General features: G+C 63.7%; 56 protein-coding genes (2 of these 56 cut by a window edge). 25 read left to right on the top strand and 31 right to left on the bottom strand.

Annotated features, from left to right (window positions below; all coding sequences use genetic code 11):
- The 3 genes in view from GGQ68_RS16455 to GGQ68_RS16445 are tightly spaced (at most 27 nt apart) and all read left to right on the top strand, a layout consistent with a single transcriptional unit that may run on beyond the window.
- Positions 1–83 carry the final stretch of a DUF4160 domain-containing protein gene (locus GGQ68_RS16455; protein WP_183967890.1) on the top strand. The gene continues 160 nt to the left of window position 1, outside the view, so the window shows 83 of its 243 coding nt (coding positions 161–243); its start codon lies beyond the left edge, outside the window; its stop codon occupies positions 81–83.
- On the top strand, positions 64–297 hold the full coding sequence (locus tag GGQ68_RS16450) for a DUF2442 domain-containing protein (protein ID WP_183967889.1): 234 nt from the start codon (positions 64–66) through the stop codon (positions 295–297). The genes GGQ68_RS16455 and GGQ68_RS16450 overlap by 20 nt, the downstream gene beginning before the upstream one ends.
- 27 nt (positions 298–324) lie before the next feature.
- A complete protein-coding gene (locus tag GGQ68_RS16445) occupies positions 325–963 on the top strand; it encodes a hypothetical protein (protein ID WP_183967888.1) in 639 nt (212 codons plus the stop codon).
- 36 nt (positions 964–999) lie between these two features.
- Here GGQ68_RS16445 and GGQ68_RS16440 read toward each other — a convergent pair whose 3' ends face one another.
- Together GGQ68_RS16440 and GGQ68_RS16435 are read right to left on the bottom strand one after the other, a co-directional pair.
- A complete protein-coding gene (locus GGQ68_RS16440) occupies positions 1,000–1,374 on the bottom strand; it encodes a hypothetical protein (protein ID WP_183967887.1) in 375 nt (124 codons plus the stop codon).
- 227 nt (positions 1,375–1,601) lie between these two features.
- Positions 1,602–2,063, bottom strand: a complete 462-nt coding sequence (locus tag GGQ68_RS16435) for a low molecular weight protein-tyrosine-phosphatase (protein ID WP_183967886.1) — start codon at positions 2,061–2,063, stop codon at positions 1,602–1,604.
- Positions 2,064–2,110: 47 nt separating this feature from the next.
- Between GGQ68_RS16435 and GGQ68_RS16430 the strand changes: the two genes are divergently transcribed.
- Positions 2,111–2,803, top strand: coding sequence for an NAD-dependent deacylase (locus GGQ68_RS16430; RefSeq protein WP_183967885.1), 693 nt, complete (start codon positions 2,111–2,113; stop codon positions 2,801–2,803).
- A 29-nt stretch (positions 2,804–2,832) separates the two neighbouring features.
- On the opposite strand, the gene GGQ68_RS16425 is transcribed toward GGQ68_RS16430, so the two are convergent.
- The 6 genes from GGQ68_RS16425 to meaB form a co-directional block, all read right to left on the bottom strand.
- Positions 2,833–3,324 carry a copper chaperone PCu(A)C gene (locus tag GGQ68_RS16425; protein WP_183967883.1) on the bottom strand — a complete coding sequence of 164 codons (492 nt, stop codon included), beginning with the start codon at positions 3,322–3,324 and terminating at the stop codon, positions 2,833–2,835.
- A 38-nt stretch (positions 3,325–3,362) separates the two neighbouring features.
- Positions 3,363–3,704 (bottom strand): hypothetical protein, encoded by a 342-nt coding sequence (locus GGQ68_RS16420; RefSeq protein WP_183967881.1) that lies wholly within the window; start codon positions 3,702–3,704, stop codon positions 3,363–3,365.
- A 104-nt stretch (positions 3,705–3,808) separates the two neighbouring features.
- Positions 3,809–4,096, bottom strand: coding sequence for a 50S ribosomal protein L28 (gene rpmB / locus GGQ68_RS16415; protein ID WP_183967879.1), 288 nt, complete (start codon positions 4,094–4,096; stop codon positions 3,809–3,811).
- 294 nt (positions 4,097–4,390) lie between these two features.
- Positions 4,391–4,732 (bottom strand): hypothetical protein, encoded by a 342-nt coding sequence (locus tag GGQ68_RS16410; RefSeq protein ID WP_183967878.1) that lies wholly within the window; start codon positions 4,730–4,732, stop codon positions 4,391–4,393.
- Positions 4,733–4,741: 9 nt separating this feature from the next.
- Positions 4,742–4,867 (bottom strand): hypothetical protein, encoded by a 126-nt coding sequence (locus GGQ68_RS24610; protein ID WP_281374861.1) that lies wholly within the window; start codon positions 4,865–4,867, stop codon positions 4,742–4,744.
- 128 nt (positions 4,868–4,995) lie between these two features.
- Entirely contained in the window at positions 4,996–5,985 is a 990-nt protein-coding gene (gene meaB / locus GGQ68_RS16405) for a methylmalonyl Co-A mutase-associated GTPase MeaB (RefSeq protein WP_183967877.1), read from the bottom strand.
- Between the two features lie 381 nt (positions 5,986–6,366).
- On the opposite strand from meaB, the gene hrpB reads away from it, so the two are divergent.
- Positions 6,367–8,835 carry an ATP-dependent helicase HrpB gene (hrpB, locus tag GGQ68_RS16400; RefSeq protein ID WP_183967876.1) on the top strand — a complete coding sequence of 823 codons (2,469 nt, stop codon included), beginning with the start codon at positions 6,367–6,369 and terminating at the stop codon, positions 8,833–8,835.
- Between the two features lie 437 nt (positions 8,836–9,272).
- Positions 9,273–9,509 (top strand): hypothetical protein, encoded by a 237-nt coding sequence (locus GGQ68_RS16395; protein ID WP_183967875.1) that lies wholly within the window; start codon positions 9,273–9,275, stop codon positions 9,507–9,509.
- 49 nt (positions 9,510–9,558) lie between these two features.
- On the opposite strand, the gene argF is transcribed toward GGQ68_RS16395, so the two are convergent.
- The 6 genes from argF to truA all read right to left on the bottom strand — a co-directional run bounded on the left by argF (position 9,559) and on the right by truA (position 15,111).
- Positions 9,559–10,485: an ornithine carbamoyltransferase gene (argF, locus tag GGQ68_RS16390; RefSeq protein ID WP_183967874.1), complete on the bottom strand. Its 927-nt coding sequence runs from the start codon at positions 10,483–10,485 to the stop codon at positions 9,559–9,561.
- Positions 10,486–10,590: 105 nt separating this feature from the next.
- Entirely contained in the window at positions 10,591–11,763 is a 1,173-nt protein-coding gene (locus GGQ68_RS16385; protein ID WP_183967872.1) for an aspartate aminotransferase family protein, read from the bottom strand.
- 227 nt (positions 11,764–11,990) lie between these two features.
- On the bottom strand, positions 11,991–13,142 hold the full coding sequence (locus GGQ68_RS16380) for an amidohydrolase (protein ID WP_183967870.1): 1,152 nt from the start codon (positions 13,140–13,142) through the stop codon (positions 11,991–11,993).
- 65 nt (positions 13,143–13,207) lie between these two features.
- Entirely contained in the window at positions 13,208–13,900 is a 693-nt protein-coding gene (locus tag GGQ68_RS16375; RefSeq protein WP_183967868.1) for an HTTM domain-containing protein, read from the bottom strand.
- Entirely contained in the window at positions 13,900–14,301 is a 402-nt protein-coding gene (locus tag GGQ68_RS16370) for a hypothetical protein (protein ID WP_183967866.1), read from the bottom strand. The genes GGQ68_RS16375 and GGQ68_RS16370 overlap by 1 nt, the downstream gene beginning before the upstream one ends.
- Before the next feature lie 36 nt (positions 14,302–14,337).
- A complete protein-coding gene (gene truA / locus GGQ68_RS16365) occupies positions 14,338–15,111 on the bottom strand; it encodes a tRNA pseudouridine(38-40) synthase TruA (protein WP_183967959.1) in 774 nt (257 codons plus the stop codon).
- A gap of 107 nt (positions 15,112–15,218) precedes the next feature.
- Between truA and GGQ68_RS16360 the strand changes: the two genes are divergently transcribed.
- Positions 15,219–16,634, top strand: coding sequence for a YcjX family GTP-binding protein (locus GGQ68_RS16360; RefSeq protein WP_183967864.1), 1,416 nt, complete (start codon positions 15,219–15,221; stop codon positions 16,632–16,634).
- Positions 16,631–17,533: a GNAT family N-acetyltransferase gene (locus GGQ68_RS24715; protein ID WP_343055960.1), complete on the top strand. Its 903-nt coding sequence runs from the start codon at positions 16,631–16,633 to the stop codon at positions 17,531–17,533. The genes GGQ68_RS16360 and GGQ68_RS24715 overlap by 4 nt, the downstream gene beginning before the upstream one ends.
- Here GGQ68_RS24715 and GGQ68_RS16350 read toward each other — a convergent pair.
- The 5 genes from GGQ68_RS16350 to GGQ68_RS16330 are packed head-to-tail and all read right to left on the bottom strand — an operon-like array spanning position 17,518 to position 23,049.
- On the bottom strand, positions 17,518–18,603 hold the full coding sequence (locus tag GGQ68_RS16350; protein ID WP_183967862.1) for a c-type cytochrome: 1,086 nt from the start codon (positions 18,601–18,603) through the stop codon (positions 17,518–17,520). The genes GGQ68_RS24715 and GGQ68_RS16350 overlap by 16 nt on opposite strands.
- Positions 18,600–19,175 (bottom strand): cytochrome c oxidase assembly protein, encoded by a 576-nt coding sequence (locus GGQ68_RS16345; RefSeq protein WP_183967860.1) that lies wholly within the window; start codon positions 19,173–19,175, stop codon positions 18,600–18,602. Before GGQ68_RS16345 ends, GGQ68_RS16350 begins: the two co-directional genes overlap by 4 nt.
- Positions 19,169–19,570 carry a hypothetical protein gene (locus GGQ68_RS16340; RefSeq protein WP_183967858.1) on the bottom strand — a complete coding sequence of 134 codons (402 nt, stop codon included), beginning with the start codon at positions 19,568–19,570 and terminating at the stop codon, positions 19,169–19,171. Before GGQ68_RS16340 ends, GGQ68_RS16345 begins: the two co-directional genes overlap by 7 nt.
- Before the next feature lie 3 nt (positions 19,571–19,573).
- A complete protein-coding gene (locus GGQ68_RS16335) occupies positions 19,574–22,126 on the bottom strand; it encodes a cbb3-type cytochrome c oxidase subunit I (RefSeq protein ID WP_183967856.1) in 2,553 nt (850 codons plus the stop codon).
- Positions 22,123–23,049 carry a cytochrome c oxidase subunit II gene (locus GGQ68_RS16330; RefSeq protein WP_183967854.1) on the bottom strand — a complete coding sequence of 309 codons (927 nt, stop codon included), beginning with the start codon at positions 23,047–23,049 and terminating at the stop codon, positions 22,123–22,125. The genes GGQ68_RS16335 and GGQ68_RS16330 overlap by 4 nt, the downstream gene beginning before the upstream one ends.
- A 276-nt stretch (positions 23,050–23,325) precedes the next feature.
- On the opposite strand from GGQ68_RS16330, the gene GGQ68_RS16325 reads away from it, so the two are divergent.
- Positions 23,326–24,330 carry a YcjF family protein gene (locus tag GGQ68_RS16325; protein WP_183967852.1) on the top strand — a complete coding sequence of 335 codons (1,005 nt, stop codon included), beginning with the start codon at positions 23,326–23,328 and terminating at the stop codon, positions 24,328–24,330.
- 108 nt (positions 24,331–24,438) lie between these two features.
- Positions 24,439–25,152: a VIT1/CCC1 transporter family protein gene (locus tag GGQ68_RS16320; protein WP_183967850.1), complete on the top strand. Its 714-nt coding sequence runs from the start codon at positions 24,439–24,441 to the stop codon at positions 25,150–25,152.
- A gap of 413 nt (positions 25,153–25,565) precedes the next feature.
- On the opposite strand, the gene GGQ68_RS16315 is transcribed toward GGQ68_RS16320, so the two are convergent.
- Together GGQ68_RS16315 and GGQ68_RS16310 are read right to left on the bottom strand one after the other, a co-directional pair.
- On the bottom strand, positions 25,566–25,841 hold the full coding sequence (locus GGQ68_RS16315) for a hypothetical protein (RefSeq protein WP_183967848.1): 276 nt from the start codon (positions 25,839–25,841) through the stop codon (positions 25,566–25,568).
- 214 nt (positions 25,842–26,055) lie between these two features.
- Positions 26,056–26,460, bottom strand: a complete 405-nt coding sequence (locus tag GGQ68_RS16310; protein ID WP_183967846.1) for a group III truncated hemoglobin — start codon at positions 26,458–26,460, stop codon at positions 26,056–26,058.
- 260 nt (positions 26,461–26,720) lie between these two features.
- Here GGQ68_RS16310 and ileS point away from each other — a divergent pair, with 260 nt between their 5' ends.
- Complete coding sequence (ileS, locus tag GGQ68_RS16305) at positions 26,721–29,642, top strand: isoleucine--tRNA ligase (protein ID WP_183967844.1); 2,922 nt, start codon at positions 26,721–26,723, stop codon at positions 29,640–29,642.
- 317 nt (positions 29,643–29,959) lie between these two features.
- Here the strand turns inward: ileS and GGQ68_RS16300 are convergent, their stop codons facing one another.
- Entirely contained in the window at positions 29,960–30,562 is a 603-nt protein-coding gene (locus tag GGQ68_RS16300) for a response regulator (protein ID WP_183967842.1), read from the bottom strand.
- A 351-nt stretch (positions 30,563–30,913) separates the two neighbouring features.
- Between GGQ68_RS16300 and GGQ68_RS16295 the strand changes: the two genes are divergently transcribed.
- Together GGQ68_RS16295 and GGQ68_RS16290 are read left to right on the top strand one after the other, a co-directional pair.
- Positions 30,914–31,429 (top strand): putative pterin-binding protein, encoded by a 516-nt coding sequence (locus GGQ68_RS16295; protein WP_343055959.1) that lies wholly within the window; start codon positions 30,914–30,916, stop codon positions 31,427–31,429.
- Positions 31,430–31,512: 83 nt separating this feature from the next.
- Positions 31,513–34,146, top strand: a complete 2,634-nt coding sequence (locus tag GGQ68_RS16290) for a hybrid sensor histidine kinase/response regulator (RefSeq protein ID WP_183967840.1) — start codon at positions 31,513–31,515, stop codon at positions 34,144–34,146.
- Here the strand turns inward: GGQ68_RS16290 and GGQ68_RS16285 are convergent.
- Positions 34,143–34,487: a hypothetical protein gene (locus GGQ68_RS16285; RefSeq protein ID WP_183967838.1), complete on the bottom strand. Its 345-nt coding sequence runs from the start codon at positions 34,485–34,487 to the stop codon at positions 34,143–34,145. The genes GGQ68_RS16290 and GGQ68_RS16285 overlap by 4 nt on opposite strands.
- 51 nt (positions 34,488–34,538) lie before the next feature.
- Positions 34,539–35,393 (bottom strand): SMP-30/gluconolactonase/LRE family protein, encoded by an 855-nt coding sequence (locus tag GGQ68_RS16280; protein ID WP_183967836.1) that lies wholly within the window; start codon positions 35,391–35,393, stop codon positions 34,539–34,541.
- Between the two features lie 152 nt (positions 35,394–35,545).
- Between GGQ68_RS16280 and GGQ68_RS16275 the strand changes: the two genes are divergently transcribed.
- The 3 genes from GGQ68_RS16275 (at position 35,546) to preA (ending at position 38,676) form a co-directional block, all read left to right on the top strand.
- Positions 35,546–35,725, top strand: a complete 180-nt coding sequence (locus GGQ68_RS16275; protein WP_183967834.1) for a hypothetical protein — start codon at positions 35,546–35,548, stop codon at positions 35,723–35,725.
- 239 nt (positions 35,726–35,964) lie between these two features.
- On the top strand, positions 35,965–37,299 hold the full coding sequence (locus GGQ68_RS16270; protein WP_183967832.1) for an NAD(P)-dependent oxidoreductase: 1,335 nt from the start codon (positions 35,965–35,967) through the stop codon (positions 37,297–37,299).
- Between the two features lie 72 nt (positions 37,300–37,371).
- On the top strand, positions 37,372–38,676 hold the full coding sequence (gene preA / locus GGQ68_RS16265) for an NAD-dependent dihydropyrimidine dehydrogenase subunit PreA (protein ID WP_183967830.1): 1,305 nt from the start codon (positions 37,372–37,374) through the stop codon (positions 38,674–38,676).
- A gap of 129 nt (positions 38,677–38,805) precedes the next feature.
- Here preA and GGQ68_RS16260 read toward each other — a convergent pair whose 3' ends face one another.
- Complete coding sequence (locus GGQ68_RS16260; protein WP_183967828.1) at positions 38,806–39,441, bottom strand: TetR family transcriptional regulator C-terminal domain-containing protein; 636 nt, start codon at positions 39,439–39,441, stop codon at positions 38,806–38,808.
- Between the two features lie 149 nt (positions 39,442–39,590).
- Here GGQ68_RS16260 and GGQ68_RS16255 point away from each other — a divergent pair, with 149 nt between their 5' ends.
- Complete coding sequence (locus GGQ68_RS16255) at positions 39,591–40,853, top strand: Zn-dependent hydrolase (protein ID WP_183967826.1); 1,263 nt, start codon at positions 39,591–39,593, stop codon at positions 40,851–40,853.
- A gap of 59 nt (positions 40,854–40,912) precedes the next feature.
- Here GGQ68_RS16255 and GGQ68_RS16250 read toward each other — a convergent pair whose 3' ends face one another.
- The gene (locus GGQ68_RS16250) at positions 40,913–41,152 is read right to left on the bottom strand and encodes a hypothetical protein (protein WP_183967824.1); all 240 of its coding nucleotides are present in this window, start codon (positions 41,150–41,152) and stop codon (positions 40,913–40,915) included.
- A 552-nt stretch (positions 41,153–41,704) separates the two neighbouring features.
- On the opposite strand from GGQ68_RS16250, the gene hydA reads away from it, so the two are divergent.
- A complete protein-coding gene (gene hydA / locus GGQ68_RS16245; protein WP_183967822.1) occupies positions 41,705–43,159 on the top strand; it encodes a dihydropyrimidinase in 1,455 nt (484 codons plus the stop codon).
- A 19-nt stretch (positions 43,160–43,178) separates the two neighbouring features.
- Here hydA and GGQ68_RS16240 read toward each other — a convergent pair whose 3' ends face one another.
- On the bottom strand, positions 43,179–43,379 hold the full coding sequence (locus GGQ68_RS16240) for a hypothetical protein (RefSeq protein ID WP_183967820.1): 201 nt from the start codon (positions 43,377–43,379) through the stop codon (positions 43,179–43,181).
- A gap of 134 nt (positions 43,380–43,513) precedes the next feature.
- On the opposite strand from GGQ68_RS16240, the gene GGQ68_RS16235 reads away from it, so the two are divergent.
- From GGQ68_RS16235 to GGQ68_RS16205, 7 genes are all read left to right on the top strand, one after another.
- Positions 43,514–43,900 (top strand): hypothetical protein, encoded by a 387-nt coding sequence (locus GGQ68_RS16235; RefSeq protein ID WP_183967818.1) that lies wholly within the window; start codon positions 43,514–43,516, stop codon positions 43,898–43,900.
- 130 nt (positions 43,901–44,030) lie between these two features.
- The gene (locus GGQ68_RS16230) at positions 44,031–44,813 is read left to right on the top strand and encodes an ABC transporter ATP-binding protein (protein WP_183967816.1); all 783 of its coding nucleotides are present in this window, start codon (positions 44,031–44,033) and stop codon (positions 44,811–44,813) included.
- Positions 44,814–44,903: 90 nt separating this feature from the next.
- Positions 44,904–45,392, top strand: coding sequence for a GNAT family N-acetyltransferase (locus GGQ68_RS16225; RefSeq protein WP_183967814.1), 489 nt, complete (start codon positions 44,904–44,906; stop codon positions 45,390–45,392).
- Positions 45,389–46,339 carry an ABC transporter permease gene (locus GGQ68_RS16220; RefSeq protein ID WP_183967812.1) on the top strand — a complete coding sequence of 317 codons (951 nt, stop codon included), beginning with the start codon at positions 45,389–45,391 and terminating at the stop codon, positions 46,337–46,339. Before GGQ68_RS16225 ends, GGQ68_RS16220 begins: the two co-directional genes overlap by 4 nt.
- Positions 46,340–46,445: 106 nt before the next feature.
- Positions 46,446–47,294 (top strand): ABC transporter permease, encoded by an 849-nt coding sequence (locus GGQ68_RS16215; RefSeq protein ID WP_183967810.1) that lies wholly within the window; start codon positions 46,446–46,448, stop codon positions 47,292–47,294.
- Between the two features lie 54 nt (positions 47,295–47,348).
- A complete protein-coding gene (locus tag GGQ68_RS16210) occupies positions 47,349–48,338 on the top strand; it encodes an ABC transporter substrate-binding protein (protein ID WP_183967808.1) in 990 nt (329 codons plus the stop codon).
- A gap of 189 nt (positions 48,339–48,527) precedes the next feature.
- Positions 48,528–50,285 (top strand): sugar phosphorylase, encoded by a 1,758-nt coding sequence (locus GGQ68_RS16205; protein ID WP_183967806.1) that lies wholly within the window; start codon positions 48,528–48,530, stop codon positions 50,283–50,285.
- A 233-nt stretch (positions 50,286–50,518) separates the two neighbouring features.
- On the opposite strand, the gene GGQ68_RS16200 is transcribed toward GGQ68_RS16205, so the two are convergent.
- The 4 genes from GGQ68_RS16200 to dnaE form a co-directional block, all read right to left on the bottom strand.
- On the bottom strand, positions 50,519–51,751 hold the full coding sequence (locus tag GGQ68_RS16200; protein WP_183967805.1) for a glycosyltransferase family protein: 1,233 nt from the start codon (positions 51,749–51,751) through the stop codon (positions 50,519–50,521).
- On the bottom strand, positions 51,744–52,526 hold the full coding sequence (locus GGQ68_RS16195) for an HAD-IIB family hydrolase (protein WP_183967803.1): 783 nt from the start codon (positions 52,524–52,526) through the stop codon (positions 51,744–51,746). The genes GGQ68_RS16200 and GGQ68_RS16195 overlap by 8 nt, the downstream gene beginning before the upstream one ends.
- Before the next feature lie 112 nt (positions 52,527–52,638).
- A complete protein-coding gene (locus GGQ68_RS16190) occupies positions 52,639–53,565 on the bottom strand; it encodes a hypothetical protein (protein WP_183967801.1) in 927 nt (308 codons plus the stop codon).
- 122 nt (positions 53,566–53,687) lie between these two features.
- Positions 53,688–56,377 carry the 3' portion of a DNA polymerase III subunit alpha gene (gene dnaE / locus GGQ68_RS16185; protein ID WP_183967799.1) on the bottom strand. The gene runs 811 nt beyond the window's last position, so only the last 2,690 of its 3,501 coding nucleotides appear in the window; the start codon falls outside the window, past its right edge — the gene reads right to left on this strand; it ends in the stop codon at positions 53,688–53,690.

Raw genomic sequence — 56,377 nt, 5'->3', positions numbered from 1 at the left:
GCACGTTGAGGCAAATCGCGGCGCTGGTCTCCGACAACGCCGTATTGATCGAGGAAGCATGGCATGACCACTTCGGCCACTGACGTCCGCTTCGACGAGGCGAACATGTGGGTCTCCCTCTCGGACGGCCGCACGTTGGGCGTGCCCCTGACGTGGTTCCCCCGCCTCTTGTCGGCCAGCCCCGAGCAACTGTCGGCGGTAGAGGTCAGCCCCTTTGGCCTGCACTGGGAAGCGCTGGACGAGGATATCTCGGTGCCTGCGCTGTTGGCCGGGCATGGTGGAGAAGAGGCGGCTTAGGCGATCAATGAGAAAAGAAATAGATTATTGACTAGAAATATTAAACCACTTTCTGGCAACACATCAGCACCGCTTCATTTTACTCTACTGCAAATAGCTGCCTGCATATCCTCAGAAAACTCTCTTCGAGCAAATGAGGTGTTTAGCTTAGAGATCAGAAACAACGGCTTTGAATTTTGGGTACAGCACCTCGACCATGCCTCGCGACAGTGGAGGAAGGCCGATGCGTTTTCTGGAGGAACATTTGACGGGTTTTCCGAGGCTGTTGCCGAGAGCTACTCGAACCTGATTAAACTCACTTTGTCCGTTGCTGCTCTGGAACAGTATTGCAAAGTGTTTGGTCGAGAATGGCACCAGCTTGGACCGGATATATTACATACCGAATTTCAACAGACTTCTCTTCTTAGGTATACCTTGGAGAATACCCCCGCTAGCAAAATCCGAAACTCGCTAGGTAATAACCTTAGCGCCGAGTGGGACCGGTTTATTCAAGGTGAAACCGCTTCAATCCTTCGACCTGCGGTGGCCCTAAGACATGCCGCCGCGCACGGAGAAGTTTGGGGAGCAAGCCAACTCTCGCCGTTACTCACTCCTTTAGCAGATCATATCTTGGATGCGGTTAAAGCGCACTGTGAGGTTGTAAGCAGCGATATTTCAAGTCACTGATAAAAAGTCCCTCCATCAAAGCGCTACGTCGGCACCTCAAACCACCACCAACACCCCATCCCTCTCCCAAGGGTCCCGCCCCACCTCCAACTGCCGCCGCAGCATTCGGGTTCGCAGGCCCCCGCCGCAGTCCAGCCCGCGCTCCAGCCGGGCAAGTTCCTCCCGCGCCTGGATCTTCTTTGCCAGCGCGTGGGCCTTGTACTCCGCCTGCATCCCCCGTGCCTTTTCCTCCACAGAGGTCGCCAGCAGCGCGTCCAGCACCTTGAGCTGGTAGAGCGGCACCACCGCCGACACCACGCGGCCCCGGCGTTTCAGCCAGATCTGCTCGCCGCTCTCCTCGACCCAGCGCAGCTGCTCTGCCGCCGTGGCGCGGAACTCCGTGATGCTCATGGCTTTGATGTTTCCGATCATGGTTTTCTCCGATTCTGCGCGCGCATCCGGGGCCCCACGGTCCTCAATCAGCGCAAAGGTTACCAACCGACCGCTTTTCTTCGTCGAACCGGTCGGGACTCACCTTAAGAAATTCTTGCGCAACCTCGGTTAATCCAGCGCACGCCGCCTCAACCCGGCGTCACACTCCCGCCGGAGGACCCCCTCAGCGCCCCACAGGCGGGCCATTTACAAGATGATAAGACAGGCTACCGGGGCGCAGCCTCCAGGGCGTCCAGCAGCCCCTCAGCGCAGCGCTCGATCAGATCCAGCGTGCCATCGAAATCGCGCGTATAATACGGGTCCGGCACCGCATCCGTTCCGCAGTCGGGCGCGTAATCGGTGAACAGCACCACCTCCGCCCCGCCCTGGGGTCGTATCCGCTCCAGATGTGCCAGATTATCCGCGTCCATTGCCACCAGCAGGTCAAACGCGGCGAAATCCGTGCGCGTCACCTGCCGTGCGCGCAGGTTGGACAGGTCGTACCCTCTTGAAATCGCGGCGCTTTGCATCGCAGCATAGGGCGGCTCTCCAACGTGGTAGGCCCCGGTTCCGGCGCTGTCCAAGTCAAGGTTAACGCCCCTCTGCGCCGCTTTACGTTTCACCACCCCTTCCGCAGAAGGTGAGCGACAAATATTGCCAAGGCAGACAAAGAGGATACGCTGGGTCATACCTGACCCTACGCCCCCGACAGTAATTTCTCAAGGCCACCAACCCTATGTCAGAACACGATAAAATCGTCATCCTCACCGGCGCGGGGCTCAGCGCGGAATCGGGCCTGTCAACCTTTCGCGACGAGGGTGGCCTTTGGGCGCAGCACCGTATCGAAGACGTCGCCACCCCTGACGCCTTCTCAAAAGACCCCGCCTTAGTGCTTGATTTCTATAACAAAAGGCGCGCCCAAGCCGCCGCGGCCCACCCCAATGCGGCCCACTATGCACTTGCCGATCTCCAGCAAAATCATCCCGGCGAGGTCATCCTCATCACGCAAAACGTCGATGACCTCCTCGAAAAGGCCGGCGCCCAGCCCATCCACATGCACGGCGCCCTAGCCTCAGCGCTTTGTTTTCATTGCGAAAATCGCTGGGCTTTTACGGGCGACATGCACCAAACGACGCCCTGCCCCGCGTGCGGCAGGCAGACCGTGCGCCCCGATATCGTCTGGTTCGGCGAAATGCCCTACTGCATGGATGACATCCTGACGCACCTCGAAACCTGCACCCTCTTCGCCAGCATCGGCACCTCTGGCCGAGTTTACCCAGCCGCGGGGTTCGCGCAACTGGCACAAGATATAGGGGCACAGACGATCGAGTTGAACATGGAAGCCACCTCCCCCCAATTTCACGCCCGCCGGATCGGTCCGGCGACAGACACACTGCCGAAATGGGTTTCAGATCTGCTTCAAAGGTAAAAGCGGGGCCGAAGCCCCGCCCTTTCGGATTAGTGATCCATCTTCATACCATCGCCATGATCCGCGCTATCATGCTGCATCTCGGTGTCCGGCTGGCGCTCCAGATCGACCGGTACGTCGATCTCGATGTCGCCCGCTTTCTCGAAAGTCAGCGTGACCGTCACCATGTCCCCTTGGTTCATCGGACGCTTCAGCCCCATAAACATCACATGGTCGCCGCCGCGGGCCAGCGCGTGTGTGCCACCCGCCGGTACGGCAAAGCCTTCTTCAACCTGCATCATTCGCATCACGCCTTCGCCCATGTCTTTGTGGGTGTGCAGCTCGACACGGGCGGCGATGTCGGACGCCGCACCGACCAGTCGGTCATCGCTGTCTCCGGTGTTTTCGATGACCATGAAGGCCGCGCCGGCCTTGGCAGTTGGGCCTGCCGCGCGGGCATAGGGGTCGGCCACCGAAATATCGGCAAATGCGGGCAAGGCGAGCGTCAGCGCAACGGCGCTGCTCAGGAGGGATTTCAACATGTCTCTTTCCTTTTCAATTGTTCGATTATCTTTGAGAATCAAACGGAAAGAGGCGGCCCCCGCGCGGTTGCGCGCGGCACATCGCGGCCCGATCGCACAGTCACCACGCTGACAGGACGATCGCGCGCCCAGACCGCGAGCGGCACAAGCAAAACGTGGCCGTCGGACAAATCCGACACCAGCGTCATCACCCCATCGGGGCAGAGATGCACATGTGTGACGGGAACGCCGTCGGCATCGACCTGCACCGACACGGTCGTTAAGCCGCGACACAGTTCAACCGTCCCGACTGGTGTCGCTTGTCCGCGCGCAATGCCCGCCGACACGCTGGTCACCACCAGCGTCAACGACAGCAAGACTGCCAAGGGGAAGCGCATCACGAACATGCGCCGGATATACCTATGCCGCACAGCTCTGTCATTCCCGAAATGCAATCAGCCCCGGCCATCTCTGACCGGGGCTGTCGCAAAATCTGTAACAAAACTCAGGCTGCAGTCTGAGCCTTGGAGATTTCTTTTTTGACCTTCAAAGCGCGGTCAGACAGTTCAATGTCTTTCGCTTTCGCCAGAAACTTGTCCAAACCACCGCGGTGGTCCACTGAACGCAGCGCATGCGCAGAGATGCGCAGCTTGATCCCACGGCCGAGAGTCTCGGACTGCAGGGTCACATCGTTCAGGTTCGGCAGGTAACGCCGCTTGGTTTTGTTGTTGGCGTGGCTGACATTGTTGCCAACCATCGGGCCCTTACCGGTCAGTTCGCAAACACGCGACATCGCTTCGTCCTCATCTTAGTCGGCCAAGGCAATGCCCACGCCGTTCCAATATCAAAAGGCGCCGCCCGTTTGTGTTCGGGGGGCGCCCGGAATCTCGTATCGACGGCTTCTAGGCAGAACCGGGGGAATCGTCAAGTCCCTTGCGACACTGCTTGTGCCCGCGCGTCTGCGCGCACCGCCAGAGCCTCTCTATTACGCCATCTTGGCTGTTGTGCAAGGTGTTGCCAGTAGCTTTCAGACCGGTGCCGCACCGCGCGATGCACACGCCCGATGGCTCTTGGATCCGCCAGCCCCTCAGCCAATTCGGTTTTGAGCCGATCGAATCGTCCGCCCGCCCTCGTGGCCCGCGTGGCCGGATGGCCGCCGTTGGGCAACATAACCCGCGTGAACTGCGGATAGAGCTCGCAGATCGAGCGGCTTGAAGGGGTCGACCAGCACCGCGCCGCGCACATTCGTGCCACGGCCCGCCAATGCCCCAAGGCAACCATCCCAGCCCTGCGCCTCCGCGTGATAGCGTTTGCCCCACACACCCAAAGACCGATCAATGAACACCTGAGGCGAGATCCCCAGCATGCGCTGTACCTTGAGCACCAAGGCGAACCGCAATGCCCCGTAGCCGCCCATGGAAAATCCCATGGCCACGACCTAATCGTACCGGCTGACAAAGTGCGCCAGCTGTTCCTCCAGCGCTTCGGTGTCGGCATTGATGAACCAGTCGTTCTCGCGCGACTGAAGATGAAGATGGGCAAAGCCCGCGCGCAGAACCCCCATGACAGGGCGCGCGTCGTGGAATTGCCCCCGGCTGTCCGACCTGCTGCCGAAACGTCACCAAAAGCTTGCGCCGCCGGGGCCGAAAAGCCGTCGCCCGCAGGCACGCCCCTCGAACACGGCGTGCGGCCTCATGTCTGCAAATGATCTGCAAGCATAGTCTGCGCTGCATTCCCGGGCGACAGCTTGCCCTCGGCCACCTTTTGCGCAAGCGCAGACATCGCCTGACGCGCAGACGGCGCCCGCAAGCGGGCCAGCAACCCGTCGCGCACTTCGGCTTCGAACCAGAACCGCGCCTGTTCCGCGCGCCGCCCGGCGAAATGCCCCGTCTCGCGCCGCCATTCAGCCAGCGTTTTCATCTCTTCCCAGGCCTTTTCCAGCCCGTCTTCTTCCACCGCCGACACTGTCAGCGCCTTCGGAAAGCCTTCGGGATCCTGGGGACGCTTGCGCAGCAGCCGCAAGGCCCCGGCGTAATCCGCACAGGTCCGCACCGCCTGCCGCTTCAGTTCGCCATCCGCCTTGTTGATCAACAGAATGTCCGCCATCTCCATGATGCCACGCTTGACGCCCTGCAACTCGTCGCCACCCGCCGGCGCCAGCAACAACATGAACAGGTCGCACATTTCGGCCACCATAGTTTCCGACTGGCCGACGCCCACGGTCTCGATCAAGATGACGTCAAAGCCCGCGGCCTCGCACAGATCAATCGCCTCCCGCGTGCGCCGCGCCACACCACCCAGATGGCTTTGCGAGGGGGATGGCCGGATAAAGGCGTTCTTGTCCCGGGACAGCCGCTCCATCCGCGTCTTGTCGCCCAGGATCGACCCGCCAGAGCGCGCCGAAGACGGGTCCACCGCCAGCACCGCCACCTTCAGTCCCTGAGCGGTCAACATCATGCCGAACGCCTCGATAAAAGTGGATTTCCCCACGCCTGGCGTGCCTGACAAGCCAATGCGCAGCGCGGGCTTGTCGGCCATGGCCACCGGCCCCTTCAGCCCTTCCAACAATTGCAACGTCTGCGCCCGATGGTCCGCGCGCCCCGATTCCACCAACGTGATGGCACGGGCCAGCGCGCGGCGTTCCCCCGCCAGCAGGCGGTCCCTGAGATCATCCATATCCATACCGCTTTCATCCCGCGCCTTCGCGCAAAAGTCCAGCCGCACAAGCGCCGACGACGCTGCCCCGCCGATGGGCATTCCCGCAGACCACCACAGGTCAAAGCCCACCCTCCGCACGCGACAAAAGGCGCTTTGACCGCGCTTGACCCGGACACCATATCACGACGCCGGATCGTTCCGAGGGCAGCCGTAGCCCCGCTGCGTGCTCTCCTCTCCGTCAGAAGGCGCGCCGTGAAAGGTTACAGAACCAAGAGGAACGCGGTCCCAATCCCTCAGCCTGCAACTGCGCAACGGAGCCGATATCGCCAAGGCGTCTATCCTTAGGAAATACCTCAAACGGCGCAACGCTGGCCAAACCTCCCCCTCGTCGCTACATCGCGACACATGACACAGGCCCGCCTCCCCATCGACGACGCCCTCCCCGCACTGCTGGACGCGCTGCGCAGCCGTGGCCGCGCCGTGCTGCAGGCCCCGCCGGGTGCGGGCAAGACCACCCGCGTGCCGCTCGCCATGCTGGAGGCCGGCGTGACACAGGGCCGCATCATCATGCTGGAACCGCGCCGCCTGGCTGCCCGCGCCGCCGCCCAGCGGCTGGCAGAACACCTGGGGGAAGCGCCCGGTCAAACCGTCGGCTACCGCATCCGGGGGGACTCCAAGGTCTCCCAACACACCCGGATCGAAGTCGTCACGGAGGGCATCCTCACCCGCATGATCCAGTCCGACCCAGAGCTGGCCGGTGTCGGCGCGGTGCTCTTTGACGAGTTTCACGAACGCTCGCTGAACGCCGATCTGGGGCTGGCGCTCTGCCTCGAAATCACCGGGGCGCTGCGGGATGACCTGATCCTGCTGGCCATGTCCGCCACGCTGGACGCAGCCCCCGTGGCGGCGTTGATGGACGCCCCCATCGTGACGTCAGAGGGCCGCGCTTTCCCGGTGGAGCCGCGCTGGCTGCCCGCCCCCCTTCCGAAACGATCCCGGTTCGATGACGCAATGGCCGACCTCATCACGCAGGCGCACGACGAAACGACGGGCGGCCTCCTGGCCTTCCTCCCCGGCGAGGGCGAGATCCGGCGTGCCGAAGCCGCGCTGAAGAAACGCCTGCCCGCCAGCACCCACATCCGTCCCCTGTTCGGAGCCATGGACCTGAAGGACCAGCGCGCCGCCATCCGTCCCGAAACCGAAGGCCGCAAGCTTGTGCTCGCCACCTCCATCGCGGAAACCTCGCTCACCATCGAGGACATCCGCGTCGTGGTCGATGGCGGACGCGCCCGGCGCGCGCGCTTCGATCCCGGCTCCGGCATGTCGCGGCTCGTGACGGAAAAGGTCACCCGCGCCGAGGCCACACAGCGTGCCGGGCGCGCGGGCCGTGTCGCTCCGGGCACCGCCTACAAGCTCTGGACGAAGGGTGAGGAGGGCGCGCTAAGCCTTTTCCCACCCGCGGAAATAGAGGCCGCCGACCTCTCCGCGCTGGCGTTGGAGCTGGCGCTGTGGGGCGCACAGCCCACCGCTCTGCCCTTCCTGACCCAACCGCCCGAGGGCGCTTATGGAGAGGCCGTTGGCTTGCTGACGATGCTGGGCGCGCTGGACGATCATGGCCGGATCACCCCGCACGGGCGGAAGTTATCCACATATCCACTGCACCCACGCCTTGCCCATATGCTACAGGTTTCGGGGAAAAATGCCGCTACGCTCGCCGCTTTGTTGTCCGAACGCGATCCGCTCACAGGTGCGCCCACAGATCTGACATTGCGCCTGGACGCGCTGGAAGACCCCAAGCGCTTCGCTGCTGAAAAACCCTATTCCATCCACAGGCCCGCGCTGGAACGCATCCGGACCGAAGCGCGCCGCCTGTCAAAGAACACGAGGATAACGTCTGATCTGCCTGAGCAGGCTGGCAAAACACCGTACAGCGCCGCCGAGATGGCCGCGCTTGCCTACCCGGACCGCATCGGCCTGCGGCGCAAGGGGGACGCGCCACGCTTTCAGTTGTCTGGCGGCAAGGGCGCGGTGATGATCGAGACCGACCCGCTCGCCAACCAGCGTCTCATCGTCGTGACCGACACCGACGGCAATCCGCGAGAGGCGCGCATTCGGCAAGCGGTGGCCATTTCCCTGTCCGAGGTGCGCGCGCTCTTCGCCGATCAGATCGCATGGATCGACAGCTGCGAGTGGTCCAAACGCGAGCGCCGCGTGGTGGCCCGCCAACAAGAGCGGCTCGGTGCCATCGCTCTGGATGATCGCATCTGGAAGGACGCCCCCTCCGACGCCATTGCCCGTGCCATGCTGGACGGGGTGCGCGATCTGGGTCTCAGCCTGACGGACAAGGACCGCCGTTTTGTTGCGCGTGTGGAACTGGCCCGCGACGCGGGGCACGCGCTGCCGGACATGACGGCAGAGGCTCTGCTCGACAGCATCGAAGACTGGCTGCTCCCCTTCCTGGACGGCGTGAAGACACGGGATGACTGGAAACGGTTTGATTTGCTCAACGCCCTGCGCGCCCGGCTGGACTGGGGCGAGATGCAGGCGCTGGACGCCGCGGTGCCTGCGCATTTCACGACCCCGCTGGGCCGCCAGATCCCCATCGACTACAGCGGCGACGCGCCAGAAATCAGCCTGCGCCTGCAAGAAATGTTCGGCCAGAAAACCCACCCTCTGGTCGGGCGCACGCCGCTGAAGGTCACGCTGCTCAGCCCCGCGCGGCGTCCAGTGCAGACAACCATGGACCTGCCGGGCTTCTGGGCCGGGTCCTATGCCGATGTGCGCAAGGACATGCGCGCGCAATACCCCAAACACCCCTGGCCCGAAGACCCGACAGAAGCCGATCCAACCCTGCGTGCCAAACCGCGCAAATAACGCTCGCTTTCGCGCAGAGAACCGCGCAGGCCCGAAAACGCCCCGCTTTTGCCCGCATCGACTCGCGCTGCGTTAACAGACGCGCCGCAGTGTGCCGAAAATCTCCCGGTACAAGGACGTCGATCATGCTTGCCCCCGAATCTCCGCTGTCGCGACAGCACCGCCCCGTGCCGCGCTTCAACTCTCAGCCATACAGGGCCGCTGCGGCCACGCTGCGGCCGGATGACCGCACCGCTAACGCGTCGCTTTTGGTGTGGGGTGCCGTGCTGGTCCTCGTGCCCGCCTGCTGGACCGCGACAATCGTCTGGGCCGCGGAACGCCTGTACTAGCGGCCCGCCCTGTGGCGTGGCGCAAACGTCACGGTCGGAAACAAAACACGGAAAATTAACCGCTCTTTGGCACGATCTCGGCAACGGACACCGAGACAGGAGGCCAAAATGTCCCGAACAGTGCTCACCGACTCTTTCCTGGATCAAGCGGCCATGGCGGCGATCGCACAAGATCCCGAAAGCCCGGTCCGACAGACGGCTCCGGCGCCCTTCGTCCCCTATCGCGGCGCGCGCCAATGGGAGGAGGAGCACCCGGCGCGCCCTGTGATCTGGGCGCTGGTTGGGACAGTGGTGCCGGCCTTTTGGGCGGGCACGATCTACTGGCTGACGCAGGCCGTATACTGACCGCGCAACGCCGCGCAGGCCGGGCTCAAACCCGACCTGCCAGAGGGTCTCACCCTTCGAGACAGTATTTCATGATCGCCTTCTGCGCGTGCAGACGGTTCTCGGCCTCGTCCCAGATCACCGAGTTCGGGCCGTCCATCACGTCGGAGGTGACTTCTTCCTCGCGGTGCGCAGGCAGGCAATGCATGAACAGCGCATCGGGTTTGGCGTGGTTCATCAAATCACGGTTCACCTGATAGGGGCGCAGCATGTTGTGCCGCCGCTCCCGCGCGGACTGGGCGTCGTGCATGGAGACCCATGTGTCCGCAACGATCAGATCCGCGCCATCGACCGCCTTGGCCGGGTCACGCTCGATCTCTACATTGACGCCCTGGTTGCGAGCCCAACCGACGAATTCCGGCTCAGGGTCCAGTTGCACCGGGCCGGAGAAGGTCAGATCGAAGCCAAACTGCCCCGCTGCGTGCAGGAAGGACGCGCAGACATTGTTGCCGTCGCCACACCAGACGACTTTCTTGCCCGCGATGGGACCACGGTGCTCCTCGAACGTCAGGATGTCGGCCATGATCTGGCAAGGGTGCGTGCGGTCGGTCAGGCCGTTGATGACCGGAACGGAGGCATATTCCGCCATCTCCTCCAGCACGGATTCATCGAACGTGCGGATCATGATCATGTCCACGTAGCGGCTCATGACGCGCGCCGTGTCGGCAATGGTTTCGCCATGTCCCAGCTGCATGTCGGAACCGGACAGAACCATGGTCTGCCCGCCCATCTGCCGCACGCCCACATCGAACGAGGTCCGCGTCCGGGTCGACGGCTTTTCAAAGATCAGCGCGACCATGCGGTCTTTCAGCGGCAAATCCGCGTCGAGCGCCGCCTTGGGCTGGCCCTTGCGGGCGTCCTTGATGGTTCTGGCGCTGTCGATAATGCCCCGCAGGGCGTCTTTGTCAGTTTTATGGATATCGAGGAAATGGTTCATCGGATCGGCTCTTTTTGTCTGGCTGGCGTGACGGGGGCTTTGCCCCCGACCTCCCGTAAATATTTGAGAAAGCAAAGACGCACAGGCGCGTCCTTGCGGTGTATGTCAGGATGCGAGGGTCGCGGCCGCGCGATCGAGGCGTGCGATGGCCTCGGTGATTTCATCTTCGGTGATGTTGAGCGGTGGCAGCAAACGTACGATGTTGTCTGCCGCAGGCACGGTGATGACCTCGCTGGCGTAACCGGCCTGAACCAGATCCGCGGGGGCGACCTTGACCTTCAGCCCCAGCATCAGACCCACGCCACGGACGCCTTCGAAAACCTGCGGATGCGTGGCCACCAGCCCTTCGAGCTTTTGACGCAGAAGCCCCGCGCGGGCATTCACGGCATCCAGAAACGCGGGATCGGTCACGCGGTCCAGCACGGCCTTGCCCACAGCGCAGCCCAGAGGGTTGCCGCCATAGGTCGAGCCATGCGTGCCTGCGACCATGCCGGACCCCGCGTCTTCTGTGGCAAGCACAGCGCCCAGCGGGAAGCCGCCGCCGATGCCCTTGGCCACCATCATGATGTCCGGGGTGATGCCTGCCCATTCGTGGGCAAAAAGCTTACCCGTCCGACCGACACCGCATTGCACCTCGTCGAGCACCAGCAAGATGCCCTTTTCGTCGCAAATCTCGCGAAGGCCTTTCAGACATTGGTCCGGCAGCGGGCGAATACCGCCCTCGCCCTGCACCGGCTCGATCAGCACCGCCGCTGTATTCTCGGTAATCGCCGCCTTGAACGCGTCGTGGTCGCCCCATGGCACATGCACAAACCCGTCGAGCACAGGGCCGAAGCCCTTCACCATCTTTTCCGCGCCCGAGGCGGCGATGGCTGCGGTGGACCGGCCATGGAACGACCCGGAGAAAGTGATGATCTCAACCTTCTCGGGCTGGCCTTTGTCGTACCAGTATTTGCGCGCCATCTTGACCGCCAGCTCGCAGGCTTCGGTGCCGGAGTTGGTAAAAAACACCCGGTCCGCAAAAGTGTTATCGGTCAGCGCGGTGGCCAGCGCCTCTTGTTGCGGGATCTCGTAGAGGTTGGACACGTGCCACAGCTTGTTTGCCTGATCGGTCAGTGCCTGCACCAGATCGGGGTTCGCGTGGCCCAGCGCGTTCACCGCGATGCCGGAGCCGAGGTCCATGAATCGGCGCCCATCCTCCTCGATCAGCCATACGCCTTCGCCCTTCACAAAATGAAGCGGCGCGCGGTTGTACGTCGGCAGGACAGAAGAGGTCATGAAATTATCCTCGCGTGGTGCGCTTGCGATGGCAGGGGCGCAGGGTGGAAGGCCGATTGGTGGCAAGGCACCGGGGACCTGTCAAGTTGTGAAGATTGGGGTTTAGACAATAGCGACTGCTCCGCAACGGTGGCGGAGACGGGGAAGAGCGTTCAGGCTCGTCGGATTTGGGTCGCTTTGGTCATGGCGGTGTCATGGCGGGCTGCGCGACAAAGATCAAGCGATTTTCACGCCTGAGGGCGTAGATCGCGCGCCCATTGGTCGACGGCCCGCAGGAAAATCTGCGCCCCGACCGCAATCAGCTGATCGGGGAAATCGTAATCCGGCGCGTGCAGCGGCGGGCAGCTTTCGCCCGATCCGAGCAAGAACATGGCGGAGGGCAAAACCGCGCCGTAGCGCCCGAAATCCTCGGAAGCGCGCATGGGCAACCCCTGTTCCGTGCGTGCCATTCCAGCAACCGACTGCTCCAACAGGGCCACTGCCTCGGGGTGGTTCACGCAATGGCCAAAGGCCTCGTGCACCGTGATGTCGACGGACAACGGGCCGGCCGCATCAACGATCAGGGCGCGGGCCTCGGCCTCCAACGCCGCCATCTGATCGTCGAGCAAGCTGCGCAGGGTCACGCGCAGTTCCGCCGTTCCGGGGGATACGCCAAAGGTCGGCTCCCCCAGCCGCGCATGGGTTACCGTGGCAAGCCGAAAGGCCGGATCTTCGGTGGGCACATCGCGGCTCAACCTGCTCAAGGCCGGGATCAGCGCGGCCAGGGCCGTGCCCGGTGACAAGCCCGTTTCCGGGGCGCTGGCATGGGCCGTGCGTCCGGTGAGCGTGATTTTCAACCCGCGTGAGGCGCAGTTCATCGGCCCGGCGCGCAAGCCCACAGCCCCCAACGGCAGCCCCGGCATATTGTGCAGGCTGATGGCCATCCTGGCCCCAAGCGCAGCAAACCGAGGGTCGGCCAGCACCGCAGCGGCCCCTGCCCCGGTTTCTTCGGCGGGCTGGAACAGCAAGATCACGCGGGTCCTGGGCGTTGCCTGCGCCAGGCGCTGCGCCACAGCGTCCAGAATCGCCATGTGCCCATCGTGGCCGCACAAATGAGCGACCCCCGGCACCTGCGATTGCCAATCTGGCGTGCCGGTCTCGTCGATGGGCAAGGCGTCCAGTTCACAGCGGATCATCAGCCCGTCAGCGCCGTCCCCAAAGATCGCCGCAACGCCGGTGCCGCCCAGCCCCGTGACCACCTCCGCGCCCAACGCGCGCATGCGCGCGGCGATCAATCCGGCGGTGGTGCCCTCCTGCCCGGACAGTTCAGGCGCGCGGTGCAGCGTATGGCGCAAGGCGCGGGAGGCGGTGAGATCCACCTCGGTCAGCGTGTCGAACATGGTCAGGCCTCCTTTGCCGTGACCTTCCCATGCAACCGACGCCCGGACAAGCCGGCACACGCCGCTCACCCCGCAGTCCAGGCTCCCGCCAATCGCCCCTGCAACCAGATCAGCGACGGGTAGGCGCACAGCCAGATCCAGAAGAACCGGTGCAACCCGAAAAGCATCGCATTCGCCAGATGAAAGGCAGCCGCCAGCAACAGGCCAGCCAGCAACGCGAGCGGATGCAGCAGAAACACAGGAAACGCCGCCTCCACCCCCATCACCACCCAGCCGCCCCAGAACGTCACCAGCCGTCGGTCCGCCAGCCGCCGCAAATCTTCGCTCACCGGGTAGGCGGAATAAAGGAACACATCGCGCAAGGCGTCACCCCTTCGCCATGCAGGGTTCGCCAGCTTCACCTGACCGGAGATCACATAGGACAGCACCAATTGCACCCCGAGGTAGCCAAAGGCCATCTCTGCCCAGAAGACCGTCGGCGCGGCCTCCGCCACGCTCAGACACGCGAGGATCAGCAGGCTCATCTTGTCGCTGCCGCCATTGAAAGGGCCATCGTACCGGTGCAGCGCATAAAGGCCCAAGGCAAACAGCCCAAAGACCGCCCCCCCCTGCCCCACCAACAGCGCGACGCAGAGCGCCAATCGTGCCAGCAGCCAGGGCGTATCGCGACGGTCGATGGCGATCTGCTCAAGGCTTTGCTGCGCCAAAGCCAGCGCCATCATCACCTCTGTCAGGCGCAAGGCAAGCAGGAAGTCCATCAGCCGCGCCCGCCGGTGAAGGGCGCACTTTCATACAGCACCTCACTCTCCAGCCCCGCCGCGCCGCGTGTGACAAAGGTCAGCCGCGCCTCCAGCCGGTGTTCGCGCCCATAGTCGCGCGCGAGCCGCTCCAGCAGCTCGGCCTCCGCGCGGTGTGATCCTTGCTCGACGATGCGTTCCGACAGCGACACCAGATACAGCGCGGCAGTGCGCTGCGGGTTCCAGATCAGCCGCAACAGCATCTGACCAAGCGACAGATGCGCCGGCGCCACGGCCACCTCCTGCCACGGCCCGCCGTTCACGCGCAGCTCCACACGTGGTGAGGGCGCGATGGCCCGAAAGAACCGCCACGAGGGGATCAGCGCAGGCAGCAAAAGGCTCGGAAGACGCAAGAGGCTCATCACGCGGATCTTGCCCGCGACAGGGTTAAAACCGGGTTAGGCGTCAGGGAAAGGATCGTCCGGATAGCCCACGCCGGTCAGATACAGCCCATCGGGCGGGCACACCGGCCCGCAGGCGGCGCGGTCACGGGCTTCCAGCGCCGTGCGCACCCGGTCAGGGGCCCAGGTGCCCGCCCCGACGCGCTCCAGCGTGCCGACAAAGGACCGCACCTGATTGTGCAGGAACGACCGGGCGCGCAGGCGAAACTGCACCTCCGGTCCCGCCAGCCCGTCGACCACATCAATATCCAGCGCGTCCAATGTCTTGACCGGGGATTTCGCCTGACACATCACGGATCGAAAGGTCGTGAAGTCATGTAGGCCGATCAAATGAGCCGCGCCCTCGCGCATTGCGTCCACGTCCAGCGCGTGATTGACCCGCCAGACCTGCCCCGCCTCGAGCGTGCTGGGCGCCCGCCGCGTCAGCAGGCGAAACAGGTAGCGCCGTTCATTGGCCGAAAACCGCGCGTGCCAGTCGTCCGCCACCTGCACACAGGCCCGGATCGCCACCGGCGCGGGCTTGAGATGAAAGTTCAGCGCCTCCGACAGGCGGAACGGCTCCCAGTCCTTTACCATGTCGCAATGGGCCACCTGCCCGCGCGCATGAACCCCGGCGTCGGTGCGCCCGGCCCCGCCGATGGTATGGGCGCGCGGCTCCAGCCGCCCAAGCGCCTCCTCGATGCTTTGCTGCACCGAGGGTTGGTCCGCCTGCCGTTGCCAGCCTGCAAAGGGCCGTCCGTCATATTCGATAAGAAGCGCGTATCTGGGCATGGCCTGCGCAATAGCGCTCACGAACGCCCGGGTCCAGAGCCGCAACCACTGGCAGGCCCGCCCTCGACGCCCTAAGTTAACACCTGAGCAGACAACAAAGGCTCCCAATGGTCCTGACCAGCATCGCAGACAGCCTCACCCGCACCGTCGAAAGCGCCGGAAACACGATTTCCGAGACATTTTTCGAGCCGACCCTGCGGCTGGGCGTGACCGGCCTGTCGCGGGCGGGCAAGACCGTGTTCATCACGTCGCTGGTGGCCAATCTGATGGACCGTGGGCGGATGCCCGGACTGGTGGCGCAAAGCGAGGCGCGCATTCTGACGGCCTTTCTACAGCCGCAACCGGACGACACCCTGCCGCGCTTTGACTACGAAACCCACCTCGGCGCACTGATGGGGGCGACGCCGCATTGGCCCGACAGCACCCGCGCCGTGTCAGAGCTGCGCCTGTCGCTGAAGGTGCGCCCCTCCGGCCTGCTGTCAGGCCTGCAAGGGCCGCGCACCCTGCATCTGGACATCGTGGATTACCCCGGCGAATGGCTGCTCGACCTCGGGATGATGGACAAATCCTACGACGCATGGTCGCAGGCGATGCTGACCCGCATGGCGCACCGTCCCGACCCCGATCATTTCCTGCCCATGGCCACGACCGACGCCGCCACCGCCAAGCTTGACGAGCCGGTGGCGCAACGCATGGCCGCCGCCTACACCACCGCGTTGCACGCCGCGCGGGCCGAGGGGTTCTCCGACTGCTCGCCGGGGCGCTTTTTGTTGCCCGGTGATCTGGCCGGCTCGCCCGTGCTGACATTCGCCCCTCTGCCCCCCGTGGACAAACCGGCGCGCGGCACGCTGTATCGGGAGTTCGAGCGTCGCTTCGATGCGTACAAATCGCGCGTGATAAAGCCGTTCTTTCAGGACCACTTTTCCCGCCTCGATCGGCAGATCGTGCTGGTGGATGCGCTTGGGGCGATCAATGCCGGACCCCGCGCGGTGGAGGATCTGCGCCAGACGCTGGCCGACATTCTCACTGCCTTTCGTCCCGGCACCTCGTCGTTCCTGTCGCAGATCTTTCTGGGCAAACGCATCGACAAGATCCTGTTTGCCGCGACAAAGGCCGACCACCTGCACCACACCCAGCACGGCAAGCTGACCGCCATCATGGAGGCGCTGACCCGTGACGCCCGCGACCGCGCGCGCTTTGCCGGGGCGGAAACCGCTGCCATGTCGCTAGCCGCCCTGCGCGCCACCACCGAAGAGATGATCTCTCATCAGGGGACCACCCTGCCCTGCGTGCGTGGCACTCTGATGGACAGCGGCAAACAAGCGGCGTTTTATCCCGGAGATCTACCCGAAGACCCCAACCACCTGCTGAGCGCCGCGCGCGCAGGGACGGACGCCTGGCTCGATCAGGATTACTCCGTCATGTCCTTTGCGCCCGCGCGGCTGACCCTGAAACCCGGCGAAGGTCCACCGCACATCAGGCTCGACCGCGCCGCGCAATTCCTGATCGGAGACCGCCTGTGACCAAGCCTGACCCCTTCACACCGACCACCCCCGGCCCCGACGTGCCGCGCCCCAACGATCCGCAGCCCGAGGCCCCGGTGGAAACGCCCCCCGACATGCCGCAAGAGGTGCCCGGCACCCCGGCCCCGGACATGCCCGGCCAGACCCCGCCAGAGGTGCCCGACGATCTGCCGCGCGGCCCCGGCCACGAGATGCCCGACGACGTGCCAACCCAGCCGGACGCCCCGATCGAAGTGCCCGATGCGCCCAACCCGGACCTGCCGCCGCAGGAGCGTCCCATGGAGACACCGGGGATTTCTGATCCCAGGCCACAGACCCCGCCACAGGAGATCCCCACCAACCCCAACCCCACCGGCGCGGCACCTGATCCGTCGAAAGAGATCCGGCTGCGCCCTGCAAATCCCCTCGACGCCGGGCGGTTGGGTGACATCATCACGCAGGCCACACTGGCCGCCAAGTGGAAGCCGCGCCTGCACAATTCGGTCGAGGACATCGCCCACGCCGGACAGATGATCGACAAAGGCTGGATCACGGTGGCGGAGCTGGATCACCAGACCGCCGGGTTCATCGCGCGCGAAGACAGCTACATCCACTGCCTTTTCATCGCCGAGGCGGAACAGGGGCGCGGGGTCGGCGCCGCCTTGCTGGACGATGCCAAGGCGGCGCAGGACAGGCTGGAACTCTGGACCTTTCAGACCAACACCGATGCGCAGCGGTTCTATCGGCGCGAGGGGTTCGAGCTGATCGAGGAAACCGACGGCTCGTCCAATGACGAAGGGCTGCCGGACGTGAAATTCCTCTGGCAGCGCGCGCCCGCAAAGACCCTGACCGCGCCGACCTCCGCCAACGTCAAACGCCCCAAGGCCAAGGCCGAAGCCTCGCCTCAGCGCCCGGCGTAATAGGCAGCGATATCGCGGATATCCTCGTCGGTGAGCGGCTTTGCCGCCGCCGACATCAGATGGGCGCGCGGTGTCGTGGGCTGCGGCCCGTCGCGATACATGGTCAGCCAGTTCACCAGCCAATAGCCGTCCTGCCCGGCGATGCGCGGCGTGTCCGCACGCTTGGGCGACAGGCCGTCCGCCCCGGCGCCCTCGTGGCAAGAAGCACAGCTGGCAATGTCGAAATGTTCGTCACCCTGCTGGGCCAGCACCTCGCCACGGGCGGCGTCGCCCACAGGCAGCACCTCGCCGTCCCACGTCGCCTGCATCCCGGCATAGCGCGCGGCGATCTGCGCCCGTGTCTGTGGCCGCAGACCGGCAGCCAGAGGTTCCATAAATCCGCTCTCGCGGTGGCCCTCGGCATAGGCGTCCAACACCAGCGCCAGCCATTCCTCTGACTGGCCCGCCAGCTTGGGCGCGGTGCCGTCGCGGCCCAGCCCGTCGTCGCCATGGCAGCGCACGCAGGCGTGCTCCTGCGCCACGGCATTGGACGGCTCGCCAAAGCGCACGGCCCCCGCCTGCCATGCATCCGGCGCGCCAAAGGCCGCCTCCGCATAACTCGCCGCATCATAGCTGTCATAGCGCGCCAGAAAGGCGGCCAAAGCCCAAGGTTCGTCGTCCCGCCCTTCGCCCGGCCAGGCGGGCATCCCGGTGTATTTGAACCCGTGTCGCGCGATCCAGTAGAAATCCTTCTCCGTCCATTCGTCCGACGTCAGCTTTGGCGGCATAGGCTGCATCCCCTCCACCACCGGATTGCGCGGAATGCCCGGCGCCCCGTGACAGGTGGCACAGCCCGTGGCGAAATGCCCTGCGCCAAGCCGCGCCAAGCCGTCGTCGGACAGATCCACATGGTCCGGCACCTCAATCGCGCCGGACCGCGCTTTCACCGCGCTGCGCAAGTACAGGTGCAGCGTTTCGCCCACACCGGGCAAATGCGCCTGCGAGGCGGCAATGTTGTACGGCGCAAAGAAGACAAACGCCCCGCCGGCCACGGCCACACCGGCCAGCCCGCCCAAGATCCAACGCCTCATGCCCATTCCTCCTGCTGCCCGCGCACCGCGTGGCCCAGCCGTGTCAGCGCCGCCACAAGGTACAGCGCCCCACCACCGCCAGCCATCAGCACGCCCGCAAGCTGTTGTTCCTGAAGCGCCGTCATCCCCAGATGTCCAGCGCAGATCTCTCCCCACAAAGGCCGGGGCGACAGCCCGATCAGCGCGCCCAGCAGGGTCATATGCATCGTTGTCGCCATCAAGACCACCGCGCCACCAAAGGCCCCCGCCGCGCGCACCACGGCCCAGAGCAGCATCCCGGCGGCGAAAAAGCTCGCCTGTTCAAAGACAAAGCCCACCGTCGTCAGCCGCCCCCACAGGTGCAGCGCAGGCAGGTGCCAGGCCCAGACCACCAGCATTTCCACCAGCGCGCCCAGCAGCAGCCAGACGGCCCCCACCGCACGCACCGGCAGCGTCGGCATCAGCAGCGCAGGCACCACCGCCGTCACGCCCAGATGCAACACCATGTGCAGGACCATCGACCCGGCAGCCAGCTCTGGCAGAGGCGACAGCCACAGGACAGCAAGCAGGATCAGCCCCAGCGCCCTCAGCATTCGTTGAACACCAGTCCGGGAATGATGGTGAACACGATGGCCACCACCGACAGCACGCACAGCAACAGTGCCACGTGGCCGATGAACTTGTCGCGCCCGCGTTCCGAGCTTTCGGTGATCTCCTCGAAGATCACGAACACCCCGCCGTAGCGCCGCACCGCGATCACCCCCAGCCAGGCGATCACAGCGATGCAGGCAAGGCCCAGCCAGACCGCGATCCAGCGCGGCTCCATCAACCCGCCCAGCGCGCCCGTGGTCGACTTGGCGCAGTAGACCGCCGCCACCCAATAGCTGACAAGGAAATGCGCCGCCCAGATCGAGGGGGCGGCCACCAGTATCCAGATCGAGCCCTGGTCCATCACGCTCGGCGCGTCATAATGTGGTGTCTTAGGCATGTCTCACACCCCCATCAGCATCGGGAACAGCGCCAGCAGCGCAAAGGTCACCACCGCTGTTATGGCGTTGAAATGGCCAAACAACGTCAGATTCATCAGGTCGGCGCGATACTCCGGCTGGCAGATGTTCGCGGCGATCCGCGCGGCGACGTACAGATGCATGACCCAGCTCAGCAGCAGATGCAGGAACATCCACAAGATCAGCATCCAGACCATCGCGTCAAAGCTGTCGCGCGTCGGGTCCAGCCCCGCAGCCTGCGCCGCCCACGCCCAGGCAGCGATGCCCAACGCCCCCACAGGCAGCGCGCCGATCAGCAGCGCCATGGACAGCCCGCGCCCGCCTTTGCCCAGCGTGCTCCGCGCGAAAACCGTCATGCACCACGCCGCCAGCAACAAGACCACCCCCGCCGTCAAAGGCAGGACCGCAGGCAGGCGCGCGGCCTCTGGCAGGAAGTTCGGCAGCGCCGTCCAGTAAAAGAAGTAGCTGAACACAAGGCCGGTGAAGGCGGTCATGTCCCCGGTCATGGTGATGAACACCGCCCACCATCCCACGGCGCGATTGCCTTGCGCATAGGTCGGCAGGGTCAGACCTCGGCCCACATATTTCTCCGGCGCCTCCGGCACCCGTGCCGTGCCGGTCCACAGCCATGTCAGGGTAAAGGCGACAAAGGCCGCAAAGCACAACAGTGTCAGCGTCCACAAATGGAAGGTCGCGATGATGAACACCGCCCCCAGCGACACGCCCGCGCCAATCGGCAGGAAGGACGGCCCGCCGACCCGCTGCACGAACAGCGGCCGCGCATCGAGGATGTCGGTCACGATCATCTCGCGCTTGCCTTCCTCGGCATCCGGCAGCAGCCACTCGCCCCGGTCCATCTCGCCCAGCAATTCAGGCTGCTCCCACAAGGGATAGCGCGTGTGGATATAGGGGATGGAGCGCACGCCCCACGGCTTGTCCGGCACCTCTGCGCCCCACTCCATCGTGCCCGCGTTCCAGACGTTGCGCGTCACCAGCGGTTGCTTGCCGCGCGGCCACAGCACGTTGATCGCAAACACCGCGAACCCGGCCGCAAACACAAACGCCCCGATGGTCGATACCATGTTCAGCACCGCCCAGCCGTCGGTCAGCTGATAGGTCCAGACGCGGCGCGGCATCCCCATGACCCCGGTCCAGTGCATCGGCAGAAACGCAAGGTTGAAGCCGCCGAACATCAGCCAGAAGGCCCATTTGCCGCCCCGGTCGTTCATCATCTTCTGCGTGACGAAGGGATACCAATAGACGATCCCGGCAAAGAGCGGGAACAACATCCCGCCGATCAGCGTGTAGTGCAGGTGGGCGACCACGAAATAGCTGTCATGCGCCTGCCAGTCGAAGGGCACCAGCGCCACCATGACGCCCGTCAGCCCGCCAAAGACAAAGATCGCCAGCGCCCCGCCCGCGAACAGCATCGGCACCGAGGGCCGCACCTCGGCCACCAGCATCGTCGCGATGAAGCAGAAGATCTGGATGCCCGTCGGCACCGCCACCGCCTCTGACGCGGCGGAGAAAAACGACAGCGAGATTTCCGGCAGCCCCGTGGTGAACATGTGGTGCACCCAGAGGCCAAAGCTCAGGAACGCCACGCCCACCGCCGACAAGACGATCCATGAATGCCCCACCATGGGCCGCCCGGCAAAGGTCGGCAGCATGGTCGCAATCAGCGCGATGGAGGGCAGGAAGATGATGTAGACCTCCGGGTGGCCAAAGATCCAGAACAGGTGTTGCCACAGCATCGGATCGCCGCCCCGGTCCACGTCAAAGAAGGCCCAGCCAAAGGCCCGCTCCATCTCCAGCAGCAGATCGCCCGCGATAAGCGGCGGAAACGCAAACAGGATCATCCCGGCGACCACCAGAACATACCAGCAATACAGCGGCATCAGGTTCAGGCGCATGCCCGGCGGGCGGCTTTTGAGCACGCCGACGATCAGCTCGACCGCTGCGGCGATGGACGAGACCTCGATAAAGGACAGGCCCAGCAGCCATATGTCGGCCCCAAGGTCGCTGAACCTCGGGTCCGACGACAGCGGCGTGTACATGAACCAGCCCCCGCTGGGCGCCACCCCAAAGAAGATCGAGCCACAGACAAAGATCCCGCCGATCAGGAAACACCAGTAGCCAAAGCCGCTGAGCCTCGGGAACGGCAAGTCACGCGCGCCGAGAATTTCCGGCAGGATCAGGATGGCCACCGCCTCGAAGATCGGGACGGCAAACAGGAACATCATCGCCGTGCCGTGCAGCGTGAACAGCTGGTTGAACAGCGACTGGCTGACCAGATCGTTTTCCGGCACCGCCAGTTGCGCGCGCATCAGCAGCGCCAGCAGCCCCGCGAACGTGAAGAAGGCGAAAGAGGTCAGCAGATACCATTTGCCGATGAAGGAGTTGTTGACCGCCGAGACGATCTTCCACCCCTTGGGGGCGGCCCAGGCCTTCATCAGGCGGGCGCGCTGCGCCTCGTCGCGGGCCTTGTCGTAAGGTTCAGCGGGAGGCAGTTGCGACAGGTCGATTTCGTTCGTCATTCCAGCCTCATCAGGAAGTCGACCAGCGTGTCCAGCCGCGCACCGTTCAGGTGCGGATAAGGTGGCATGTCGATATCGGGTTTCATCTCGTGGGTGTCGGTGATCCAGCGCGCCATGTTCGTGGGCGTCATGTCCCACATGCCGGCGCCCAGCTTGTCGCGGCTGGCCAGATGGGTCAGGTCCGGGCCGACCGGGCCTTGCGCATCGGTGCCGCGAATGGTGTGGCAGGCGCCGCAGCCCTCTGCCTGAAAGACCTCGAAACCCGGATTGTCAGCTGACAATTTCGCAGGCTCGGCCTGCTCTGCGAGCCATGTATCAAAGGCCTCCGGCTCCATCACGATCGCATCGAAGCGCATCAAGGCATGGGCTCCGCCGCAAAACTCGGCGCACAGCCCACCCCAGCTGCCCAAGGTTTGCGGCGTGAGGGTCAGCGTGGTCTCACGGCCCGGGATCATGTCCATCTTCCCACCCAGCGCGGGCACCCAGAAGGAATGGATCACATCATCGGCGGTCAGGCGAAACAGCGCGCGCTGGCCAATAGGCAGCCGGATTTCATTGGCGGTGATCACATCACCCTCCGGCGTCTCGTAGATCACCCGCCACCACCAGCGCTCGCCATCGACGCGGACGGTCAGGTCGCCATCATCGGCGGTGATGTCCCGCAGAATAATTAGCCCCCAGACAAGCAGAGCGCCGACCAGAACCGTGGGCAGAACCGCGCCGCCCCAGATCACGAACTGACGGGCCTCACGTTCCAGATTGGGGTGCGCCCCGCGCTTGTGTGCATAGATCGCCGCGCCGACCACGGCGGACCAGATCACCCCCGCGCCGATCATCAACACGATGAACAAGGTTTTAACCTGTGCGGACTCCTCGCCCGCACCGGCCATCCAGTTGTGCCGCCCGTCGCACCCGGAAAGCATCAACAGACCTAAAGATAAAAGGATATATCGCCCCACGCAGCGCCGCCCCCGTGCCGTGCCCCTGCCGGGCTTTACCGGATGAACACATCGAGACGGCAAGGAGTTCCACGCTTTCGTGAAAAAGATGTGATCGACGCCGCCGTCCGGGCATTCCGCGACATGCGCGGCCCCGTGTGGGGAGGACTTTCGCGACGCGCCGGCCCATCTTTTCGGCAAAGGTGGCAGCCCGGGCGGCCCCGCCTTATGTAAGACAGACCGCAGACAAAGAGACAGCGCATGACACAGCCGCCCAAGGGCCCCATTCTGATTGACCTCGACGCGGGTCCCGGCCCCTCCCCGTCCGAGGCACCGCCGGTTCCCGACCTGACGCCCATGCCGGAGGGCGCGGCAATGGGCACAGTCGCGGCGGTGGCAGCCTACCGGCCCTCGCGGCTGGCGGCATGGTTCTGGCGTCTGCTGGGCGCGCTGCTGGTCACGGTGATTACGCTGGCGGCGTGGAACTTTGCCGTGGGCCTGATCGTGGCCAATCCGATCCTTGGCTACGCCGTCACGGCGCTGATCGCGGCCTTCCTGCTGGTCTGCGTGCTGATCGTCATCAAGGAACTGTCCGCATTCGCGCGGTTGGCCAAGATCGACACCCTGCACCGCGCAGCAGACGAGGCGCTGGCAGAGGACAGTCTGGAAAAAGCGCGCGCGCTGACCACGCAACTGGTCACGCTCTACAAGGGTCGCGAGGACACGCGCTGGGGGCGGGATCGCTTTGCCGCGCGGCGCGACGAGATCTTTGACGCCTCCGGGCTGATCCACCACGCGGAGACAGAGATCCTCGCCCCGCTGGACGCTCTTGCGCAAAAGGAAGTGCAGGCCGCCGCCCGTCAGGTGGCCGCCGTCACGGCCATGGTGCCGCTGGCGCTGGCCGATGTGGTCGCGGCGCTGACGTCCAACCTGCGGATGATCCGCCGCATCGCAGAGATCTATGGCGGACGGTCCGGCACCCTGGGCAGTTGGCGGCTGACGCGCGCGGTGTTTTCGCACCTGATTGCCACCGGCGCCGTTGCCGTGGGCGACGATATGCTGGAGCCGATCTTTGGCGCGGGCATTCTGGCCAAGCTGTCCCGTCGCTTTGGCGAAGGCATGGTGAACGGCGCGTTGACCGCCCGTGTCGGCGTCGCCGCGATGGAGGTCTGCCGCCCGCTGCCCTTTGCCGCCAAGCGCCGCCCGTCGGTTCGTCAGGTGATCCGCGCGTCCCTGAGCGGGCTGTTCGCGCAGGACAAGCGTTAACGCCTGCTGCGACCATAGACATCTGGGCGGCGGGTTGATCCAACGCATGGACGCCGTCCCCCTTTCTGGTTTCCTGTGTCGGTGCCCCAGCCACCGCCAGGACCAGATATGTTCGACCCAGATCACGGCCACTCCGCCGCCGAGATCAACGCCCGGCTTGATGCGCCCGCGGGACGCGGAGACCTGCGAGACATCGTGTACGGCGCCATCGACGGGGCCGTGACCACCTTTGCCATCGTGGCAGGTGTTGCGGGCGCGGGATTGCCGCCTCTTGTCATCCTCGCCTTGGGGTTCGCCAACGTGCTGGCGGATGGGTTTTCCATGGCAGCGGGGAATTACTCGGCCACGAAGGCAGAGCGCGACAACGCCCGGCGTCTGCGCCGCGTCGAAGAGGATCACATCGCGCGCTTCCCAGCAGGCGAAAAGGCCGAGCTGCGCGCTATCCTGATGCGCATGGGGCTGACCGGCAGGACCCTGGACGAAGCGGCAGAACAGATCAGTCACAACCACCCGGCGTGGATCGCCCTGATGATGGAAGGTGAGTATGGCCTTGGCCCTGTAGACCCGCATCCGATGCGTGCGGCGTTGGTGACCTTCGGCGCCTTTCTGATCGCCGGGATTGTCCCGTTGCTGCCCTTCATCCTTGGGCTTGGGAGCGCCTTCGAGGCCTCGGCCGCCGTCACTTTGGCGGTCTTTTTCGCAATCGGAACGCTGAAAAGCCTGTGGTCACTGACGCCGTGGTGGCGGTCGGGGCTGGAGACGCTGGCGATCGGCGGAACGGCTGCGGGCATCGCCTACGGCGTGGGCACGCTGTTCGGCTAGGGTGAGGTATTCCCCACTTCCGTAAGGGCAGGCAATCGCAGATAGTAAGTGCAATTGACCCGCCAGATTCACCTCAGACGGGAAATCAACTTCCATTTGAGAAAGCACTTTCAGAGCCTGCCCCCTTGGCCACATCATTTCATGCTGGCCGGTCTGATCCTTTGAATGCCCCGGCGCCGGGTTCAGGTCAGACGATACTCTCGGATCCTCCGAATGGCCCCGACCCGCTCCCCGGGAGGCATCCGGCTGCGTGATCCGAGACCCCGGACGCCGCTGTTGTTCCTTCCCGCAGCCGCGTCCGGGGCACAACATCAATCGCCCCGGACTCACCTAGGCCGGAGACCCGAAGGCCCCCGGCCCTGATCCGCGCACAGATGTGGGGGATATGTGGTCCGGCAGCGTACCGGGCCGCGTCACAACTGCGGCGAAATACCGATTTCGGCTTCTGCGCCAACGTTCTTTTTCATAAGTTGCACAGTCATGTATTCCGCAGGGTCAATGCGGCTGATCTGTTGGTCGGACACGCCGGGGGACAGGGACAGCGTCACAGCTGCGGCCACAATCAGCATCACCGCAACCGCCAGGCCCAGCCACGAGGCGACGGGCAAACGGGTGCTGCGCAACGGGGGCCGTGCGCCGTGCAGGCGACCGTATCGTATCACTTTAGCGTCTAGAGCCTCGTAGGTCATGGGGCACCTCCTGATACCAACGGGCATCCGTGGCCCGTGGAAAATAAGGTTGAGCCGATTGGTGAGTTTCTCAAGCCCTGTGACCTCAAAGCCGCAAAGGCCGGCCTGAATTCGCTCAAATCCCGCCAAGACATCGGCTGCATTTCACCGATGCGCGCATCTGCCCCTTGATCGGGCGAAAATTGGCTTTGCGACTCACCCCCAGGCTGCACATTCAACGCAGAATCGGCACACCGCCCGGCCCGCGCATCCGCTCCACCACACCGGCGCGCAGACTGCTGCCGATGCGGTGCGCCAACGCGGACCATGCCTGCGCCTGCGTCTCGGTCAGCTCCTGGGCCAGGACACTGTCGAAAAGCGCCAGCCACGTCTCGAACATGCCGGGACGCACGTTGCCCGCATCGCGATGCACCGCGACCGGATTGCCATCGTAGGACCGCTCCATCAGGATCGCGTTGGCCCAGAAATCCGCCACCCGTGCCTCATGCGCGGGCCAGTCATCGACATGGGCCGCAAAGACCGGAGCCAGACCCGGATGCCCGCGCACCCGTTCATAGAACCGCGCCACGACGCGCTCGATCTCGTCCCGTGTGATGTCGAATCTCGCCAAAGCCGTCATGGAGCGCCCCTTCTGCCTGCCCTTTTACCTAACAGCGCGGGCCGCCGAAAACCATGCAGCGCACCGCCGCAGCACTGGCCACCGCTGACCACTGGACCGCGCCGCGCGCCCGTCCTATAAGGCGGCCATGATGACGTATGTTTCCATCATTCGAATTACCGGCCCGGCGCTCTGATCAGAGACGCCGGGACAAGGCGCATGGCCTCTCCGCGCCGCGACACCCCTTCCGAAAATTCCGACAGATCGACAGGACGCCCCCCATGTGCGCCGACACCACCGACACGAACACGATTGACTACAAAGACACCCTCGCCCTGCCGCAGACGGATTTCCCGATGCGCGCCGGCCTCCCCAAGCGCGAGCCCGGCTGGCTGGAGCGTTGGGAAAAGATCGACGTCTACGGCACGCTGCGCGAGAAGGCCAAGACCGAGACGCGCAAGCCCTTTACCCTGCACGACGGCCCTCCCTATGCGAACGGCCACCTGCACATCGGCCACGCGCTGAACAAGGTGCTGAAGGACTTCATCGTGCGCTCGCAGCAGATGTTGGGCCGCGACGCCCGCTACATCCCCGGCTGGGACTGCCACGGCCTGCCCATCGAATGGAAGATCGAGGAGCAGTACCGCAAGAAGGGCCGCAACAAGGACGAGGTGGACGTCGTCGATTTCCGCCAGGAATGCCGCAAGTTCGCCGAAGGCTGGATCGACGTCCAGCGCAAGGAGTTCAAACGTCTGGGCATCACCGGCAACTGGGATGATCCCTACCTGACGATGAACTTCCACGCGGAGCGCGTCATCGCCGAGGAATTCCAGAAGTTCCTGATGAACGGCACGCTCTATCAGGGCTCCAAGCCCGTGATGTGGTCGCCGGTGGAAAAAACCGCGCTGGCCGAGGCGGAGATCGAGTACCACGACCACAAGTCGCACACGATCTGGGTGCCGTTCTCCGTTGTCTCGGGCGGTGCGCTGTCTGATTCACGCGTTGTCATCTGGACAACGACCCCCTGGACGATCCCCTCGAACAAGGCCGTCGCCTACGGTCCGGGCATCGCCTACGGCCTCTACGAGGTGACCGGCACACCTGAGGAAAGCTGGGTCTCGGTCGGTGACACCTACATCCTTGCCGACAAATTGGCGGGGGACGTTCTGACCAAAGCGCGCCTCGAAGACGGGCAGTTCACACGTGTCCGCGATGTGACAGCGGATGAGCTGGCAGGCCTGACCCTCGCCCACCCCTTCCGGGGCGTCGAAGACGGCGAAGGCTACTGGGATTACGACGTGCCGATGATCGACGGCGATCACGTCACGGATGACGCAGGAACGGGTTTCGTGCACACCGCGCCAAGCCACGGTCAGGAAGACTACGAATGCTTCCTCACGCGCAACTGGCTCGACCGGATGACGCATAACGTGGGCGAGGATTCCGAATTCCTGCCGCATGTGCCGCTGTTTGCCGGGCTGCGGGTCTTTGACCACAAGGGCAAGGAAGGCAAGGCCAACACCGCCGTGATCGACAAGCTGGTCAGCGTCGGCGGCCTGATCGCCCGTGGCCGCATGTCGCACAGCTACCCGCATTCGTGGCGCTCCAAGGCGCCGGTGATCTTCCGCAACACGCCGCAGTGGTTCGCGTCCATCGACCGCGCTGTGGGTGACGGCCAGGACGACAACGGCACCACGATCCGTGAACGCGCCCTCACCTGCATCGACCAGGTGAAGTGGACGCCGCAGGCAGGCCGCAACCGCCTGTATTCCATGATGGAAGCGCGCCCCGACTGGGTGCTGTCGCGCCAGCGGGCCTGGGGTGTGCCGCTTACCGTGTTCACAAAGAAGGACACGCTGCCCACCGATCCGGACTTCCTGCTGCGCAACGAAGAGGTCAACGCCCGCATCTGCGAAGCCTTCGAGGCCGAAGGCGCGGACGCATGGTATGCCGAAGGGGCCAAGCAGCGCTTCCTCGGCAATCTCGTGAACGCCAACGACTACGATCAGGTGTTCGACGTGCTGGACGTGTGGTTCGATTCCGGCTCCACCCATGCCTTTGTGCTGCGCGACCGCGAGGATGGATCCGAGGACGGCATCGCCGACCTTTACCTCGAAGGCACCGACCAGCACCGGGGCTGGTTCCACTCCTCGATGCTGCAATCGGTCGGCACCACGGGCCATGCGCCCTATCGTGGCGTGCTGACCCACGGCTTCACCCTGGATGCCAAGGGCAACAAGATGTCCAAATCCGTGGGCAACACCATCGCCCCGGAAGACGTGACCAAGCAGTACGGCGCGGACATCCTGCGGCTTTGGGTGGCGCAGTCGGACTACACCGCCGACCTGCGCATCGGGCCGGAAATCCTCAAGGGTGTGGCCGACAGCTACCGACGCCTGCGCAACACCATGCGCTACCTTCTGGGGGCCGTCAGCCACTTCACCGAGGATCAGCGCGTCGCACCGTCCGACATGCCGGAGCTGGAACAGTACGTTCTGCACCGCCTGTCAGAGCTCGACGACGTGGTGCGCAAAGGCTACGACGCCTATGATTTCCAAGGCGTTTTCCAGCAGGTGTTCAACTTCTGCACGCTAGAGCTGTCGGCCTTCTACTTCGACATCCGCAAGGACGCGCTGTATTGCGATGGCGATACGCTGCGCCGCCGCGCCGCGCGCACGGTGATGGATGCTCTGTTCCACCGCCTGACCACGTGGCTTGCGCCGATCCTGACGTTTACGATGGAAGAAGTCTGGCTGGAGCGTTTCCCCGGCGACGACAGCTCGGTGCATCTGCAGGATATCCCGGCCTCACCCGCCGACTGGCAGAACGCCGATCTGTCGGCCAAATGGCAGGCCGTGCGCCGCGCCCGCCGCGCCGTCACCGCGGCGCTGGAGGTGCAGCGCACCAACAAGGTCATCGGTGCGTCGCTGGAGGCCGCGCCGACGGTCTACGTCTCTGACCCGGCCATGTTGGCCAACCTGCAATCTGTGGCCTTCGAGGACATTTGCATCACCTCCGACATCACGCTGGTCGAGGGGACAGGCCCCGAAGACGCCGCGCGCATGGCAGAGGTGCCGGAAATCGCGGTGGTCTTCCACAAGGCCGAGGGCGAGAAATGCCAGCGCTGCTGGAAGATCCTCCCCGATGTGGGCACGCACGACCACCCGGCCACCTGCGCGCGCTGCGACGCCGCGCTGGACTGACCGGACCTTACAACCACACCGAAAGCCCCGCCCCTCCCGGCGGGGCTTTTTTGATCCAGCCGCGCGGCTTCACCCTGCCGCATGGGACCTACATTGGTCCACGGGCTCCCAAAAAAGTTGTGCCCTTGGCCATGCGTTGACGCACGAGTTGCCCAGCGGCGGGCAATCGTCATTCCGTCGACCGCGACAGGATCAGGCCGCGACATCAAACGCCCATGGCCAAAGCACCCAAAAAGCACATGCCCCTAGAAACGCTTCTGAAAAAGGTATGAACTTCATCATCTTGAGCCGCCCGACGACGACGGCTCGCGCGTCGTTCAGGCCAGTCCGCGGTCTCGGGCGATCATGGCCGCGTGGGTGCGGTTGCGCGCCTCCAGCTTTCGGGAGAGGGTTTTGACATGCAGCTTTACCGTGACCTCTTGCAGTTGCAGGTCCCGGGCAATTTCCTTGTTCGACTTCCCCTCGCAGATGCCGCGCAGAACCTCCAGTTCGCGCCGCGTCAGCGAAGCAGTTCCGCCGTCGCCGGATGCTTGCATGAAGTCAATAGGAGCATAGATTTCGCCCGCTGCCATAAACCGAGCCGCTGTCAGCAGAGACCGCGCGCTCAGTGTTTTGGGGATAAATCCCTGCGCACCGGATTTCAGCGCCGCATCAGCCACGTCGCGCGAGGCGCTGCCGGAGAGAATGGCAACTGGCCGCCCTTCGTTGGCCTCCTTCATACGGCCAAGCCCTTCCAGACCGTTCATGCCAGGCATGTTGTAATCAAGCAAAACAAGATCAAAAGTGCCCGAAGACTGAGCAGCAGCGACCGCCTCATCCAGCGTTGCGACTGTCTGCACCTCGTCTATGTCAGAGCCGTCGAGAAAGGCAGCTATGGTCTCTCGGACCAGATCGTGATCGTCCGCCACAAGAATCCGCATCGCGATCTTCCCTCCAAATAACAGGTCAATAGGCACTGGCGGCCCACATACTGACATGTTCCTCAACCTCGCGGTCCCGGACCCCCTTTATGCAGGAGGAACATTAAGACAGCTTTTACATACACACCCAAAAGTACTTCTCTACAGAAAGTACAACACCCCGTACCAAGGTTGCAGAAACTTAACTCTTTCAGGATATAGGTAAAAGCTCATCACATTTGGGACCGACATCGGCACGATGTATACGGATGCGCGACCCCAATAACAACAAATACGGTAGCGGACTCGCGTCGGGTGCGATACTTTCCGATGGGACTTTTGATGCCAAACTCATTATCGGAGGATAGCCCCGTGCGAAAGACCTTTGTCAGTCTTATCAAAACTTTCCTCCTCATTGCGGCTTTGAACGCGCCCGCATCTGCGGAGGAACTTCCGAAGCCCACGGGCCCTGTGCTCCTGACAGTGCGCGGCGACATCAGTGTCACGAATAACGGCGAGACCGCAGAATTCGATCGCGACATGTTGTTTGCGCTTGGCGCGACGGAGCTCACGACGTCGACCATTTGGACGGAGGGGCCGCAGACTTTTACGGGTGTGACGCTGAAGGCGCTGGCCGAAAGGCTCGACATTCGCGGCAATCAGTTACAAGCCGTCGCAGTGAACGATTACGCGGTGGATATCCCCTTTTCCGATGCGGAGGACGACGCTGCCCTGCTGGCGATTGATCGCAACGGACAACCTATGAAGGTCCGCGACAAGGGGCCGATCTGGCTGATCTTCCCCTTCGATCAGGATCGCAAGTATCGGTCAGAGGTCTATCATTCGCGCAGCGTGTGGCAGCTGGTGGCCATCAACGTGCTCCCCTGAGCGCGTCTTTTGGAAAATGCACGGCATATCCGGATGCGCATTCGACCCCTTGGTAGGCCCTTGCTGTGACCAAGCATCGCCGCATGTTTTTTTCCCGTAACACGCTGTTCAGACGTGGTCTGGCAGCTTGTGTCGTGGCCCTGCTGATCACAGTGATACTGAGTCTCGCGCTTGACGTGCGCAGTCAGCTGGACCAACTGGATTCTGCGGCCTCAGAAAATGTGCAATGGACGCTGGGTCAGGCCGAAACAGAGGTCATGAGCCTGCAGATCGCGATCCTGCGGGCACAAAATAGGCCGGGTGACGCCGATGCGTTGCAAGATGTCCGCCTGAATTTCGACATTGTTTACAGCCGGATCGACACGTTGCAGCGGGCAAAAGTGCTGGCCGATTTACGAGGTCTGCCCACCGTACCGCCCATGCTCGTTCAAGCACTCGACTATCGTGAAGATTGGGTGCCCCTGGTGGATGGCCCCGACGACCGGCTGGCAGAGGCGCTGCCGGCCTTCTACGCCGAAACGGAGGCCATTCGTGGTGCACTTCGGCGGTTTGCCCTCGACGGTGTTGCGTTTTTTGCATCGGCGGGCGACCTGCGCAGTGCGGAGATTTCGCGCATCCTCAGTTCTATCGGTGCGGTCACCGTGGCGCTGGTCGGCGTGCTGCTGATCCTTATGCTGGCTCTGTTGCGTCTGGCCCGTCAACGCGAGCTGGAGGCGCGCAGCAACCGCGAAACTCGCGAGCGGATGGAAACGATCATTGCCACGTCGCTTGATGCCGTGGTCGCCGTCGGCAGCGACGATCGCATCGTCGAATGGAATGGTGCGGCAGAGCGGGTCTTTGGCTACACCAACGGCGAAGCCATCGGCGCGGACATGGCCGACCTCATCGTGCCGCAGCAGTTCGAGCAGATGCACCGCAGGGCCATGCGTCGCTTTATCAGAACCGGCGAAGCCCGCATCGTTGGCCGCGGCATCATCCAGCTTGAGGCACGGCGCAAGGATGGCACGATCTTCCCCGTCGATCTGTCGCTGGCCGAGGCGCAATCGCCCGACGGCGCGATCTTTGTGGCCTTCATCCGCGATATCTCGGACCGGGTGCGTGGGGAGCAGGCGCTCAAAACCGCCCGCGACCGCGCCATCGCCGGGGAAAAGCAAAAGGCCGAATTGCTTGCGGTCATGAGCCACGAGATGCGCACCCCGCTGAACGGCATTCTTGGCACGCTGGACCTGTTCCACGCCGACGGGCTGGAGGCCGAGAACCGCCGCTATTTGCGCATCATCCGTCAGTCGGGTGAGCTGCTGTTGGCACATGTCAATGACGTGCTGGACATCTCTCGCCTCGATGCCGACAAGATGAGCCTCAACACCACGCGGTTCGACCTTGTGGCGCTGCTCGAACAGGTGGTCGAAAGCCAGACGGAACTGGCCCGCGCGCAGGGCAACCACCTTGTGCTGTCCCCGCCCAGCCCGGAACTGCATCACGTCTACTCTGACCCGGATCGTCTGCGTCAGATCCTGCTCAACCTTGTGTCCAACGCCATCAAATTTACCCGCGATGGCCAAGTGACGATCGAGGCGGACTGTTCCGAAGGACTCAGCCAAGTGGAGCTGCGCGTGATCGATTCCGGGGTCGGAATTTCGGCGACCGATCTGGAACGCATCTTCGATGATTTCGTCACCATCGATTCCAGCTATTCGCGTCGTCATGCGGGCACCGGCCTCGGGCTTGGAATTTCGCAAAGGTTGGCCACCGCGCTTGGCGGCGAACTGGGCGCCGAAAGCGAGCCCGGAGACGGGTCGGTCTTTTGGCTGCGCCTGCCGATGAAGCCTCCCGACGACGCCATCACGCTGCCCCCCGTTCCCCGCAAAAGCACGCAAACCGCCCCTATGCTGCCGCCACTGGATGTCTTGCTGGTGGAAGACAACGCCATCAACCGCGAGGTGGCAGGCCAGATGCTGCGGCGGGATGGCCATGTGGTCGTCATCGCACAGGATGGTGCAAGCGGCGTGGCCCTCGCCGCCACGCAGAAATTCGACGTGGTTTTGATGGATATTTCCATGCCCGGCATGGATGGTATCACCGCCGCTCGCACCATTCGCAGTGGCGGCGGGCCAAATGCCAAGACCTCCATCGTGGCCACCACCGCCCATGCGCTGCCCGACGAGGTCACCAGCTTCTTTGACGCCGGGATGAATTCCGTTCTGACCAAACCGCTCACCACCGCGACTTTGCGTCACGCGCTGGCGGAGGCGCTGTCGCTTGGGGCGGAATCCTTGTCGTTCACCGGGAATGAAAACTCCCCGGCGGCAGGCAAATCCGCAATATTGGAGGCAGGTGTTTCCATGCCAGTTGCGCCGAATTCGTCCCCCCCTTTCATCGACAACGAGCATTTCGACGAGCTGAGCGAGGACCTCCCCAAGGCTCGATTGCAGCAGGTTCTGGAGGATTTTGCCACTGAAATTGACGCCTTCCTGACAGACCTGCCCGAGGTTTTGGCCACGGACAGCCCGCCCCTGCCGAGCCTTTCGGAAGAGGCGCATCGCCTGGCCGGATCTGCCGGTGTGTTTGGCGCCATGCCGCTGGCTGAGCAGCTTCGTCAATGTCAGGTGGACGCACAGCACGAAGACATTCCGGCCCTGCGCAAGCTATCGCATGAGATGGCGGCGACATGGACCGGCACCAAAGGCACATTCAAGCAGATGGGTTTTGGCCTCTAACCTGTGTCTTTCCCGTCGGTGACCGGCTTGACGTCCAACAGCGTCCTCCCGCCGGGCAAGACCTGCACAGAGACGTCAATCGGCTTGGGCCGCAGCGGGAAGGTCAGGGCAAAGCAAGGTGGACAAGTGCCACCCGACCATACCAAAAAAGCGCGCCGCGCCGTTTTCAACTGAAGATGGCTGCGCCCTTCCATCCGCGTCAGCGCCGCACAATGGATCGGATCGAGCCCGCCGATGAAGTCCGGCCCGCATTCATGATCGCGATGGCGCGGGCTGGCCTCGCAGGTGAAAAGGGCCGGTGCAGCCACCCGACATAGCGCAGCCCCGCGTCCGTTGCGCACCGCGATCTCACTCGGGCGCCAGGCATCGCCGTGTTGGGTAAGACCGCTCGTCTAAAGGACCACCCGGTGCTCTTTTTGCCCCTGAACCCCGTCAAGATCGACGTAGTATGTCTGCCCCCCGGCCTGCCCTTCGGGCAAACCTTCGGAGGCTGAGGTTACGAACAGCCGCCGCCGATCCGGTCCGCCAAAGCTGGGGCAGCTCACCTGCCGCGCCGGCATCGGCACCACATGATCCAGCGTCCCGTCCGTGCCGTAGCAGGCCACACGCGACATGCCCCACTGGGCCGTCCACAAGCGGCCCGCCGTATCGATCACCGCACCGTCGGGTTGCACCCCAGGCTCCGCGCTCATGTCGACGAACACCTCACGGTCCCCCACGGGCCAGCCCTCATCATCCAAAGCGACGCGCCAGATGGTCTGTTTCGGCGTATCGCCGAAACAGGCGCTGCGTCCGTCCGGGGCAAAGCAGATCGCGTTGGTGATCGTGATGTCGGACACGATTTTGCGCAACTCACCGCGATAATAGCGGTAGATCGCCCCGGCGCCCTGCTCACAGGCGTAGCCCATTGTGCCGATCCAGAAGCCGCCAAAGGGATCGGCCCGCCCGTCATTGGATCGGTTCGCCGGTTGATCTGCTTCCAGCGGAACGATGTGTTCTGCTGCGCCGGTATCGAGATCAAAGACAAACAGATCCACTTCGGAGGCCACCAGCAGTTTGCCGTCATCAATCCAGCCCGCAGCAGACACCGCACGGTCAAAGGACCACTCCCGCTGCGCCGACCCGTCATGCTCGAACAGCTTGTGCCCGAGGATATCGAACCAGAAGAAAGAGCCACGCTCAGGATGCCAGAGCGCCCCTTCACCAAGAATACACCGCGTCTGTGATAACGTCTGAACTGCGCTCATACCTGTCTTTCCCATCAAGTGTTTGCGTGATCCTGCCACTGTCGCCCACAGAGGTCCACCGCCCCGCGGACCTGGTCAGGCGGTGCATCGCCGCGCTGCGCCATAAGGATTCAAGCGTTCCGCAGGATGCGGTTGCCCTCCGAAGCGCACAGATGGCCGGGGCGGACGCGATTGCCGAAGCGGTCGCCGGGGCCATGTCACAAGTGGTTTACTGGCATCCATGCGCAGGCGGAGGACGTGGACGACAACGTGACGGCGGGCTGGTGAACGGCAACGACTTCGACGGCCATATGATCAACGCCACGAACCTGACGGGCGGGATGAGCACCTGACGGCAAGGAGGGCTTCAAGGGGGACAAGCCCCCGCCAAAATCGCGTTGCTGTAAAAGTTTCGGTGACGGACTGTAAAAAACTCTGCGACGCGACAGACAGCGACAAGCACGCCTGCCCGATAAATAAGCAAACTCCACGGAAACCGCCCTCATTCCATTTTTTACCAATTGATAAAATTTCAACCTGTGGCACTGTGTTTGCAACAACAACAGCAAATCACCACAGGGAGACGCCAGCCATGAACAGCCCCCGCACACCGGGACTGGCCGCAAGCCGCCTCGACACCACGACGCTCGTCGACAACTTCTCGGATCTGCACGCGCCGCTTGATCCGCACGAGGCTGCCGTCGCCGCCGACCGGTGCTACTTCTGCCATGATGCACCATGCGTGACCGCCTGTCCGACGGACATCGACATCCCGCTGTTCATCCGCCAGATCAGCACCGGCCAGCCGGAGGCCTCGGCCCGCACCATTCTGGAACAGAACATTCTTGGCGGCATGTGCGCCCGCGTTTGCCCCACCGAGACGCTCTGCGAAGAGGCCTGCGTGCGGATGACCGCAGAGCACAAACCGGTGGAGATCGGGCGCCTGCAACGCTACGCCACCGACGCCGTGATGCGCGCCAACAGCCATCCGTTCACCCGCGCGGCTGAAACCGGCAAGACCGTCGCTGTCGTCGGGGCCGGGCCTGCGGGCCTCGCCTGTGCGCACCGTCTGGCGATGCATGGCCACACGGTCAGCCTGTTTGACGCCAAGCCAAAGCCCGGCGGCCTGAACGAATACGGCATCGCCGCCTATAAATCGACCGAGGACTTTGCCGCGCGCGAGGTCGACTGGCTGATGCAGATCGGCGGAATCACCCTGCACACCGGCCGCAAACTGGGCGAAGATTTCACGCTCAACGAGCTGCAAACCGACTTCGACGCGGTCTTTCTCGGGATCGGCCTCGGCGCGGTCAACGCCCTTACCTGCGACGGCAACGACAAGGGCGGCGTGGCCGACGCCGTTTCCTTCATCGAGGACCTCCGTCAGGCCGCCGACCTGTCGAAACTGACCATTGGCCGCGACGTCGTTGTCATCGGTGGCGGCATGACCGCCGTAGACGCCGCCGTTCAGGCAAAGCTGCTGGGCGCGGAGAACGTCACCATCTCCTACCGTCGGACGCAGGCCGAAATGCCTGCCAGCCGCTACGAACAGGACCTCGCCACCGCCAAGGGCGTGCGCATCCTGTCTGAGACCATGCCAAAGGCCATCCACGGCAATGGCACCGCCACGGAGATCGAACTGGAATACACCACCTCCGAGAACGGCAAGCTCAAGGGCACCGGCGAAACCCTCCGCCTGCGCGCCGACCAGGTGTTCCGCGCCATCGGCCAGACCTTCGCGGCCTTCGACGGCCCCGATCTGGACCACGGCAAGATCGCCGTCACCGGCGCGGGCCGCACCTCGGCCAAGGGCGTCTGGGCCGGCGGCGATTGCACCAAGGGCGAAGACCTCACAGTGGTCGCTGTCGCCGATGGCCGCGATGCCGCCGAGGACATTCACGCGACCCTCATGGGCACAGCGCAATGACCCCGGTTTCCCTGCTTTCCGAACACTCAGACGACACGCGTGCCAAAGGCGCGGCCCTCAAGGAGCACACCCATGGCTGACCTCACCACTGATTTCATCGGCATCAAATCTCCCAACCCGTTCTGGCTGGCCTCGGCGCCGCCCACGGACAAGGAATACAACGTTCGCCGCGCGTTCGAGGCCGGCTGGGGCGGCGTCGTCTGGAAGACCCTCGGCGCCGAAGGCCCGCCCGTGGTCAACGTCAATGGCCCGCGATACGGCGCGATCTACGGCGCAGACCGTCGCCTGATGGGGCTCAACAACATCGAGCTGATCACCGACCGCCCGCTGGAAACCAACCTGGAGGAAATGGCGCGCGTCAAAGCGGACTACCCCGACCGCGCGCTGATCGCCTCCATCATGGTGCCCTGTGACGAGGCGTCGTGGAAGGCCATCCTGCCCCGCGTCATGGAAACCGGCGCCGACGGGATCGAGCTGAACTTCGGTTGCCCGCACGGCATGGCGGAACGCGGCATGGGGTCCGCCGTGGGTCAGGTGCCGGAATACATCGAGATGGTCACCCGCTGGTGCAAGCAGTATTACGACCGCCCCGTCATCGTGAAACTGACACCCAACATCACCGACATTCGCGGCCCGGCACAGGCGGCCAAGAATGGCGGCGCGGATGCGGTTTCGCTGATCAACACGATCAACTCCATCACCTCCGTGGACCTCGACCTGTTTGCCCCCGAACCGACCATCGACGGCAAGGGCACCCACGGCGGCTATTGCGGCCCCGCGGTCAAACCCATTGCCCTGAACATGGTCGCCGAAATCGCCCGCGATCCGAACACTCACGGCCTGCCGATCTCCGGCATCGGCGGCGTGACAACGTGGCGCGATGCGGCCGAATTCATGGTCATGGGCGCGGGCAACGTGCAGGTCTGCACCGCCGCCATGACCTACGGCTTTAAGATCGTCGAAGAGATGAAGCGCGGCCTGTCGCAGTGGATGGATGAAAAGGGCTACACCAGCACGTCCGAGTTCATCGGCAAGGGTGTCCCGAACGTCACCGACTGGCAGTATCTGAACCTCAACTACGTGACAAAGGCGCGGATCAGCCAGGACGACTGCATCAAATGCGGCCGCTGCTTTGCCGCCTGCGAGGACACCTCCCACCAGGCGATCTGGATGCACGAGGACCGCACGTTCGAGGTCAACGACGCGGAATGCGTGGCCTGCAACCTCTGCGTCGATGTCTGTCCGGTGGAAAACTGCATCACGATGGAAGAGCTCGCCCCCGGCGTCGTCGATCCCCGCACGGGCCGCGAAGTCTCTGCCGAACCGGGCAACTGGACACAGCACCCCAACAACCCGTCGGCGCAGGCAGCCGAATAAGCGCTTTGGCGTGACTTGACCCTTGGCGCGCGCAGGATCGGCATCTTGCGCGCGCCGCGCTGTTTTTGAGCCAAAGCCGACGGGCAAACACTGTCTCCGCTGGCACACACTTCATCTCTTCAGTGGTCCTCAGACCTCCAAGATCCGGCGAAACATCAAGTCCAGATGCCGCGCCGCGCCGTCGAAATCCGGCCCGCCCAGCACCGCGCGCACCTGCACGTCGAAATCCGCATAATGCTGCGTCTGCGCCCAGATCGAAAACAGCAGGTGCCGCGGGTCGACCGGAGCGAGTCGCCCGTCCGCCACCCAACCGTCGATCACCAGTGCAGTCTTTTCGACCAATTCGCGCAATTCCCCCTCCAGAACCGGCAGGATCTCCGGCGCGCCCGACAGGATCTCGTTGGCGAACAGCCTGCTTTCCCTCGGAAAATCGCGACTCATTTCCAGCTTGCGGCGGACATAGGCCAAAAGCTCCGTCACCGGCTCGCCCTCAGGGTCCAGACACTTGAGCGGATCGAGCCAGTTCGCCAGCAAATCGCGCAAGAGCGCGTCGTAGATGGCCTCTTTCGACGGGTAATAATACAGCAGGTTCGGCTTCGAGAGACCCGCCTCTCCTGCGATGCGGTCCAGCGTGGCGCCGCGAAATCCGGCTTCGGCAAAGACCGTCAGGCCAGCCTCCAGAATGGCGGCGCGCTTTTCTTTCTGGATGCGTGTTCCCGTCCGTTTCGGTTCACCCGGTCGTGGTGTCGCCAATTTCCCGTCCATATCTCGGCCTCTTATGCTTAATCTTTATGCAAACGCCGTTACTGGCAGCGGAACGCTTGACTGAAACTCGACCTTTGGTAGCGTTGTTTTGACCACTTGGTCAAATTGCAAGGACCCCAAAAAGGGGCAACCAACCGGGAGTGTATAAAATGGCATCAGCTTCGGCAAACCTCGCGGCGAACATGACCATCAACGGGGACCGTCTTTGGGACAGCCTGATGGACATGGCCAAAATCGGACCCGGCATTGCAGGCGGCAACAACCGCCAGACCCTGACCGACGCGGACGCCGAGGGCCGCGCCCTGTATCAAAAGTGGTGCGAGGACGCGGGATGCACCATGGGCGTCGACGAGATGGGCAATATGTTCGCCCGGCGCGAAGGCACCGATCCTGACGCGCTGCCGGTTTACATGGGCAGCCACCTCGACACCCAGCCCACCGGCGGTAAATACGATGGCGTGCTGGGGGTTCTTGGCGGTCTCGAAGTGCTGCGCACGCTGAACGATCTGAACATCCAGACGAAACACCCCATCGTGCTGACCAACTGGACCAACGAGGAGGGCACGCGCTTTGCCCCGGCCATGATGGCCTCCGGCGTATTCGCGGGCAAGCACACGCTTGAGTGGGCCTATGACCGCGAAGATGCGGACGGCAAGACATTCGGCGCGGAGCTGGAGCGCATCGGCTGGAAGGGGGACGAAAAGGTCGGCGACCGCAAGATGCACGCCATGTTCGAGCTGCACATCGAACAAGGCCCGATTCTCGAAGCCGAAGGCAAGGACATCGGCGTCGTGACCCATGGCCAAGGCCTGTGGTGGCTGGAATGCACCGTCACCGGCAAGGACGCGCACACCGGATCGACTCCGATGAACATGCGCGTGAACGCCGGGCTGGGCATGGCGCGCATGACCGAGGCGGCCCACCAGATCGCGATGGCCCATCAGCCCCACGCGGTCGGTGCCGTCGGCCACTGCGATGTCTATCCCAACTCGCGCAACGTGATCCCCGGCAAGGTCGTCTTCACCGTGGATTTCCGGTCCCCGGACCTGGAAAAGCTGACCTCCATGCGCTCGCAATTCGAGGTGAAAGCCAAGGAGATCGCTGACGAGCTGGGCCTTGGCCTGTCCATCGAACCCTCCGGCCATTTCGACCCCGTCACCTTTGACGAGGGCTGTGTGAGTGCCGTGCGCAACGCAGTGGAACGTCTCGGCCTGAGCCACATGAACATTGTCTCTGGCGCCGGCCACGACGCCTGCTGGATCAATGACGTCGCGCCGACCGCGATGATAATGTGCCCCTGCGTCGACGGGTTGTCGCACAACGAGGCCGAAGACATCTCGAAGGACTGGGCCAAGGCGGGCACCGACGTGTTGTTGCACGCGGTTCTGGAAACAGCGGAGGTTGTGGCTTGATCCACATCGCATGGATCAAGGCGACGGGGCGCAGGGGCACATCGTTGCCCCCGACGGCATCAGCGTGGCAGCGAAAACTTGATCGTCGTGCCGTTGATCTCGTCGCCGTCCCGCGCTTCGGCATGCAGGACATGCTGCGCGGTTTCCAGTGGTTCGGGATGGGTCTTGCCTTCGACCTCGGTGGCCTGTTTCAGCTCTGCCGGCGTCACCTCAAGGCTGTCCTTGCCATTGTTGGTGGCGGTCTCGAACATGTTGTCGAGCGCCTCGCGCATCAGGGTCTTTGTGTCGGCGTCGGCCATGACGTGTCCTTTTCTGGGTCGGTTCGTCGCAATTCGTCCCTCAACGCACGAGGCCCCGCAAGCGTTGCACCAAAGGTCACGGCATGAGCGGCCTGCCACTGATCCGGGTTGGCGCGTCAGCGCGGTTGCCAACGGGAGGCCTGATGGCCACCCTGACGCGCGCTGCCTTCCTTTCCCGTGCGGCGCTGCTCGCTTCCAGAGGAGGGAACTGATGCGCCACAGTCAGGCAGTCACACGGACATGCGCCACTATTGGCGAAAGCTTCCGTATGCCTGTTGCGCAGATCCTCCCCATCACCCACGCCGCGCCGGAGGAGGCACAGGCGCCCGTCCGCCCGATCCATCAGACCGATGCGGTCTCGCGAACGCCATCCCAGCCGGAAGACATCCTTCCCCGTCCGAACTTCGCGGCGCGCATCAGTGCCCTCAGGGGCGCAGGGACCCCGCGCCACGCAAAACCGCGCCACCACACCCCGGCGGATTTCATTCAAAAATGGCTGCCAAAGCGCAGCGAAACCACCGACACAACGAACTCACCACAGGGAGTAATCACATGAGCACCGTCATCAAGAACGGCACAGTCGTCACCGCGGACCTCAGCTACAAGGCGGACGTCCTCGTCGACGGCGACAAGATCATCGAGATCGGCGAAGGGCTGTCCGGCGATACAGAACTGGACGCCACAGGCTGCTACGTCATGCCCGGCGGCATCGATCCGCACACCCACCTCGAAATGCCGTTCATGGGCACCTATTCCACCGACAACTTTGACACGGGGACACAGGCCGCGCTGATGGGCGGCACCACGATGGTGATCGACTTCGCCCTGCCCTCCCCCGGTCAGGGTCTGCTGGACGCGCTGCAAATGTGGGACAACAAGGCGGGGCGCGCCCATTGCGACTACTCCTACCACATGGCCGTCACGTGGTGGAGCGAGCAGGTGTTCGACGAGATGAAAACCGTGGTCGAGGATCGCGGCATCACCACCTTCAAGCACTTCATGGCCTACAAGGGCGCGCTGATGGTGAACGACGACGAGATGTATGCCTCGTTCCAGCGCCTCGGTCAGCTTGGTGCGATTGCCATGGTCCATGCCGAAAACGGCGACGTTGTGGCAGAACTCTCCGCCAAGCTGCTGGCCGAAGGCAACACAGGGCCGGAGGCGCACGCCTATTCCCGCCCGCCGCAGGTCGAGGGCGAGGCCGCAAACCGCGCCATCATGATCGCCGACATGGCCGGTGTGCCGCTCTACGTGGTGCACGTCTCCTGCGAGGAAGCGCACGAAGCCATCCGCCGCGCCCGCCAGCAGGGCAAGCGCGTCTGGGGCGAGCCGCTGATTCAGCACCTCACCTTGGATGAGTCGGAATACTTCAACACCGATTGGGACCACGCCGCACGCCGCGTCATGTCGCCCCCGTTCCGCAACAAGCAGCATCAGGACAGCCTCTGGGCCGGCCTCATGTCCGGGTCGCTGTCGGTCGTCGCGACGGATCACTGCGCGTTCTCCACGGAACAAAAGCGCTACGGCGTCGGCGATTTCACCAAGATCCCCAACGGCACAGGCGGGCTGGAAGATCGCATCCCGATGCTCTGGACCGAAGGCGTCGGCACGGGCCGCCTGACGCCGGAGGAGTTCGTTGCCGTCACTTCCACCAACATCGCCAAGATCCTGAACTGCTACCCGCGCAAGGGCGCGATCCGCGTCGGATCGGACGCCGATATCCTCGTGCTCGACCCGAACAAGGAAAAGACGATCTCGGCTGCAACCCAGACCAGCGCCATCGACTACAACGTCTTCGAGGGCAAGAAGGTCAAAGGCCTGCCCCGCTTCGTGCTCTCCCGTGGCCATGTCTCCGTCACCGACGGCACGCTGACCTCGCGCGAGGGCCACGGCGAATTCGTCAAGCGCCCGGCGAACACCCCCACCAACACGGCGCTGTCCAAGTGGAAAGACCTCACAGCACCGCGCCCGGTGGAGCGCACAGGCATCCCCGCCACGGGCGTCTGATGGGCCGCGTGAAGGCGCGTCATGCGGTGTCCGCCAAGGACACCGCGCACCGTGCCACCATGCGCAGCTGGCTCGACGCCAACGCACCGGCACGTCCGCGACGCGCAGCGCAGGTGGCGTGGGACGCCGTGCCGGGCCCTTCAGGCTCTGGCACAAGATCTGCCACCAGCCACAGCCAACCAAGGTCGAAGGTGACCTTGCGTGGGCTGCTCCAGTACACAGGCGACGTGACGGATCATGCGCGTGATCCGTCACACGTCCGTGGGCTGCGGGGTCCTTTGCCGCAGGGATGCGCCAGCCCCCCGCCCGCCTTTTCCACCGCAACCTGATCTCAGGGCCAGCCGAAAGCCAGCCATGCCGCACATGTTTCCCTGCCTTTACCTGCTCCCGGTCGTCGCGCTGACGCTTGCCGGCTGCACCGGCGCACGCACGGACCTGCCGCTGACCATCGGGCCGGTGGGGGCCAGCGGATCGCTGCAATCCGGTCCGGGGCGCATGATCCTGCGCTTGGCGGATACACGCTGCACCGCCAACCCGCGGCCTGCGCCGTCGGGCACCGCCAACGCGCCGCTTCATATCGGCGCCGTCACCTGCCGCAACGGGCGCCTCGGCAGCGTGTCGATCACGCGACGCGCCACGCCGGCAGAAACCTACGACGGGCTGCTTGAACTGGATGGAACGCCCACGGGCCTGTCCACGCGTCTGGTCTTTGGCCCCGCCATCAACGAGGGTCCGACATGAGCCAACTCCCCTGCCCTGCGATACCCGCCAAAACGCGCGGCAACCGCGTCGATACCCTTTTGACTTTCCCTCTTCATGACACGGCCCCGCGTGACACGCGCGCCCGCCGCAAGACCCGGAGCAACCGAGCATGACAGCCACCCCAGTCATTCAGGCCAAACACCTCGACCTGACCTTCCAGACCGCTGACGGCCCCGTCCACGCCCTCAAGGACGTCTCACTGGACATCCCAAAGGGGGCCTTCGTCTCGTTCATCGGCCCGTCGGGCTGTGGCAAGACGACGTTTCTGCGCTGCATGGCCGCGCTGGAACATCCCACCGGCGGCACGCTGACGGTCAACGGCATGACGCCCGACGATGCCCGTCAGGCCCGCGCCTACGGCTACGTCTTTCAGGCCGCGGGTCTGTATCCGTGGCGCACGATCGGGCGCAACATCGCCCTCCCGCTGGAAATCATGGGCTACTCGAAGGCCGAACAGAACAAGCGCATCGCCAAGGTTCTCGACCTGGTGGAACTCTCCGGCTTCGAGAAGAAATTCCCCTGGCAGCTGTCCGGCGGGATGCAGCAGCGCGCCTCCATCGCGCGGGCGCTGGCCTTTGACGCGGACCTGCTTTTGATGGACGAACCCTTTGGCGCACTTGACGAAATCGTCCGGGATCGCCTGAACGAGGAACTTCTCAGCCTTTGGGCCAAGACGCAAAAGACCATCGCCTTTGTCACCCACTCCATCCCCGAAGCGGTCTACCTTTCGACCCATATCGTCGTGATGTCCCCGCGTCCGGGGCGCATCACCGACGTGATCGAAAGCCCCCTGCCACACGAACGTCCTCTCGACATCCGTGACACGCCGGAATTCATCGAGATCGCCCACCGCGTCCGCGAAGGGCTGCGCGCGGGGTACGAAGATGCCTGACACCCAGATCCGCCGCGCCCCGCGCGAGCACATCCCCGCCATGGCGCGCAGTGTCCCGGACATGATCCGCATGAATTGGACGGCACATCCATGACCGCCACTTTGCCCCTCTCCCCCGCCCCCGTGACGTGCCCGAACACGAGCCGTCCGGCCTGCACCAACGACATTCCGGACTGCATCGCGCTGGTCGAAGACTGGATGGCCCGCTGCCAGTGGATACCGCGCAGCGTGACGCGCCCCTTCGTCAAACGGCGCGTCACCTTTTCGATTCTTGCCGGACATATGCGTGTCTTGACCGACCCTGAACCAAATGGCGCGGTTGCTGCATTCCTGTCGCTGGACGCCGAAAATGCCCAGGTGCGCGCGGTCTTTTCGCGCACGCGCGGATCGGCTCTCGGGCAAAAACTGCTGAACGAAGCCAAACAGGACCGCGATTTTCTGTGGTTCAAGACCCCCTTCATGGATCCCCTGATCCAGAGCTTTTTCCGGCGCGAAGGCTTTGTCCCGATCGGCGGCAAATCCCCCATGTCCGACTACCCCGTCGCAGGTTTGCGCATGGAATGGTGGAGACCCCAATGACCCGTTTCATCCCCCCCCTTGTGGGCGTCCTGCTGGCGCTCTTTGCCCTGTGGTACATCGCCGTCGTGCCGATGAACGTGCAGGACACGCTGACCCGCGCCGAACGCGCCGGCGTCACCGTCACCCCCCCTTCGGCTGTGGAGCGTCGCGACACAGGCGCGCTCGCGCTGGTGTTCGGCAATACCCACGCATTGGGCGAAAGCTGGTCGCTGGACCGCCCCCGCCTGCCCGCCCCGCATCAGGTGGTGGCCGAGCTTTACAAATCCACCGTCGACGAAGAGCTCAACGGCCGCCGTGGCCTGGCCCGCTCCGGCTCGCTCTCGACCCGTGGGCTGCTGCACCATGCATTGATCACGCTGAACGCCACGGCGCTCGGGTTTCTCATCGGCACCGGCCTTGGCATTCTGCTGGCTGTCGGCATCGTCCATAGCCGTGTGATGGAAATGTCGGTCATGCCCTGGGCCATCGTCAGCCAGACCATCCCCATCGTGGCGCTCGCCCCGATGATCATCGTCGTGCTCTACTCTGTTGGCGTGCAGGGTCTTCTGCCAAAGGCCGTGATCTCCGCCTATCTCAGTTTCTTTCCGGTGGTGGTCGGCATGGTCAAAGGACTGCGCAGCCCCGACTCAATGCAGATGGACCTGATGACCACCTACTCTGCCTCAACCCGCGACAGGTTGATGAAACTGCGCCTGCCCGCCTCGACGCCCTACCTTTTTGCCTCGCTCAAGATCGCCATCGCCGCAAGCCTCGTCGGCGCCATCGTCGGCGAACTGCCGGTGCAAAAAGGCGGCCTCGGCGCCCGTATGCTGGCGGGAAGCTACTACGGCCAGACCGCCCAGATCTGGGCCGCCCTCATCATGGCCGCCGCCCTCGCCGCCGTGCTGGTCTGGGCCATCGGCGCGGCAGAGCGCGCAACCCTCAAACGCATGGGAATGGCCCAATGATGCAGCATCCCCACCGCGCAGCGCGCCCCGGCGTCTTTGCTTCGAAAACACTCATTCTTTCCACCCCCGCCACGCCTCCCGCACGGCCCCGGTCAGGAGCCCGCCGATGACCCTCATCCTTCTCGCCCTGCTGCTCTGGGCCGCGGGCTGGACGCTGAACGCCACGCTGGCCAACGGCCCCGCCCGCCAAAGCCGCGCCGTGCATCTCGCCGTGCCGCTGATCTTTGGCATCACGCTCATCGCCATGTGGGAGCTCATCACCCGTGGCGCCGATGTGCCGACCGTCATCCTTCCGCCGCCGTCGGACATCGCGGTCACCTTTGGCAACAACCTCCCGATGCTCTGGGCGGACTTCGTGCAGACCATCCTCAAGGGCGCGCTGTCCGGCTACATCATCGGCAATGGCGCGGCCTTTCTGACGGCGCTGCTGATCGACCGCTCTGATTATCTGCGACGTGGCCTGCTGCCGCTGGGCAACTTCATGGCGGCGCTGCCCATCGTCGGCACCGCACCGATCCTGGTGATGTGGTTCGGCTTTGGCTGGCAGTCAAAGGCCGCCGTCGTGGTCCTGATGGTCTACTTCCCCATGCTGGTAAACACTGTCGCGGGCCTGTCGGAAACCACCGGCATGCAGCGCGACCTGATGAAGACCTACGCCGCCAGCTGGTCGCAAACCCTGACCGCGCTGCGCCTGCCTGCCGCGCTGCCCTTCATCTTCAACGGGCTGAAGATCACCACCACCCTCGCGCTTGTCGGCGCCATCGTGGCAGAGTTCTTTGGCTCCCCGACCCAAGGGCTGGGGTTCCGCATTTCCACGTCCATCGGCCAGCTTGATCTGGCCCTGGTCTGGGCCGCCATCGTCACTGCCGCTTTGGCGGGCACCGCGTTTTACGGGCTTGTCTCATTGCTCGAAAAGCGTGCAACGTTCTGGCACGCAAGCCAGCGAAAACATTAAACCAACCCTAATCCCCCGGCAAAGAATCGGGGGAGCAACCAACTGGAGGTCACCATGAAATTCGCTCTCACAACCGCATCCGCCCTCGCGCTGATGGCCAGCCAGGCGCTCGCCGCCGATGATGTCACGCTACAGCTCAAATGGGTCACGCAGGCACAGTTCGCGGGCTACTACGTCGCGCTCGAAAACGGCTACTATGACGAGGCCGACCTGAACGTCACCATCATGCCCGGCGGCCCGGACATCGCCCCCACGCAGGTCATTGCCGGCGGCGGCGCGGACGTCATCGTCGAATGGATGCCCGCCGCGCTGGCCGCCCGTGAAAACGGCCTGCCGCTGGTCAACATCGCCCAGCCCTACAAGGACTCCGGCATGATGCTGACCTGCTGGGGCGACGTGGGCATCGACGGTCCCGACAGCCTGGCCAACCGTACGCTGGGCGTCTGGTTCTTCGGCAACGAATACCCGTTCCTGTCGTGGATGTCCGCGCTCGGCATCGCCACCGATGGCAAGGCCGAAGGCTCCGTCGAAGTGCTGAAACAAGGCTTCAACGTCGATCCGCTGCTGCAACGTCAGGCCGACTGCATCTCCACCATGACCTACAACGAATACGGTCAGGTGCTCGACGCGGGCGTTTCCGAGGATGAGCTCATCACCTTCAAGTACCAGGACCAGGGCGTCGCCACCATGGAAGACGGCCTCTACGTGCTCGAAGAAAACCTCGAAGACGAAGCCTTCGTCGACAAGATGGCGCGCTTTGTGGATGCCTCCATGCAGGGCTGGAAATGGGCCGAGGAAAACCCCGAAGAAGCGGCCATGATCGTGCTCGACTATGACGAGACCGGCGCCCAGTCCGAGGCGCACCAGATCCGCATGATGGGCGAAGTGGCCAAGCTGACCGCAGGCTCCGACGGGTCGCTGGACGAGGCTGATTACCAGCGCACGGTCGAAACCCTGCTGGCCGGCGGCTCCGATCCGGTCATCACCAGGCAGCCCGAAGGCGCATGGACCAGCGTCGTCACAGACAAGGCATTGGCAGACTAAACCCCGCCACGCCTGAGCATTCAGCGCCCCGCCATCTCGGCGGGGCGTTTTCGTTTCCACGAAGATGACGCACGCCTGCCCAAATAGCGGGCATTTCCCGCCCGGAATGCGCGTAAACTGCCGGTTCCCCTGTTCCCTGTTCAGCGTCACGCCGATAGCCTTGATCCATCAAGACCAGAGGTCATCCAGATGCCCGACACACAGCCCCCCACACCCACCGCGCTGCTGAACCGTCTGCACGCGCTTTTGATGCGGCTCTACCCGGAGCATGACACCGACGCGTTGTCGCAAAAGGTGGCCGATGCCTTCTGGCCCGAGGGCACCCGCCCCCGTGGCCGCGCGCGCAAGCCGGGCAACAATCTCTGGACCCAGAAGGACGCCCTGCTGATCACCTATGGCGACAGCCTGATCGACGGCGTCTACAAACCGCTCGACCTGATGCGCGACTTCCTCGACCAGAACCTCAAGGGCGTGGTCAACGGCGTGCACATCCTGCCGTTCTTTCCCTGGACCTCCGACGATGGCTTTGCCGTCACCGATTACACCAAGGTCAATCCCGCGCTTGGCGACTGGCCCGACATCTCTCGCATTGCCGACGATTGGGATCTGATGTCCGACCTGGTGATGAACCACGTCTCCTCCCAAGGCACATGGTTCAACGCCTACCGGCAGGGGCAAAAGCCCTACGACACATTCTTCTTTGAGGCGTCGCCCGACGACGATCTGTCCATGGTCGTCCGCCCCCGCACCACCCCGCTGCTGCAGGAGGTCGAAACGTCGAACGGCCTCAAGCACGTCTGGTGCACGTTCAGCCACGATCAGGTGGACCTGAACTTCAAGAACCCCGACGTGCTGCTGGAAATGGTCCGCATCATCCGCCTGCATGTGGAGATGGGGGTGAAGATTATCCGCCTCGACGCCGTGGCCTTCGTCTGGAAACAGCCCGGGACGCCTTCGATCCATTTGCCGCAAACCCACGCCATCGTGCAACTGCTGCGCGTGCTGTGTGATTTCGCGCAGGAGCCGGTGATCCTGCTGACCGAGACCAACGTCCCCAAGGCCGAAAACCTCTCCTACTTTGGCCAGCTGAACGAGGCGCATTGGATCTACAATTTCCCCCTGCCGCCGCTGATCCTGCATGCGGTTCTATCCGGCGACGCGCATTACCTGTCCAACTGGATGCGTGCCATGCCGCCCGCGCCGCAAGGCTGCGCCTATCTCAACTTCACCTCCAGCCACGACGGCATCGGGATGCGCCCCGCCGAGGGTCTGCTGCCAGACGAAGAGATCGCCAAGATGATTTCCACCGTCATGGACTCCGGTGGCCGCGCCTCCATGCGTGCCCTGCCCGATGGCGGCACCGCCGTCTACGAGCTGAACGCCACCTTCTTCTCCGCCGTGGCGCGCACCTACACAGGCGATACCGCGCACCACCTCGACCGGTTCCTGTGTTCGCAGACCGTGGTCATGTCCCTCGAAGGGGTCCCCGCCTTCTACATCCACGCCATGCTGGCGACCGAGAATGACATCGACGGCGTGGCGCGGCGCGGCATGAACCGGGCCATCAACCGCCACCGCTGGGACTACCCCGAACTGCGCAAACTGCTCGACGATCCCGACAGCACGCAGTCCAAGGCGCTCGGCGCGCTGTCGGCACGGTTGAAGATCCGCGCCAGACAAGCGGCGTTTCACCCCAACGCGACAAACTTCACGCTGAACCTCGATCCGCGCGTCTTTGCCGTCTGGCGTCAGGCGCCGGATCGGTCCCAGTCGATCTTTGCCCTGCACAACGTCAGCGCCGAAACCGTCGATCTGCCGCCGAAAGCCATGAACCTGATCGCGGACGAACATTGGATCGACCTGCTGACCGGAGAGACCCTGCACCCCGAAGAAGACGGCGTGAAACTCGCCCCCTATCAATGCCGCTGGATTACCAACAAAACGTGAATCCCGGTGCGGCAGAAGCGCCCGTTTACCACATTCTGCGGCGCGGCATCCGCAAAGGTTAACAACCGACCGGTTTTTCCCGCCAAACCGGTCGGTTCAGCGGTTAACACCGCTTCAGAGGTATGAAGGACCCCTTCCCGCCTTGTGGTTTGATGGGTCGTCATCCCCAACATGCAGCCAGCGCGCGCTGGATTAACCCCGGCGCGCGCTGCGTTTACGATGACGTCGGTTCATCAAAACGGCTTCGCCGCGAACTCCGCGTTGTCGGCGGCCACGATCCCGCGCAATTCCGCCACCAACCCGGATTCAGCGGCGTTCACGCGGCTCCAGTTCGGGATAAACGGTGCCTCGTTCGGCTTGGCGAGGAAGACATGCCCGGCCGCCATGATGTTTTCCGCAAACAGCTCGATGGTTTTTTCCTCGCGGTGCCGGTCGATGGTCAGCCCGTTCATGCGCGCATCGTTGTCGTAAAACTCCAACAAATCCAAAGCTATACGGTAATAGGTCGCTTTCAGGGCGCGGAACGTGTTGGCGGTAAAGATCGTTCCATCCGCCGCAAGTTTGCGAAAGATCGCCTTGCAGATGTCGGTGGACATGCGGTTCAGCCCGCCCTGCGCATCGGCCTCTGATTCATCCTGATGCTTGTGATCATAGGCATCGGCGATTTCCACCTGACAGACCGAGTGCCGTCCGGAATTTCGCCAAACCTCTGATAACACGCCGATTTCCAGACCCCAGTCCGACGGGATCCGCAGGTCAGGCACCAACCCGGTGCGCAACGCAAACTCCCCGGACAGCGGGTAGCGAAAGGCCCGCAGGTAGTCGATATAATCGCGATCCCCGATCACCTTTTTCAGCGCGATCAGCAGCGGCGACACAAGCAATCGCGTCACCCGACCATTCAATTTTCCGTCGCCGATCCGTGGATAATAGCCCTTGGACAGCTGATACCGAAAGTTCGGATTGACCACCGGATAGACCAGTCGCGCCAGCATATCCTTTTGATATGTCACGATATCACAGTCATGCAGCGCCATGACCGACGTGTCCGCGCAGCCGATCATGTAGCCCATGCAGGTCCACATGTTCTTGCCCTTGCCCGGCTCTTGGGGGGCGAGGCCATGGCCTTGCAGCTTTTCCATATAGGCCGTCATGCGCGGGCTGTCGTTCCACAGCACCACATGGTCCTGCGGCAGCACCGAAAAGAAATCCTTTGCCCGCCGAAACTGGTCCTCGTCCGCACGATCAAGGCCGATGATAATACGGTGCAAATAACTGACTTCGCTCAATTCTTTGAGGATATTTGCCAGCGCCGGACCTTCGAGTTCGGAAAACAGCGAGGGCAGAACGAGGCTGATCTTGCGCGTCTGCGCGTAGCTTTCGATCTCGTAGACCATCTCCTCGATCGGGCGCTGACGCAGGTTGTGAAACTGGGCAATGTTGCCGTTCTGATGAAAGTCAGCCATGGCTCGCGTCCTTGTCGAGTTCGTCCAGAAGGGCCAGCACCGCCTCGGCCCAGCCCGTTGGTCCCGGCGCCTTGGTGCGCCGGATGCGTCCTGTGTCTTCGCCCGCCAAATGCGGCAGGCCGGTGCCGTGGTCATTGCGCACGATCACCGCGCGATCCGCCGCCTCCAGCATCTCGATATCGTTCGGAGCGTCGCCCAGCGCGATGGTGGTGGTGCCGCCAAGGTCTGCTTTCACCTCGGCCATGGCATCCGCCTTTGTGCGGCCCAGGGACAAGGTCAGAAACCGGCCCCCGTAGCGCGCCTCAATCCCGCTGACCGCCAGCATCTCTTTGAAATCACTCAGGTCCGCAGCGGTCCCGGTCCAGCGTCCGGGTTCAGAAAACAGACGTTTCTGCGCCAGCGCTGCGGCGTCCTCAGACAGGCCCGTCATCTCCGCGATGCGCGCGGCATCCACATCGCCGAACCCCTCAAAGCTGGCGCGCAGATCAGGCGTCACATTGGCCAATGCCTGCCTGATACGGGCGTAATCGTCGCCACCCTGAGCCTGCGCGCCGGGGCGATACAGCCCTGCGCCGTTTTCGACAATGGCGGGGGTGTCGCCCAGCTTCAGTTCCGCGTGCAAGCTGGCCACCTCGGCAGACGTCTTGGAGGTCGCCAGCACCAAAGGCACACCGCGTGCCCTCAACGCATCCAGAGCGGGGGCGGCGGGCGCCCATGCATAGCTGCCATGGTCCAGCAACGTTCCATCCAGATCGGAAAACACGATAAGCGCCAAGACAGCCCTCCGGAATTTCACACTTCCAGAAGACTATGCCGAAGCCGCGCTCCGACAACCAGCCCCAGATGCTGCGCCGCGGCACAATTCCTTGCAAAGGCTCGGCGTCTGCCTAGCCTTTAACGTCGATGGCCACCACTTCGCCGTCATGGAGCAGGATGTTCTTCCATCGGGTGTTGTCCTCGAAACGCTCGTAAACGCTGACAAAAACTGTGTGTTTTTCCAAGGCCGGGAGGCGCTTGCCGCAAGGCTCGCCACGCTTGACCCGGCAAAAGCCCGACTTCACGTCCTCATAGGCGCTGTCTGTCGCGGAGACAGGCAAAGAGGCGCCCGCTGGGCCGTAGTGGATCTGTTCCCAGGTCTCCGGCGAGCCGAACATCACCAAAGCGGCGGTGAATGTACGCGCGCAATCGTCGCCAAAGCCGGTCATGTAAAAGATATGCGCCCCAGTGTTGCCCGGCGCACTGTCGTACAACGTGTAGCTGTTGCCCCCCTCAGGCCAGCTTTGCGTCGCCTGACCCAGCTCGGAATTGGACACACCACAGACGCGCGCGATCTCGCCGTAGGGCAAGCGTGTGCCAAGCGGCACCTGCTCGTAATCCGGGGCACCGGGTTTGGGTCCGCCACGTCCCCCGCCGCTGCTGCCACCGCTGGCCCCGAACAAACGGGCCAGACCGCTTTTGCGCGGCGTGGGCTTTGGGGCGACCATGACCACTTGCTCCGGCTCAGGCGCGGCGTCCGTGGAGGTATCGTCAAGCGCGGCTTCGGCCGCGTCAGTCACATCAGGCGTCCGCGACTTGGCCGCGTCGGCCTGACGTTTCAGCATTCCCAGCAGACCACGACGCGGAGCAGCACTTTCCGAGGTTGCTGCTTGGGGCAGCGTATCCGCGGCAGTTTCGCCATCGGGGGCCATGACGCCCGCCTGACCGTCAGCCTCGGCGACCTCGACATCGGCCAGACGCGGCACATCGCGCAAGGGGTCCCCCGCGCAGGCCGTCAGCACGAGAGACGTTCCAAGTGCAAGAAAGAGCTTATGCATTATATTCCCTCGGCTTCTTGCCCCCTCCTACCGCAGAGCACCGCGCAAGGTCCACTGCGCCATGGCATAGACGGGATTTGCCCCGGCAATAAGTCGCGCGGCGCCGATCCAATCGGCGGACATCAGAAGTCTTCGACCGCCATCACACCTTCTAGTGATTTTACAGCGCCCTTGATTTCGGGGGTCACCGGGTACTGCTGCTCCAGATCCATCTCCACCTCGCCGGGCAGACCGGGCGCGGCAAGGCGCAGATGCACCGGACCACGCGCGGCCTTCGGCATCTTTTCCGAGGCATCGCCCAAAACGCCCGCGATCAACGAGAACGCCATCGGCGTGTCCACATAGATCCGCAGCCCCATTGGCCCGCTCTGAGCCGCGATCATATCGACCGGCGTCACGCCCCGCGCGAGCAGCTTGAGCTGGTCGGATTCCATCGTCGCCTCGACCGTGACCACCACCTTGGACCCTGTTTCCAGATACTCGCGGCATTTTTCCAACGTGTCGGAGAAGATCGTGACCTCGTAGGCGCCTGTCGGATCGGACAACTGCGCAAAGGCAAAGCGATTGCCGCGCGCCGATTTCCGTTCCTGCCGTCCCGCGACCACGCCTGCCAGCTTGGCCACCAGCGGGCCGCGCTCTGCCTTGGCGGTCACCTCGTCCAGTGTCACAACGTCCTGGCGTTTCAGCGCTGGCATGTAGTCGTCCATGGGGTGGCCGGAGAGGTAGAACCCCACGGCCTTGAATTCTTCGGCCAGTCGCTCGGCAGGCAACCAGTCGGAGACAGGCGACAGACGCGGCTCCGGCAGGTCATCCCCGGTCTCGCCAAACAGCGACACCTGCGCAGAGGCCTTTTGTTCATGGATCGCCGCAGAATAGGCCACCAGCGCATCAAGCGAATCAAAGATCCGACGGCGGTTCGGGTCCAGCACGTCAAAGCATCCCGCCCGGGCCATCATCTCCAGCGGGCGCTTGCCGACCTTCTTCAGTTCCACCCGGCGGGCAAAGTCGAAGATGGTCGAGAACGGCTTATCTCCCCGCGCGTTCACCACGAGGTTCATCGCCTCTAGGCCCACGTTCTTGAGCGCACCCAAGGCGTAGACCAGCTCTTGGTCGACGACATCGAAGGACGCCAGAGAGCGGTTCACGCAAGGCGGGACCCAAGGCAGTTTCAGCCCCTTGCGAACCTCTTCGAAGTAAATCGACAGCTTGTCTGTGAGGTGGATATCGCAGTTCATGACACCGGCCATGAATTCCACCGCATGGTTCGCCTTCAGCCACGCGGTGTAATAGGACACCACCGCATAGGCCGCCGCGTGCGACTTGTTGAAGCCGTAGTTGGCGAACTTTTCCAGCAGGTCAAAGACCTCCATCGCCTTCTTTTCGTCGACTCCGTTTTCCTGCGCGCCTTTGACGAATTTGGGGCGTTCGGCGTCCATCGCCTCCTTGATCTTCTTACCCATGGCGCGGCGCAGCAGGTCGGCGCCGCCGAGCGTGTATTTCGCCATGACCTGCGCGATCTGCATCACCTGTTCCTGATAGACGATGATACCTTGGGTTTCCTCAAGGATGTGGTCGATCAGCGGATGCACGGAGGTGATCGGCTTCAACCCGTTTTTCACCTCGCAATACGTCGGGATGTTCTCCATCGGGCCGGGACGATAGAGCGCAACGAGCGCGACAATGTCCTCGATGCAGGTGGGTTTCATCCGCTTGAGCGCGTCCATCATGCCGGTGGATTCCACCTGGAACACGGCCACGGTCTTGGCCGAGGCGTAAAGCTTGTAGGTGATCTCATCATCAAGCGGAATGAGGTTGATCTGGTTTTCGCCGCCCTCCGCTGGTTCATAGAGCTCCGTGCCATCGGCGGCGATGTGCAGGTCCCGACCGGACTTGTAGATCAGGTCGCAGGCATTCTGCACCACGGTCAGAGTCTTCAGACCGAGGAAGTCGAACTTCACCAGACCGGCCTGTTCCACCCATTTCATGTTGAACTGCGTCGCGGGCATGTCGGATCGTGGATCGCGGTAAAGCGGCACCAGCTCATCGGTCGGGCGGTCAGCGATCACAACACCGGCGGCGTGCGTGCCAGCCGAGCGCAGCAGCCCTTCGACCTGCATGCCGTATTTCAACAGCCGGTCGACCACGGCCTCGTTGCGGGCCTCTTCGGCCAGACGCGGCTCGTCGCGCAGCGCCTGTTCGATGGACACCGGTTTGACCCCCTCGACCGGGATCATCTTCGACAGGCGGTCAACCTGCCCGTAAGACATCTGCAAGACCCGGCCCATGTCGCGCACGGCAGCCTTGGACAGCAGCGCGCCAAAGGTGATGATCTGCCCCACGCGGTCGTGGCCATATTTGTCCTGAACGTAGCGGATCACCTCTTCTCGGCGGTCCATGCAGAAGTCGATGTCGAAGTCGGGCATCGACACACGTTCCGGGTTCAGGAAGCGTTCGAACAGAAGCGAATAGCGCAGCGGATCAAGGTCGGTGACGGTCAGCGCGTAGGCCACCAGACTGCCCGCACCAGAACCACGGCCCGGCCCGACGGGAATGTTGTTGTCTTTCGCCCACTGGATAAAGTCCGCAACGATCAGAAAGTAGCCGGGAAAGCCCATGCCCTCGATGATGCCCAGCTCAAAATCCAGCCGTTCCTGATACTGCTCCACCGGCACGGCGTGCGGGATCACCGCAAGACGCGCCTGAAGCCCCTCGTTCGCCATGCGCCGCAGTTCCGCGACCTCATCATCGGCAAAGCGCGGCAGAATCGGATCGCGGCGATAGGCCATGAAGGCGCAGCGCTTTGCGATTTCAA

This window comes from Sagittula marina (genome assembly GCF_014196795.1).
In the GTDB taxonomy this organism is placed as follows: Bacteria; Pseudomonadota; Alphaproteobacteria; order Rhodobacterales; family Rhodobacteraceae; genus Sagittula; species Sagittula marina.
This window is presented reverse-complemented; position numbering and strand designations above follow the sequence as displayed.

Bases quoted from the DNA above. Each gene is read 5' to 3' on its own strand.
- GGQ68_RS16450 (WP_183967889.1), top strand. From the start codon at position 64: ATGACCACTTCGGCCACTGACGTCCGCTTCGACGAGGCGAACATGTGG.
- GGQ68_RS16440 (WP_183967887.1), bottom strand. From the start codon at position 1,374: ATGATCGGAAACATCAAAGCCATGAGCATCACGGAGTTCCGCGCCACG.
- GGQ68_RS16435 (WP_183967886.1), bottom strand. From the start codon at position 2,063: ATGACCCAGCGTATCCTCTTTGTCTGCCTTGGCAATATTTGTCGCTCA.
- GGQ68_RS16430 (WP_183967885.1), top strand. From the start codon at position 2,111: ATGTCAGAACACGATAAAATCGTCATCCTCACCGGCGCGGGGCTCAGC.
- GGQ68_RS16425 (WP_183967883.1), bottom strand. From the start codon at position 3,324: ATGTTGAAATCCCTCCTGAGCAGCGCCGTTGCGCTGACGCTCGCCTTG.
- rpmB (WP_183967879.1), bottom strand. From the start codon at position 4,096: ATGTCGCGTGTTTGCGAACTGACCGGTAAGGGCCCGATGGTTGGCAAC.
- GGQ68_RS16410 (WP_183967878.1), bottom strand. From the start codon at position 4,732: ATGGGATTTTCCATGGGCGGCTACGGGGCATTGCGGTTCGCCTTGGTG.
- GGQ68_RS24610 (WP_281374861.1), bottom strand. From the start codon at position 4,867: ATGGGGGTTCTGCGCGCGGGCTTTGCCCATCTTCATCTTCAGTCGCGC.
- meaB (WP_183967877.1), bottom strand. From the start codon at position 5,985: ATGGATATGGATGATCTCAGGGACCGCCTGCTGGCGGGGGAACGCCGC.
- hrpB (WP_183967876.1), top strand. From the start codon at position 6,367: ATGACACAGGCCCGCCTCCCCATCGACGACGCCCTCCCCGCACTGCTG.
- GGQ68_RS16395 (WP_183967875.1), top strand. From the start codon at position 9,273: ATGTCCCGAACAGTGCTCACCGACTCTTTCCTGGATCAAGCGGCCATG.
- argF (WP_183967874.1), bottom strand. From the start codon at position 10,485: ATGAACCATTTCCTCGATATCCATAAAACTGACAAAGACGCCCTGCGG.
- GGQ68_RS16385 (WP_183967872.1), bottom strand. From the start codon at position 11,763: ATGACCTCTTCTGTCCTGCCGACGTACAACCGCGCGCCGCTTCATTTT.
- GGQ68_RS16380 (WP_183967870.1), bottom strand. From the start codon at position 13,142: ATGTTCGACACGCTGACCGAGGTGGATCTCACCGCCTCCCGCGCCTTG.
- GGQ68_RS16375 (WP_183967868.1), bottom strand. From the start codon at position 13,900: ATGGACTTCCTGCTTGCCTTGCGCCTGACAGAGGTGATGATGGCGCTG.
- GGQ68_RS16370 (WP_183967866.1), bottom strand. From the start codon at position 14,301: ATGAGCCTCTTGCGTCTTCCGAGCCTTTTGCTGCCTGCGCTGATCCCC.
- truA (WP_183967959.1), bottom strand. From the start codon at position 15,111: ATGCCCAGATACGCGCTTCTTATCGAATATGACGGACGGCCCTTTGCA.
- GGQ68_RS16360 (WP_183967864.1), top strand. From the start codon at position 15,219: ATGGTCCTGACCAGCATCGCAGACAGCCTCACCCGCACCGTCGAAAGC.
- GGQ68_RS16350 (WP_183967862.1), bottom strand. From the start codon at position 18,603: ATGAGGCGTTGGATCTTGGGCGGGCTGGCCGGTGTGGCCGTGGCCGGC.
- GGQ68_RS16345 (WP_183967860.1), bottom strand. From the start codon at position 19,175: ATGCTGAGGGCGCTGGGGCTGATCCTGCTTGCTGTCCTGTGGCTGTCG.
- GGQ68_RS16340 (WP_183967858.1), bottom strand. From the start codon at position 19,570: ATGCCTAAGACACCACATTATGACGCGCCGAGCGTGATGGACCAGGGC.
- GGQ68_RS16335 (WP_183967856.1), bottom strand. From the start codon at position 22,126: ATGACGAACGAAATCGACCTGTCGCAACTGCCTCCCGCTGAACCTTAC.
- GGQ68_RS16330 (WP_183967854.1), bottom strand. From the start codon at position 23,049: ATGCTTTCCGGGTGCGACGGGCGGCACAACTGGATGGCCGGTGCGGGC.
- GGQ68_RS16325 (WP_183967852.1), top strand. From the start codon at position 23,326: ATGACACAGCCGCCCAAGGGCCCCATTCTGATTGACCTCGACGCGGGT.
- GGQ68_RS16320 (WP_183967850.1), top strand. From the start codon at position 24,439: ATGTTCGACCCAGATCACGGCCACTCCGCCGCCGAGATCAACGCCCGG.
- GGQ68_RS16315 (WP_183967848.1), bottom strand. From the start codon at position 25,841: ATGACCTACGAGGCTCTAGACGCTAAAGTGATACGATACGGTCGCCTG.
- GGQ68_RS16310 (WP_183967846.1), bottom strand. From the start codon at position 26,460: ATGACGGCTTTGGCGAGATTCGACATCACACGGGACGAGATCGAGCGC.
- ileS (WP_183967844.1), top strand. From the start codon at position 26,721: ATGTGCGCCGACACCACCGACACGAACACGATTGACTACAAAGACACC.
- GGQ68_RS16300 (WP_183967842.1), bottom strand. From the start codon at position 30,562: ATGCGGATTCTTGTGGCGGACGATCACGATCTGGTCCGAGAGACCATA.
- GGQ68_RS16290 (WP_183967840.1), top strand. From the start codon at position 31,513: ATGTTTTTTTCCCGTAACACGCTGTTCAGACGTGGTCTGGCAGCTTGT.
- GGQ68_RS16280 (WP_183967836.1), bottom strand. From the start codon at position 35,393: ATGAGCGCAGTTCAGACGTTATCACAGACGCGGTGTATTCTTGGTGAA.
- GGQ68_RS16275 (WP_183967834.1), top strand. From the start codon at position 35,546: ATGGCCGGGGCGGACGCGATTGCCGAAGCGGTCGCCGGGGCCATGTCA.
- GGQ68_RS16270 (WP_183967832.1), top strand. From the start codon at position 35,965: ATGAACAGCCCCCGCACACCGGGACTGGCCGCAAGCCGCCTCGACACC.
- preA (WP_183967830.1), top strand. From the start codon at position 37,372: ATGGCTGACCTCACCACTGATTTCATCGGCATCAAATCTCCCAACCCG.
- GGQ68_RS16260 (WP_183967828.1), bottom strand. From the start codon at position 39,441: ATGGACGGGAAATTGGCGACACCACGACCGGGTGAACCGAAACGGACG.
- GGQ68_RS16255 (WP_183967826.1), top strand. From the start codon at position 39,591: ATGGCATCAGCTTCGGCAAACCTCGCGGCGAACATGACCATCAACGGG.
- GGQ68_RS16250 (WP_183967824.1), bottom strand. From the start codon at position 41,152: ATGGCCGACGCCGACACAAAGACCCTGATGCGCGAGGCGCTCGACAAC.
- hydA (WP_183967822.1), top strand. From the start codon at position 41,705: ATGAGCACCGTCATCAAGAACGGCACAGTCGTCACCGCGGACCTCAGC.
- GGQ68_RS16235 (WP_183967818.1), top strand. From the start codon at position 43,514: ATGCCGCACATGTTTCCCTGCCTTTACCTGCTCCCGGTCGTCGCGCTG.
- GGQ68_RS16230 (WP_183967816.1), top strand. From the start codon at position 44,031: ATGACAGCCACCCCAGTCATTCAGGCCAAACACCTCGACCTGACCTTC.
- GGQ68_RS16225 (WP_183967814.1), top strand. From the start codon at position 44,904: ATGACCGCCACTTTGCCCCTCTCCCCCGCCCCCGTGACGTGCCCGAAC.
- GGQ68_RS16220 (WP_183967812.1), top strand. From the start codon at position 45,389: ATGACCCGTTTCATCCCCCCCCTTGTGGGCGTCCTGCTGGCGCTCTTT.
- GGQ68_RS16215 (WP_183967810.1), top strand. From the start codon at position 46,446: ATGACCCTCATCCTTCTCGCCCTGCTGCTCTGGGCCGCGGGCTGGACG.
- GGQ68_RS16210 (WP_183967808.1), top strand. From the start codon at position 47,349: ATGAAATTCGCTCTCACAACCGCATCCGCCCTCGCGCTGATGGCCAGC.
- GGQ68_RS16205 (WP_183967806.1), top strand. From the start codon at position 48,528: ATGCCCGACACACAGCCCCCCACACCCACCGCGCTGCTGAACCGTCTG.
- GGQ68_RS16200 (WP_183967805.1), bottom strand. From the start codon at position 51,751: ATGGCTGACTTTCATCAGAACGGCAACATTGCCCAGTTTCACAACCTG.
- GGQ68_RS16190 (WP_183967801.1), bottom strand. From the start codon at position 53,565: ATGCATAAGCTCTTTCTTGCACTTGGAACGTCTCTCGTGCTGACGGCC.